Source organism: Psychrobacillus sp. OK032 (genome assembly GCF_900111345.1).
Lineage (GTDB): Bacteria > Bacillota > Bacilli > Bacillales_A > Planococcaceae > Psychrobacillus.
Genome location: NZ_FOGY01000001.1, coordinates 173014 through 230684, shown reverse-complemented (window position 1 = coordinate 230684; position 57671 = coordinate 173014). Strand labels below are relative to the sequence as shown.

The 57671-nt window shown below is 36.3% G+C and carries 55 protein-coding genes, 2 pseudogenes and 1 riboswitch (2 of these 58 only partly in view); of the genes and pseudogenes, 37 read left to right on the top strand and 20 right to left on the bottom strand.

Annotated elements, in window-relative coordinates; translation table 11 throughout:
* Positions 1 to 265: the beginning of a coenzyme F420-0:L-glutamate ligase gene (locus tag BMZ04_RS01135; protein WP_093263740.1), read on the bottom strand. It extends 926 nt beyond the left edge of the window; the window shows 265 of its 1191 coding nt (coding positions 1-265); it begins with the start codon at positions 263 to 265; its stop codon lies beyond the left edge, outside the window.
* Between the two features lie 122 nt (positions 266 to 387).
* Here BMZ04_RS01135 and BMZ04_RS01130 point away from each other — a divergent pair, with 122 nt between their 5' ends.
* Positions 388 to 1278 (top strand): LysR family transcriptional regulator, encoded by an 891-nt coding sequence (locus BMZ04_RS01130; RefSeq protein ID WP_093263735.1) that lies wholly within the window; start codon positions 388 to 390, stop codon positions 1276 to 1278.
* Positions 1279 to 1954: 676 nt separating this feature from the next.
* Positions 1955 to 2884: an HPr(Ser) kinase/phosphatase gene (hprK, locus tag BMZ04_RS01125; protein ID WP_093263731.1), complete on the top strand. Its 930-nt coding sequence runs from the start codon at positions 1955 to 1957 to the stop codon at positions 2882 to 2884.
* A gap of 102 nt (positions 2885 to 2986) precedes the next feature.
* Here the strand turns inward: hprK and BMZ04_RS01120 are convergent, their stop codons facing one another.
* Together BMZ04_RS01120 and BMZ04_RS01115 are read right to left on the bottom strand one after the other, a co-directional pair.
* A complete protein-coding gene (locus tag BMZ04_RS01120) occupies positions 2987 to 3361 on the bottom strand; it encodes an SET domain-containing protein (RefSeq protein WP_093263725.1) in 375 nt (124 codons plus the stop codon).
* A gap of 23 nt (positions 3362 to 3384) precedes the next feature.
* Positions 3385 to 4470 carry a CotH kinase family protein gene (locus BMZ04_RS01115; protein WP_093263720.1) on the bottom strand — a complete coding sequence of 362 codons (1086 nt, stop codon included), beginning with the start codon at positions 4468 to 4470 and terminating at the stop codon, positions 3385 to 3387.
* A 216-nt stretch (positions 4471 to 4686) separates the two neighbouring features.
* Here BMZ04_RS01115 and BMZ04_RS22165 point away from each other — a divergent pair, with 216 nt between their 5' ends.
* Positions 4687 to 5055: a hypothetical protein gene (locus tag BMZ04_RS22165; RefSeq protein WP_177184270.1), complete on the top strand. Its 369-nt coding sequence runs from the start codon at positions 4687 to 4689 to the stop codon at positions 5053 to 5055.
* Positions 5056 to 5217: 162 nt separating this feature from the next.
* On the opposite strand, the gene BMZ04_RS01105 is transcribed toward BMZ04_RS22165, so the two are convergent.
* Both BMZ04_RS01105 and BMZ04_RS01100 read right to left on the bottom strand, forming a co-directional pair.
* On the bottom strand, positions 5218 to 6081 hold the full coding sequence (locus BMZ04_RS01105; protein ID WP_093263715.1) for a YgaP-like transmembrane domain: 864 nt from the start codon (positions 6079 to 6081) through the stop codon (positions 5218 to 5220).
* A 117-nt stretch (positions 6082 to 6198) separates the two neighbouring features.
* Positions 6199 to 6471, bottom strand: a complete 273-nt coding sequence (locus tag BMZ04_RS01100; protein ID WP_093263710.1) for an alpha/beta-type small acid-soluble spore protein — start codon at positions 6469 to 6471, stop codon at positions 6199 to 6201.
* 139 nt (positions 6472 to 6610) lie between these two features.
* Here BMZ04_RS01100 and BMZ04_RS01095 point away from each other — a divergent pair, with 139 nt between their 5' ends.
* The 6 genes from BMZ04_RS01095 (at position 6611) to BMZ04_RS01065 (ending at position 11499) form a co-directional block, all read left to right on the top strand.
* Positions 6611 to 7549, top strand: a complete 939-nt coding sequence (locus BMZ04_RS01095) for a Gfo/Idh/MocA family protein (protein WP_093263706.1) — start codon at positions 6611 to 6613, stop codon at positions 7547 to 7549.
* Between the two features lie 197 nt (positions 7550 to 7746).
* Positions 7747 to 8493: a methionine ABC transporter ATP-binding protein gene (locus BMZ04_RS01090; RefSeq protein ID WP_093263701.1), complete on the top strand. Its 747-nt coding sequence runs from the start codon at positions 7747 to 7749 to the stop codon at positions 8491 to 8493.
* A complete protein-coding gene (locus BMZ04_RS01085) occupies positions 8486 to 9148 on the top strand; it encodes a methionine ABC transporter permease (RefSeq protein ID WP_093263696.1) in 663 nt (220 codons plus the stop codon). Before BMZ04_RS01090 ends, BMZ04_RS01085 begins: the two co-directional genes overlap by 8 nt.
* 15 nt (positions 9149 to 9163) lie before the next feature.
* Positions 9164 to 9991, top strand: coding sequence for a MetQ/NlpA family ABC transporter substrate-binding protein (locus BMZ04_RS01080; RefSeq protein WP_093263686.1), 828 nt, complete (start codon positions 9164 to 9166; stop codon positions 9989 to 9991).
* Positions 9992 to 10050: 59 nt separating this feature from the next.
* A complete protein-coding gene (locus BMZ04_RS01075; protein WP_093263680.1) occupies positions 10051 to 10602 on the top strand; it encodes a hypothetical protein in 552 nt (183 codons plus the stop codon).
* Between the two features lie 501 nt (positions 10603 to 11103).
* A complete protein-coding gene (locus BMZ04_RS01065; protein WP_093263661.1) occupies positions 11104 to 11499 on the top strand; it encodes a hypothetical protein in 396 nt (131 codons plus the stop codon).
* 386 nt (positions 11500 to 11885) lie between these two features.
* On the opposite strand, the gene BMZ04_RS21910 is transcribed toward BMZ04_RS01065, so the two are convergent.
* Together BMZ04_RS21910 and BMZ04_RS01060 are read right to left on the bottom strand one after the other, a co-directional pair.
* Complete coding sequence (locus BMZ04_RS21910; RefSeq protein ID WP_143128251.1) at positions 11886 to 12017, bottom strand: YciI family protein; 132 nt, start codon at positions 12015 to 12017, stop codon at positions 11886 to 11888.
* A 141-nt stretch (positions 12018 to 12158) separates the two neighbouring features.
* Positions 12159 to 13550 (bottom strand): amino acid permease, encoded by a 1392-nt coding sequence (locus tag BMZ04_RS01060; protein ID WP_093263656.1) that lies wholly within the window; start codon positions 13548 to 13550, stop codon positions 12159 to 12161.
* A 490-nt stretch (positions 13551 to 14040) separates the two neighbouring features.
* Between BMZ04_RS01060 and BMZ04_RS01055 the strand changes: the two genes are divergently transcribed.
* The 8 genes from BMZ04_RS01055 (at position 14041) to BMZ04_RS01020 (ending at position 24989) form a co-directional block, all read left to right on the top strand.
* The gene (locus BMZ04_RS01055) at positions 14041 to 15069 is read left to right on the top strand and encodes a Gfo/Idh/MocA family protein (protein WP_093263651.1); all 1029 of its coding nucleotides are present in this window, start codon (positions 14041 to 14043) and stop codon (positions 15067 to 15069) included.
* Between the two features lie 560 nt (positions 15070 to 15629).
* Positions 15630 to 16127: a TRAP transporter small permease gene (locus BMZ04_RS01050; RefSeq protein ID WP_093263646.1), complete on the top strand. Its 498-nt coding sequence runs from the start codon at positions 15630 to 15632 to the stop codon at positions 16125 to 16127.
* A 1-nt stretch (position 16128) separates the two neighbouring features.
* A complete protein-coding gene (locus BMZ04_RS01045) occupies positions 16129 to 17424 on the top strand; it encodes a TRAP transporter large permease (RefSeq protein WP_093263642.1) in 1296 nt (431 codons plus the stop codon).
* 48 nt (positions 17425 to 17472) lie between these two features.
* Entirely contained in the window at positions 17473 to 18501 is a 1029-nt protein-coding gene (locus tag BMZ04_RS01040) for a TRAP transporter substrate-binding protein (protein ID WP_093263637.1), read from the top strand.
* Positions 18502 to 18619: 118 nt separating this feature from the next.
* Positions 18620 to 20464 (top strand): sensor histidine kinase, encoded by a 1845-nt coding sequence (locus BMZ04_RS01035; RefSeq protein WP_093263633.1) that lies wholly within the window; start codon positions 18620 to 18622, stop codon positions 20462 to 20464.
* Positions 20461 to 21222: a response regulator transcription factor gene (locus tag BMZ04_RS01030; RefSeq protein WP_093263628.1), complete on the top strand. Its 762-nt coding sequence runs from the start codon at positions 20461 to 20463 to the stop codon at positions 21220 to 21222. Before BMZ04_RS01035 ends, BMZ04_RS01030 begins: the two co-directional genes overlap by 4 nt.
* A gap of 17 nt (positions 21223 to 21239) precedes the next feature.
* Complete coding sequence (uxaC, locus tag BMZ04_RS01025; protein ID WP_093265428.1) at positions 21240 to 22625, top strand: glucuronate isomerase; 1386 nt, start codon at positions 21240 to 21242, stop codon at positions 22623 to 22625.
* A 207-nt stretch (positions 22626 to 22832) separates the two neighbouring features.
* Complete coding sequence (locus BMZ04_RS01020; protein ID WP_093263624.1) at positions 22833 to 24989, top strand: glycoside hydrolase family 3 protein; 2157 nt, start codon at positions 22833 to 22835, stop codon at positions 24987 to 24989.
* Positions 24990 to 25144: 155 nt separating this feature from the next.
* Here the strand turns inward: BMZ04_RS01020 and BMZ04_RS01015 are convergent, their stop codons facing one another.
* The 6 genes from BMZ04_RS01015 to BMZ04_RS00990 form a co-directional block, all read right to left on the bottom strand.
* On the bottom strand, positions 25145 to 26335 hold the full coding sequence (locus tag BMZ04_RS01015) for a M14 family metallopeptidase (protein ID WP_093263620.1): 1191 nt from the start codon (positions 26333 to 26335) through the stop codon (positions 25145 to 25147).
* A 186-nt stretch (positions 26336 to 26521) separates the two neighbouring features.
* A complete protein-coding gene (locus BMZ04_RS01010; protein ID WP_093263616.1) occupies positions 26522 to 27229 on the bottom strand; it encodes an ABC transporter ATP-binding protein in 708 nt (235 codons plus the stop codon).
* Positions 27230 to 27242: 13 nt separating this feature from the next.
* Positions 27243 to 28019 carry an ABC transporter ATP-binding protein gene (locus BMZ04_RS01005; protein WP_093263611.1) on the bottom strand — a complete coding sequence of 259 codons (777 nt, stop codon included), beginning with the start codon at positions 28017 to 28019 and terminating at the stop codon, positions 27243 to 27245.
* Positions 28020 to 28029: 10 nt separating this feature from the next.
* Complete coding sequence (locus tag BMZ04_RS01000; protein WP_255367746.1) at positions 28030 to 29310, bottom strand: branched-chain amino acid ABC transporter permease; 1281 nt, start codon at positions 29308 to 29310, stop codon at positions 28030 to 28032.
* A 9-nt stretch (positions 29311 to 29319) separates the two neighbouring features.
* Positions 29320 to 30306 (bottom strand): branched-chain amino acid ABC transporter permease, encoded by a 987-nt coding sequence (locus tag BMZ04_RS00995; protein WP_093263604.1) that lies wholly within the window; start codon positions 30304 to 30306, stop codon positions 29320 to 29322.
* 80 nt (positions 30307 to 30386) lie between these two features.
* Positions 30387 to 31577, bottom strand: a complete 1191-nt coding sequence (locus tag BMZ04_RS00990) for a branched-chain amino acid ABC transporter substrate-binding protein (protein WP_093263599.1) — start codon at positions 31575 to 31577, stop codon at positions 30387 to 30389.
* Positions 31578 to 31954: 377 nt separating this feature from the next.
* On the opposite strand from BMZ04_RS00990, the gene BMZ04_RS22160 reads away from it, so the two are divergent.
* The gene (locus BMZ04_RS22160; RefSeq protein WP_177184269.1) at positions 31955 to 32125 is read left to right on the top strand and encodes a hypothetical protein; all 171 of its coding nucleotides are present in this window, start codon (positions 31955 to 31957) and stop codon (positions 32123 to 32125) included.
* A 662-nt stretch (positions 32126 to 32787) separates the two neighbouring features.
* Here BMZ04_RS22160 and BMZ04_RS00980 read toward each other — a convergent pair.
* Positions 32788 to 32949 carry a tRNA U-34 5-methylaminomethyl-2-thiouridine biosynthesis protein gene (locus BMZ04_RS00980; protein ID WP_093263589.1) on the bottom strand — a complete coding sequence of 54 codons (162 nt, stop codon included), beginning with the start codon at positions 32947 to 32949 and terminating at the stop codon, positions 32788 to 32790.
* 449 nt (positions 32950 to 33398) lie between these two features.
* Here BMZ04_RS00980 and BMZ04_RS00975 point away from each other — a divergent pair, with 449 nt between their 5' ends.
* From BMZ04_RS00975 to BMZ04_RS00935, 9 genes are all read left to right on the top strand, one after another.
* A complete protein-coding gene (locus BMZ04_RS00975) occupies positions 33399 to 33608 on the top strand; it encodes a DUF1657 domain-containing protein (RefSeq protein WP_093263585.1) in 210 nt (69 codons plus the stop codon).
* A 75-nt stretch (positions 33609 to 33683) separates the two neighbouring features.
* Positions 33684 to 34145 carry a YhcN/YlaJ family sporulation lipoprotein gene (locus BMZ04_RS00970; RefSeq protein WP_093263581.1) on the top strand — a complete coding sequence of 154 codons (462 nt, stop codon included), beginning with the start codon at positions 33684 to 33686 and terminating at the stop codon, positions 34143 to 34145.
* 19 nt (positions 34146 to 34164) lie between these two features.
* Complete coding sequence (spoVAC, locus tag BMZ04_RS00965; protein ID WP_093263576.1) at positions 34165 to 34644, top strand: stage V sporulation protein AC; 480 nt, start codon at positions 34165 to 34167, stop codon at positions 34642 to 34644.
* Positions 34644 to 35657, top strand: a complete 1014-nt coding sequence (gene spoVAD / locus BMZ04_RS00960) for a stage V sporulation protein AD (RefSeq protein ID WP_093263571.1) — start codon at positions 34644 to 34646, stop codon at positions 35655 to 35657. Before spoVAC ends, spoVAD begins: the two co-directional genes overlap by 1 nt.
* Complete coding sequence (gene spoVAE / locus BMZ04_RS00955; protein ID WP_093263567.1) at positions 35658 to 36008, top strand: stage V sporulation protein AE; 351 nt, start codon at positions 35658 to 35660, stop codon at positions 36006 to 36008.
* A 12-nt stretch (positions 36009 to 36020) separates the two neighbouring features.
* Positions 36021 to 36227 carry a DUF1657 domain-containing protein gene (locus BMZ04_RS00950; RefSeq protein WP_093263562.1) on the top strand — a complete coding sequence of 69 codons (207 nt, stop codon included), beginning with the start codon at positions 36021 to 36023 and terminating at the stop codon, positions 36225 to 36227.
* Between the two features lie 22 nt (positions 36228 to 36249).
* On the top strand, positions 36250 to 37110 hold the full coding sequence (locus tag BMZ04_RS00945) for a DUF421 domain-containing protein (protein ID WP_093263557.1): 861 nt from the start codon (positions 36250 to 36252) through the stop codon (positions 37108 to 37110).
* A gap of 697 nt (positions 37111 to 37807) precedes the next feature.
* Positions 37808 to 39265: a D-alanyl-D-alanine carboxypeptidase/D-alanyl-D-alanine endopeptidase gene (gene dacB / locus BMZ04_RS00940; protein WP_093263553.1), complete on the top strand. Its 1458-nt coding sequence runs from the start codon at positions 37808 to 37810 to the stop codon at positions 39263 to 39265.
* Between the two features lie 121 nt (positions 39266 to 39386).
* Positions 39387 to 41147, top strand: coding sequence for an extracellular catalytic domain type 1 short-chain-length polyhydroxyalkanoate depolymerase (locus BMZ04_RS00935; RefSeq protein ID WP_369802610.1), 1761 nt, complete (start codon positions 39387 to 39389; stop codon positions 41145 to 41147).
* A 70-nt stretch (positions 41148 to 41217) separates the two neighbouring features.
* On the opposite strand, the gene BMZ04_RS22155 is transcribed toward BMZ04_RS00935, so the two are convergent.
* The 4 genes from BMZ04_RS22155 to BMZ04_RS00920 form a co-directional block, all read right to left on the bottom strand.
* Positions 41218 to 41358, bottom strand: coding sequence for a hypothetical protein (locus BMZ04_RS22155; protein WP_177184268.1), 141 nt, complete (start codon positions 41356 to 41358; stop codon positions 41218 to 41220).
* 134 nt (positions 41359 to 41492) lie between these two features.
* Positions 41493 to 42107 carry a DUF2306 domain-containing protein gene (locus BMZ04_RS00930; protein WP_093263548.1) on the bottom strand — a complete coding sequence of 205 codons (615 nt, stop codon included), beginning with the start codon at positions 42105 to 42107 and terminating at the stop codon, positions 41493 to 41495.
* A 27-nt stretch (positions 42108 to 42134) separates the two neighbouring features.
* Entirely contained in the window at positions 42135 to 42569 is a 435-nt protein-coding gene (locus tag BMZ04_RS00925) for a hypothetical protein (RefSeq protein ID WP_093263543.1), read from the bottom strand.
* A 14-nt stretch (positions 42570 to 42583) separates the two neighbouring features.
* Positions 42584 to 43585: a DJ-1/PfpI family protein gene (locus tag BMZ04_RS00920; protein WP_093263539.1), complete on the bottom strand. Its 1002-nt coding sequence runs from the start codon at positions 43583 to 43585 to the stop codon at positions 42584 to 42586.
* A 324-nt stretch (positions 43586 to 43909) separates the two neighbouring features.
* Between BMZ04_RS00920 and BMZ04_RS00915 the strand changes: the two genes are divergently transcribed.
* The 9 genes and pseudogenes from BMZ04_RS00915 (at position 43910) to BMZ04_RS00880 (ending at position 54148) form a co-directional block, all read left to right on the top strand.
* A complete protein-coding gene (locus BMZ04_RS00915; protein WP_093263533.1) occupies positions 43910 to 44596 on the top strand; it encodes a response regulator transcription factor in 687 nt (228 codons plus the stop codon).
* Position 44597: 1 nt separating this feature from the next.
* A complete protein-coding gene (locus tag BMZ04_RS00910; RefSeq protein ID WP_093263527.1) occupies positions 44598 to 45908 on the top strand; it encodes a sensor histidine kinase in 1311 nt (436 codons plus the stop codon).
* A gap of 318 nt (positions 45909 to 46226) precedes the next feature.
* Positions 46227 to 46331: riboswitch (SAM riboswitch) on the top strand.
* A 201-nt stretch (positions 46332 to 46532) separates the two neighbouring features.
* Entirely contained in the window at positions 46533 to 47918 is a 1386-nt protein-coding gene (locus tag BMZ04_RS00905) for an LLM class flavin-dependent oxidoreductase (RefSeq protein WP_093263522.1), read from the top strand.
* Positions 47919 to 48779: 861 nt separating this feature from the next.
* Positions 48780 to 49127 (top strand): annotated as a pseudogene (locus BMZ04_RS00900) (CoA-transferase); the annotation flags it as partial.
* A pseudogene (locus BMZ04_RS23080) lies at positions 49072 to 49286 on the top strand (CoA-transferase); the annotation flags it as partial. The pseudogenes BMZ04_RS00900 and BMZ04_RS23080, both read left to right, overlap by 56 nt.
* Positions 49287 to 49420: 134 nt before the next feature.
* Complete coding sequence (locus BMZ04_RS00895) at positions 49421 to 50638, top strand: ABC transporter substrate-binding protein (protein ID WP_255367745.1); 1218 nt, start codon at positions 49421 to 49423, stop codon at positions 50636 to 50638.
* A 112-nt stretch (positions 50639 to 50750) separates the two neighbouring features.
* Positions 50751 to 51650 (top strand): branched-chain amino acid ABC transporter permease, encoded by a 900-nt coding sequence (locus BMZ04_RS00890; protein WP_255367744.1) that lies wholly within the window; start codon positions 50751 to 50753, stop codon positions 51648 to 51650.
* 1 nt (position 51651) lies between these two features.
* Positions 51652 to 53466 carry a branched-chain amino acid ABC transporter ATP-binding protein/permease gene (locus tag BMZ04_RS00885; RefSeq protein ID WP_093263513.1) on the top strand — a complete coding sequence of 605 codons (1815 nt, stop codon included), beginning with the start codon at positions 51652 to 51654 and terminating at the stop codon, positions 53464 to 53466.
* Complete coding sequence (locus tag BMZ04_RS00880) at positions 53438 to 54148, top strand: ABC transporter ATP-binding protein (RefSeq protein ID WP_218145508.1); 711 nt, start codon at positions 53438 to 53440, stop codon at positions 54146 to 54148. The genes BMZ04_RS00885 and BMZ04_RS00880 overlap by 29 nt, the downstream gene beginning before the upstream one ends.
* Before the next feature lie 288 nt (positions 54149 to 54436).
* Here the strand turns inward: BMZ04_RS00880 and BMZ04_RS00875 are convergent, their stop codons facing one another.
* Together BMZ04_RS00875 and lsrK are read right to left on the bottom strand one after the other, a co-directional pair.
* Positions 54437 to 54799 carry a cupin domain-containing protein gene (locus tag BMZ04_RS00875; protein WP_093263508.1) on the bottom strand — a complete coding sequence of 121 codons (363 nt, stop codon included), beginning with the start codon at positions 54797 to 54799 and terminating at the stop codon, positions 54437 to 54439.
* Positions 54800 to 54814: 15 nt separating this feature from the next.
* Entirely contained in the window at positions 54815 to 56380 is a 1566-nt protein-coding gene (gene lsrK / locus BMZ04_RS00870; protein WP_093263502.1) for an autoinducer-2 kinase, read from the bottom strand.
* A 337-nt stretch (positions 56381 to 56717) separates the two neighbouring features.
* Between lsrK and BMZ04_RS00865 the strand changes: the two genes are divergently transcribed.
* Positions 56718 to 57671 carry the 5' portion of a sugar ABC transporter ATP-binding protein gene (locus BMZ04_RS00865; protein ID WP_255367743.1) on the top strand. 561 nt of this gene lie beyond the right edge of the window, so only the first 954 of its 1515 coding nucleotides appear in the window; its start codon is at positions 56718 to 56720; its stop codon lies beyond the right edge, outside the window.

Here is a 57671-nt window from a genome sequence, read left to right as displayed (position 1 = left end):
TTAATATAGGGAAGATAACTCCAACTGTTTCCTCGCCAAATTTTGACTGGACATCTTGTGCAATATGATCAATTGTCGCATAATTTCCTTGCGCGCGTGCAACGATGGATTCTGTTAATGTAACGATATCTTTGTCTTGAATTGGAAAACCTTCAACCTCTGAAGCTTTTAATACGCTATCTACAACGATTTCTTCGATGTTATCTCCTTGATTGATGATTGGGCAACGAAGACCTCTCACAACTGTTCCAACAACTCTTTCCAAAATGATCGCTCCTTAATAAGCAAAAAAATTTATTTTTTAATTAGTACCTACTTATACTATACATGCAATTTATGGTATAAGTAAAATGAATATAACAAATAGTAGGTATAAGAGGTGCTTATATGGTAAGTAAATTAGATTTATATAAAGTATTTTATAAAGTAGCCCTTTGTAAAAGTTTTTCAAAGGCTGCAAAGGACCTCTATATGACACAACCAGCTGTTAGCCAGTCCATCATGCAGCTTGAAAGAGAATTGGATATCCGTCTTTTTAATAGAACACCAAGGGGCGTATCTTTAACGAATGAAGGAAGCCTTCTTTTTGAGTATGTGAGCTCAGCTTTGAATTTAATCGATGTTGCAGAAGAAAAGATGTTTGAATTTAAACATTTAACTGCTGGGAAATTGACAATAGGCGTAGGGGATACAATTTCTAGATATTATTTACTTCCTTATTTAGAAGCTTTTCATATGAAGTATCCGAATATAAAGTTCAAGATTGAGAACGGCACGACACTAGAGCTTTGTGCGATGTTAAAATCAGGAGGTATTGATATTGCGATTTGTAATTTTCCGTTCGATGATCCTACATTAGAGCAAATTCCATGCTTCAATATACATGATGTATTTGTTTGTGGAGAAAAATATAAAAATCAATTTTCTCACTCAATAAGTCTAGAAGAAGTTGTGAAACTTCCATTAATATTACTGGAACCTAATTCGATTTCCAGAAAGTATGTAGAGGATTATATATTATCCAAAGGAATCAAGATATCCCCTGAGTTTGAATTAGGCTCCCATGATTTATTATTGGAATTTGCTCGAATTAATCTAGGAATTGCATGTGTAACAAAAGAATTTTCGAAGGAGTATATAAACAAAGGAATATTATATGAAGTACCATTGGTGGAGAAAATCCCAAATAGAAGTATTGGAGTATGTTTTTTAAAGAGTGTGTCCTTATCACAAGCGTCCAAAAAGTTTGTAGAGATTATAGAAAATAAACAGGCTTAATAGAATTTTGTAAATAACATGAGAGTGCCCCTTTTAGATTAAGCACAATATCCCTAGTAGTTGCTTAATTAGAATCATTTTATGCAAATTATACAATTTCGCTCTATATTCTAGAGCATATTCTCAACATAGTGAAGCATTTGCGCAATATATAAAAGCTAATTAGAAAATGCCATCTCTTGACAAGTAAAGGCTTTATTATGAGAAAATTTGTCGCGTTCGAAGGAAAGTTGTCGAATTCGCAGTGGATTCTGTCTCATTCACTCATTTATTGGTTCTTACTTGGAAATGCTGTAAAAGATTGGATTAAGGGTCGGCTATACTGATTAGCTAGCAAGCTCATTGGATTGTAGCGGAAGGGCGGCGACTCCATCCGAGGCCAACAGGATGTTGGTCACGAAGGCGTTGCCACACGATGTGGCGCACTTAGCCTTCGTTCCTCTGTTGAGACAGATGAGACATCGCAGGCAAACGCGAGAGCTGTGGTGATGGCTCATCGCTCACCCGGCGGAAAGCGTCCGCCTGCAGCGAAAATCTAACAGATCTTTTTATGAAGCTTTATTTCTGTTTTATATTCTATATTATGCATTCATATATAATACACTTGAGAAGTATGCTTTATTAGGGTATTATTACTAATATTTAACGGGGAATTTAGAAGGCGAGAGAGCTAAATATGAAAACTATAACAGTTGAAAATATCGTCAGAACATTTTCATTTGATGTACTAACTGGAAGTGATCAGTTACATCGTGAGTTAAAAAAATCCAAAGTTCGTCGACCAGGGTTAGAATTTATGGATAAATTCGATTTTATTGCGACCGAACATGTCCAAATATTAGGGAAAAATGAAATTAATTATTTACATACACTTTCAAAAGAAGAGTGTAAATTACGCATTGGTAATATCGTTCAATACGATCCACCATGTATTATCATCACTTCCAATCAAGAAGAGCCACTCGGATTAATCCATTATTGTGTAGAGAAGAAGATTCCAGTATTGCGAACGAAGGACTCTACAAGTGAGGTAAGTGCAAAACTAGATGCATATGTAGTAAAAGCAATGGCAGAAGAAATTGCCATTCATGGAGTTTGTGTGAATGTAGCGGGAATTGGTATTTTGCTGCGCGGCAAATCGGGGGTCGGTAAAAGCGAAACAGCCCATACCCTTATAGGGCGAGGACATCGATTAATAGCAGATGATATCGTTGTATTGAAAAAACTAAGCCCGCAAACCTTACTAGGATCGCATAATGAAAAAAACAGAGAATTTCTTGCTTTGCGAAGTATCGGTTTACTAAATGTCGTACGTTTATACGGAAGAGCTGCATTCCAAGACGAAACACGGATTGCGCTAGATATTGAGTTAACCAAATGGGAGCACAATACATTAAATAACGAACTAGAATTAGAAACGAAATTTACTGAATATATGGGTGTACAAATTCCACATATTCAAATTCAATTACAGCCTGGTCGTGATGTTGCTGGATTAATAGAAGCGGCGGCAAATAACTGGTATTTGAAGCAACAAGGCTATAGCGCTGCAGAAGAATTTGTCAAACGGCTTGAACAAGATTTTAAAAACTCCCATTCGAACTAAATTAAAAAACCACTCTAATCTCGATATGGATTGTATAGAGAATGAGTGGTTTTTTGTATGAAAAGCTTGTGACATCCTTAAAAGAGGAGGAGGTTTCAAGCATTACTCAATCACATCAAACCATAATTCAGATTTATCATCTGGATCTCCTTTATAATTTATTGTTAATTCCTCTCCCTCCTTAATATCTTTTAAGGCGTGAAAATCTATTGTAAAGTTTTCTTTATTATTTTTAAATCTTATATTCGGAGAGTAAGAATGATTAAATAGGGCACCATATCCGAGTGCAATGGCTGTATCTTTTTTTCCCCAATGAAAGCAATAATAAAAAAGCACTGTCTTTTTTAAATATTTCCATTCATCTTTTGGAGAAACGATAACAGGTGATACTTCTATCAATTCATCTTTTTTTATAGCACGTGTAGCAAATAACCCTCTCCCATATTTTCCAGTATCTTTTACACAAAAAGGTAGCAATGCTTAACTCCTTTCTTGCAAACTTAATCTAAGTTGCTAAGATTCTCTCTTAAATAATTACTACGATCACGGATAAATTGAAAAATTATTTCTGGTTCATCTTCAAACTGATCTATTTTATTTTTTTTGTACGGGTCTAGAAGTAAGTGGGGGCGTACGTATTCATGCAGTGATAATACTTTATCTTCCATATATGCCACAGTAAACTTTGTATCAAGAATTTCTTCCAATACTTTTTTATAACGCTTGCGGAATTCTGGTAGCTGCATTAGAAGCGAACAAAGATAATTTCCCTTTTTTCCTTCGATAGGGACGTAGGTGTGATCCATCAGCCCCCCGCTTACTTTTCGTCCCCATGTTGCATCGTAATCCCAAGGTAACACTTCAAATAAGCATGTCTCGCTATTGCGATAGAGGGCATAGTTGTGTGTGAATCCATCATTATTCATTGTACAAATTGCCCCAACTAACCAGAGGATAAATTGATCCATATTCATATATTGGGAGATTTTATCGAGGAACTTTGACTTGGAGGTAGTATTTATCCTTGTAATTAACTCAGTAAGAAATTCATCATCGGACGGATTGCCATACGCTCTTTTATAGCCCGACGTAAGTGACTCTTTTAGTTTGCCGTCTCTTGTGAAGGAAAAATTCGCATCATTATTTACGGCATAGTAAATAGGACCACTTGGCAAACCTCTCTTTTTCAGAAACATATCATCCACGGACTCCAATTGTAAATATACACCTTTAAATGAACCATTCCTGTAAAAATTTATATGCTGGCTATCTGGTGCAAGAACACCTAAATCTTGAAAAAAGTCGAATGAAAGTTTATTGCGAATAAGGGAAGGATCTCTATACTCCGCATTAAGGTGAATTTTACGTGCCCCGGCAAATTCTTCAGGATTATCAAAACCAATTAAATAGGATCTTTTTCGAAACTTTCTTGTATAAGAGCCACGATAAGCAATATTTATATCGTAAGTAATGTTTTCTATTATCAATTTGGTGGAAATAGTTTTATCATTCGTTAGATTTTTTCTTAAACGGTTTAAGTCATCCTCTTCAATCATTAAGTGATAAGAAGGAATGAGATTTGACATATATTCACCTCCTTGTAATTACTGATGGGTTGTGCTGTTGTTAATGATGCTACTGGCAACTAACATAGCTATAGTACATACATGATGAACAATGGCTATGTAAGATGTCAGTTTGTAAGGCATTTACTATTGGGTTGGCATAAAAGCCTTCCCTAATCGATCAAATATTGATTAAAGGAAAGCTTTTCACTTTTTGTAAATATATTCTATGAAGACGTGCTTCCTGAAGATGTACTTCCAGAGGAAGACGATCTTCCTTTTCTTCTTGAAGAGCTTCTTGAAGAAGAACTTGAAGAGCTAGAACCACTTGACGAAGTGCTACCTGAAGAAGACGATCTTCCTTTTCTTCTTGAAGAACTTCTTGAAGAAGAACTTGAAGAGCTAGAACCACTTGACGAAGTGCTACCTGAAGAAGACGAGCTACTTCCTTTTCTTCCTGAAGAGCTTCTCGAAGAAGAACTTGAAGATGAACTTGAAGAAGTAGAACTACTTGACGAAGTGCTTCCTGAAGACGAACTACCGGATGAACTACTTTTCCCTTTTTTTCCTGGCATAACGGGCACCTCCTTATTAATAACAGATTAGTTTTATAATACGCAAAGCCTTTTTTATTATATGGACAATTGTCTCATATAGGGTGAGTGCATATCGAAGTTATTTAAGGTAAAACATCTTTACTTCAAAATCAATTCGGTAAAACCGCAATAAAAAAAAATGCCACCGTAAAATACGGTGACATGTTTTCTTTTATTGTAGAATATCTGATACAGGTGTTTTTTTAGTGGCTGTTTTGGAAGCGGCGTCTATTACCGAGGCATCTAAATTTGAACTAGTAGTTGGAGCTGAAGCTGATTTTTTGTTCTCTGCATTTACAGAAGCCTTTCCAGTTGAGGATCCATTTGCAGCATTCTGTGTGTGAGCATTAGCATTTTTCGCTGCAGTTTTGTTTGATGCTGCTCCGCTCGTCGTAGACGCTTGTTTTCCCCCATTATTCGTTCCAGAAGCATTTTGTGATCCCGTCATACTGGCTACATCGTTAATAATTTGATCCACTTGTGGTGCAACGGTTTGCGCCATATCACCAACTTTTTGAGCTGACGTTCCGCTAGTCATTTGTTGGGTTAAATTCCCGATTGTCTGAGCGATGCCACCACTCGCAGCAGTTTGTCCAGTTCCTACGCTTGTGTTTTGAGTACTTGCCTTACTTTGAGCCCCTGAACTGGCACTCTGTGTCGCATTTGCACCGGTTAGTTTTTGAGCTATATTACCGACCATCTGCATGATGTTTCCACTCATTTGACTGGTACTCCCACTTGCAGCATATTGTATGGGCTGGGTTCCGCTATTCATCGATGCTCCGGTACCGGCGGAAGCACTTTGAGAAGTATTTCCACTCATCATACTGTCCATCATTTTACTCATCGCTTTGGTTGGACAAAATTTAGTTGCACCTTCAGCTACTTTCATGGAACCATACAAAACAAGCATTTTGCCAATTCGGCTGTTGGGTTCCCGCAAAAGTTTTACTGTACCGTAAGCGGTTAGGACGGAGCCCAACATGAAACGGGCATAGGCAGTGCTTGGACTAAGGTTTTGTTGACTTTTTGTCATCTGTGTTAATCCTCCAATCTGTAATTTAACGATGTTTTCTTTTCCTTATCCGTTTCAACTTTATAATCCCCATTCGCATATAAATTATGTGTTTTCGCTAACGAATAATGCAATCATTCACTTTTTCATCATTTGTTCCTGTGCCATTCTAATCATTTCTTTCACCATACTACCGCCGATTGGTCCTCCAATTTTTCCGGCTTGTTCAGCTGTAAGTTTGCCGTTATATCCTTTTTTTAATGGAATACTAAGTTCTTCTGCTATTTCGTATTTGACATCATCCGGTCTGTCTATATTTACATCGTAACCCTTCTCTTTCATCACTCGAGCTTTTAGTTTGTCTAATTCTTCTCGAGCAGAAGGGACTAATATTTTATTTCTATTCGCCATTTTTTTCGCTCCTTTGTTTATTAGTATTTCCGGAAAATGAGCGATTACACGTATATCACAAAGGGCATGATTAATCTTTCATTCTTTTAAGAATTATGATTAACTAGCTATATAACTAGAATGTTAAGGAGTGCAACTAATGGCAAAAACTAAATTTGCATTAATTGGAACAGGAGTAGTTGGGGAGCGTATTATTAATCAAATTTTAGCTCATCCTAATTGCCAAATTGTATCGCTATTTGATGAAAATAAAACAAGACTAGAGGAAGTTTCAACAAAGTATCAGCTTCCAGTGGCAGAATCGTTAGAAGTGCTGTTACAAACGCATCCAGATTGGGTTTATATTGGAACTCCTCCTGTAAGTCATGCGCCACTATCAGAACAAATAGCAGCATATGGTTTGAATATTCTTTCTGAGAAACCACTTGCTCACGATGCTAGGGATGGCACGCGTATGGTAATAGCAGCAGCTGAAGCAAATGTTCAAACAGTGATGCATTTTCCGCTAATGTATAGTCCAGTTGTACATAGTCTTAAAAATGCACTAACTACAAAGGAACTTGGTGATATAGTTCGCATCGAACTACATACTTACTTACCAAACTGGCCGAGAAAATGGCAACAAAATCCGTGGATTGGGACAAGAGAACAAGGGGGATTCATTAGAGAAATATTTCCACATTACCTTCAACTTATGAATCATCTATTCGGAAATTTCACAATTTCTTCTCATGCGACTACTTATCCAGCGAACATCGAGCTTTGTGAGACGGGTGTAACAGCATTAGCTAAAACAGAAAGTGGAATACCGATTGTTCTGAATGGTTTGTCCGGAATTGGACAAGAAGAGCGTCTAGAATTTAAAGTTTTTGGAACTGAAAGAGCAATGACTATACGAAATTGGTCAGAACTCTGGGTAGCTGAAAAGGATCAAGAAGCTGTTCAAGTCATTCCGGACATTAGGCCAAATAGTCTTATAGATGTATGTCATCATGTGGTAAATGGTCAAGAATCATTCGTCGTTACGTTTGAGGAAGGATTGAAGGTGCAAGAGTGGATTGACCAGCTGTTGAGTTGATAAATCTAATGGATGATAGTAGAGCTTTTCCTTATAAAAAGGGGGCTCTTTTTTCAATCATCATTTTTCTCCAGTCGCTAGAAGATAAGAAATTAACTAATTACCGAAATCTTCTGCCACAATGACAGCCCCAACGTTTTAAGCTATAATTAGTATCGCTGCAATCGCCCTTCAAATAATAGAAAGGGGGTTTTTTTATGATTAAATTACACAATGTAACTAAAAATTATGCACATTTTCGTGCTATTAATTCCGTATCTTTAACAATTAATAAAGGAGAAATTTATGGAATTATCGGAGCTAGTGGAGCAGGAAAATCTACCTTACTGCGGCTAATGAATTTGCTAGAAATTCCCGATGAAGGGAAAGTGGAAGTGAATGGTCAAATTCTAACCAATCTGCATAATAAGTATCTTCGACAGGCACGAAAATCCATCGGGATGATCTTTCAACATTTTAATTTAGTAGCGAATAAAACAGTCTTTGAAAATGTCGCTATTTCTTTAGAATTGGCGAATTTTCCAAAAAAAGAACGTCGAAATCGAGTTGTTGAGTGTCTTCAATTTGTTGGACTAGAGAATTTTATGACAAAACATCCCGCACAGTTAAGTGGTGGTCAAAAGCAGCGTGTCGCAATTGCAAGGGCGTTGGCGAATAATCCCCAAGTTTTGTTATGTGATGAACCAACCTCTTCACTTGACCCTAATACAACTGCGGAAATATTAGATGTTTTAGAAAAAGTGAACAAAAGATTTGGTGTGACAATTGTGATTGTCAGTCATGAGATGGACGTGATAAAAAGTATTTGCAACCGTGTAACCGTAATGGCAGATGGAGAAATATACGACACCTTATTAATAGAACCAAAAAGGATTGTAGGCACAGACAATAGTCCAAAGTACTTTGTCGAACAATTAAAGGATGGTGAGAAGGACCATGCCTGATGTATTAGTTCAATATGAAGCTGAAATTTGGACGTCTATTGGGGAAACCTTTGTAATGGTCGGTGTTTCTATTTTAGCTGCGATTGTAGTGGGGCTTCCCGTTGGGACTTTACTTTTACTTAGTAGGAAGGGACAAATACTTGAGAATCGGATTGTTTTTTCATTATTAAATTTGTTGGTAAATATTATTCGTTCATTTCCTTTTCTATTACTGGTTGTTTTTTTAATCCCATTTACCAGATTAATCATTGGTACTGCCATTGGTACAGCAGCTGCAACCATTCCATTATCCATCATTGCTATTGCGCATTACTCGCGATTAGTCGAACAATCTTTATTAGACGTACCGAGAGGTGTGATGGAGGCCGCAATTTCTATGGGAGCTTCCGTTTTGGAAGTAATTTTTAAATTTCTTTATGTAGAGGCACGTTCTGGTCTCGTTCTCGGATTGACAACGTCCATAATCAGTTTTATTTCTTATTCAACTATTATGGGAGTGGTAGGGGGAGGCGGTATTGGAGACTTTGCTATAAGGTATGGTTATCAACAATTTAAAACAGAACTAATGATGTACATGATTATTATTATGGTCATACTAGTGCAGCTCATTCAGTTTATTGGAACTACTGTATCAAGAAAAATTGATAAAAGATAAATGGAGGAATACATAATGAAAAAAATAATCGCTTTAATAACCTTGTTGCTAATCATATTAGCAGGTTGTGGAAAAAATGAAAAAACTACAGATAATGGAAATGCTCAAAATAATGACAAGGAAGAAGTGACATTAAAAGTAGCTTCGTTAATACCGCCAATGACGGATGTTCTTGAGCTTGTTAAACCAAAACTAGCAGAGGAAGGGATTAATCTCGAAATAGTTGTATTAGGTGATAATGTTCAGCCTAACAGCGCATTAGCTGCAGGAGAGGTAGATGCAAATTTCTTCCAACATGTTCCTTTTATGGAGCAATTCAATGCCAACAATGATGCAGAACTAGTTCCAATTGTACCGATATATTTTGCAAATTATGGTATATATTCGAAAGAATACAATTCGATGGACGAACTACCGGAAGGTGCTGTCATTGCTATTGCGAATGACGTTTCCAATATAGATCGTTCATTGGCTTTGTTGGCTCAACATGATGTTATTACTTTAAAAGAAAAGACGGGTCCATATTATACGAAAGCTGATATTATTGACAACCCAAAAAATTATAAGTTTGAAGAAGTAGATTTGTTAATGTTAGCAAGAATGTATGATGATGCAGACGCGGTATTCATGTACCCGGCTTACGCTACACCACTTGGATTGACACCAAAAAGTGATGCGCTTCTTACGGAAGGCACGGAAAATGATTTCGCTATTACCCTAATTGCACGTAAAGATAACGCGGACTGGGAACCTATTCAAAAATTAGCTGAGGCCATGACGAGTCCAGAGGTACGCAAATTCTTTGAAGAAAATTTTGGCGAAACTGCGATTCCAGCATTCTAAATACGTTCCCAGTGTCTGAAACTATTTAGACACTGGAAACATTAATTAGGAGGATTTAGATGGATCAAACAACTCAAACGCATTACGAAAATTTAGAAGCAAAAAACAAAGATCTTCAATATGAAGCATTCGATTATATTAAAGCTGTTACGAAAGAAAGAGTGGATTGGGCTTATGAAGTTTGGGATCAATTAAAGGAATGGCTGACAGACCCTGATAATCACCGTAGATCTAGAGCTGCTCAATTTCTTGCCAATTTAGCGATAAGTGATCCTGAAAAACGAATGCTAGAAGACTTTTCAGCGGTATGGGAAGTGACAAAAGATCCAAAGTTCGTAACAGCTAGGCATAGTCTACAATCCATTTGGAAAGTCGCAATAGCAGGGCAAGAACAAAAAGAAATGGTCATAAAAAGCCTTGTTGATAGATTCGAAAATGGCACGGACGAAAAAAATTATACATTAATTCGTTTTGATATTATTCAAGGCCTTCGAAATTTGTATGGTGAAACAAATGACGAGGAAGTAAAACAAATAGCTTTAGATTTAATAGAAAAAGAAATAGATCCAAAATATAAAAAGAAGTATGCATCAGTTTGGAAAAAGGCATAAAACACTTTATCTAATTAAAAGTAAAGATAGAGGATATCTATAAGGAAGTGTTTATAAGGTAAGGACCACCACGAAGACTCCTGTGGGAACAGCTTGAGCAGAAGACCCCGCAGGAACGCTTGAGGAACAAACCCTAAGAACGCCACCTCGTGTGGCAACGCCTTCGTGACCAACATCGTGTTGGCCTGAGGAGGCTGAAGCCAAGCCCACGGAAAGCGAAGTGGTGGTCCTTGCCGAATTTGAAATACATTTCTATGCACAGTCTGAGAGTACGGCATTTATGATGTCGTACTCTTTGTTTATTAACAATGCGATGGATTAAATTTTTCTTTCATTGGGTAAACTTAATTTATCATTGGGTAGAACCATATGATACATCGCCATTTAGATTCATCCCAGATTATATTTCGGTATGAAGAAGTGCTTATTCTATTCTCTAATGAATATAATAATGTAATGAATACAGGTGATGATTTAGTTTACAACGAAAGAGGTGAACGAATGAGCTTTAAGATTGGCATACTTGTTTGTTTATTCTTAATGGTTTTTATGGCGTGTATTACCTATTATTTGGGGAAGAAAGTATCCCATAGCTTAATGAAATATATTCCGGTATTTGCTTTTGCTTCGGGTATAATTTTCTATTATATCAAACTCAATTTTATTTCTTATGAACCAAGCTCTTTCGATGGCATTTACGATATGATTGTATTTATTATCCTTATTATTGTAGGTAGTATTGCTTTTTTAGAGACGGTTATCATTGATATTGTAGAAAATAGTAAACTATTTGGGAAAAGCTATATGGCGATACGAAAAGCAATAAAATTAGAAAATGTAAAGAAAGTATTTAAAGTTAGAATGCCCTCTAGTTTTCTTAAGAAAACTAGAGGCTAACTATACACGGTAACCAGATCAAAAGATTAATGCCCTCAGTGTTGATTAATCGGCTTGTGGGCTTTTGTCGTGTATAAGGAGACGCTTCGCTAAATCTTATTTTTGGGTACTACTCAATAATTTGATTGTAGTGAAAGGCGGCGACTCCAGCGGAGGCCAATAGGATGTTGGTCACGAAGGCGTTGAGGCCCATAGGAGGTGGGTCATGCAATCGTTGCCGCAGGATGCGGCGAATTTAGATTGCCTTCTATTGGAGGTGGCGCTAGCCTTCGTTCCTTTTTAAACACTCTGTGGGAATATCACATTTCGCACTTTTTAGATGATGGCTTATCGCCCACCCCGCGGAAAGCGTCCGCCTGTAACGGAAATCAACCGTATGCAATGTTTTACTTTTTATATAAGGCAACTCGGTATGGAAATAGTTGCGCTTCCATGATTCCTTCTTTTACTGCAGGATCATTATTCATCAGTTCAACTGCTTCTTCCTCTGTATCCACTTCTAAAATAACGATTCCCACTCAGGGACAGCTGTAGGTATACAAAATGTATACAAATATTAGTAGCCCATCCTGCCTTCCACTTAACCACTCTTATAAAAGAAAAGTGAACTTATATTGTCTTAGTGTAAGACGTAAGTTCACTTTTGTATTCCTTATTCTTTATTCTTTATTCATTAAGCTATGTTTTCTACCGTAAGTAAAATAAATGATCAATCCAAAGACGAACCAAATACCGCAGGCAATCCATGTAAAAACAGAAAGTTGAGTAATTAAAAATAGACACAGTAGAAATGATAAAATCGGTATTATTGGAAAGAATGGTACTTTAAAACCATCAGTTGGTATGTCCTTATTTTTTCTTAAGTAAATAACTCCGATTGAAACAACAGTAAATGCAATCAATGTCCCCATATTCACTAATTCCGCTAGTCTAGACAAAGGAATGACACCTGCACAAAAAGCTACTAGTGTTGCAAATACCCATGTATTTTTTATTGGTGTTTTATACTTTTTATGAAGCTCATACATACTTTTTGGCAGCAATCCATCACGACCAAGCGCGTAAAGAAGTCTTGTTCCACCGTATAACATAACAAGTATAACTGTCATCATCCCAACAACAGCACCAAGTGAAATAACACCAGCCACCCAATCTTGGTTAACAAGCTGCATAACAAAGCTAACTGGGTCACTTACATTTAGATGTGTATAGGAAACAATTCCAGTTAATACAAGAGCAACAGCTACATATAGTATTGTACAAAGAAATAACGAACCAATAATTCCTATTGGCATATTACGCTGTGGATTCTTCACTTCTTCTGCAGCTGATGAGACTGCATCAAACCCAAGATAAGCAAAGAAAACAAGAGCTGCTCCGCTCAATACGCCTTCTATCCCAAACGGCATAAATGGTTGCCAATTAGCTGGCTCTACATAAAAAATACCAACTCCAATAAATAAAAGAATAACAATGACCTTAATAAATACCATGATCATATTAATCTTCGTAGACTCTTTAATTCCTAGCGATAATAAAAATGCAATGATAAATATAATAGCTATGGCAGGTACATTTAAATATGTTCCCTCTGCTGGATTAAAAGAACCGGAGATGGCATGTGGAATGGTAATATTAAATCCCTCTAGTAAAGCACTTAAATAAGAAGACCAACCAGTTGCAACTGCTGCAACTGCTAAACCATATTCTAACAGCAAAGCCCACCCAACTAACCAAGCAATTAATTCTCCAAACACTATATATCCATACGTATATGCACTACCTGTTACTGGTACAGAAGAAGAAAATTCTGAATAACACAAACCTGCCAGTGCACAGACAATAGCAGCAATAATAAATGAAAAAACAATAGCGGGCCCAGTATGTAACGCAGCAACTGTCCCAGGTAGAATGAATATACCTGTTCCAACAATGGCACCTACCCCGAGTAGCACTAGGTCAAATGCTCCTAATGATTTTATAAGTTGCACATCACTATTTTTTTTTAATAATTCTTCAATATTTTTTTTCCTAAACAATCCACTTTTCAAACTTAACACCCATTCTTTTTTAGAAACATATAAAGATTCTATACATTTATCTTATATAGGTCAAATATTTTTGTCGGATTTTCAGTATATTTGTCGAAAAATTATTTATTTTATGCCTATAGAACTATAATGATTGTAATAAAATTAATAAAGTTTTGATTTACCTAAAATATTAAACTTTTACAACTCCTAATAAGGATTACACAAAGCGACTATATCTATTCATAATAAATAAACTTTGCTACATGAATATTTTAAATGTGAAAACATGGACTACTTTTTCTTGTGTTCCGGTAAGCTTGTATTTATTTTGGTGTGGAGGGATATTTTCAACCATGTGCTGCATCGCCATTTGATATCTATGTAGTGTATATTTTTGTGTGAAGAAGGGTTTATTCAATAGTATATTGAATATAGTAATATAATGAATACAGGTGATATTTAATATATATCCTTTATCAATAATGTGAATTTAAAGAGGTGTAATACTATGAACAAAACATTACAATTTGGAATGATTGGTAGTGGGAGTATTACCGAAACTCATATTAAAAGTATTCGAAGTATACCGAATGCAGAAGTTACAGCTATTTTTTCAAGGAATAAGGAAACTGCTGAAAAATTGGCTACCAAATACAGCATTCAGGTTTACAGTGATTACGAGGAGTTTCTAAGTAATGATGAAATTGATATAGTTACCATCTTAACACCTAGTGGAACACATGCAGATTTGGGGATATTGGCTGCGAAAAAAGGAAAACATGTCATTGTTGAAAAGCCGATTGATACGACGCTTGCAAAAACGAATGAACTTATACATGTTTGTAGAGAAGCGAATGTTACGTTAAGTTGTATTTTTCAACACAGATTTGATGATGCGATAGTAGATATGAAAAATGCAATGAATCAAGGAGAATTTGGCCAACTTAATTTTGGTGCAGCACGCACTACCTGGTATCGTTCACAAGAATATTATGATAGTGGTGCATGGCGCGGAACTTGGGAGCTTGATGGTGGAGGGGCATTGATGAACCAATCAATCCACTATATTGATCTTCTTCTTTATTTAATGGGTCCAGTCGAGGAAGTTCATGCCTATTGTGCTACTCGGGCTCATGAAAGAATAGAAGTTGAGGATATTGCGGTCGCATCGATAAAATTCAAGTCTGGCGCACTAGGATTGATTGAGGGAAACACAGCAGCATACCCAGGATATAGTGCGACACTTGATATCTTCGGTAATAATGGGAGTGTAATTATTGAAAATGATCAAGTAAAAGAATGGAATTTTAAGAGTGGAAATCATTATACAAAAGCTTCGGGAAAAGTAGTGAGGACAAGTGCTTCGTCAAACAAAATGTCTTCTTATGAGTCACACAAAAGACAATATCAGGACATTGTTCATGCGATACTTGAGAAAAGAGATCCGCTAGTAACAGGTGAAGAAGCAAGGAAATCACTTGAATTAATCTTGGCTATTTATGAATCCGCTAAAAGTGGAATTCCTGTAAAAATGTAGAAAACGTAGTGCCTTAATTATAAAAGGCCTACGTTTTTTTTGAAAAAAGTATATAAAATTGGTGTGAGTTATGAAACCTAGTGTTCCAAGTATTTTAAAGAGTAGATTCTATAAAATGATACCGCTGATTTGCGCTCCTGGTGGACGCTTTGGAGCGGGATGAGCTATATGAGTTGAAAAGCATCTTTTTCATTCATTATCCAAAAAAATCTTAACTATATTCGTATTGTTGAAGGATGGCGACGGATAGACAAACGCAATAAGATTACCGAAAAAAGAGAGGCTAGTCGTGACGTCAGTCACGACTAGCCTCTCTTAATAATCAATCGGTAATGATATAGCAATAAGTCTGTCCAAAGACCTCCGCAAACAATACAAAACAGGCTTTGTACTTAGATGGTGCTTGCACTTTACTTATTGAAGAATAATGGAAAGGCAAACGACCGGATCTAATACCAAACCTAAAAAAAACACAATTTCTTATAAAAAATAAACATTCTAATAATTCTGAATAAGACGTAAAATTTAAGAAAGAAAACGCTTTCTTAAGGAGGGAAGTTATGAATCTAACAAAAAAAATATATTCACTCATTGATAATATATTTGAAAAGTTCACCCTTTTATCGCTAATTTTATTAGTATTCATTGTTACATTGCAAGTCGTAACTAGATATTTTTTTAACTTTGTCTTCTTTTGGTCAGAAGAGATTACGTTACTTTTATTAGTTTGGTTTGGATTTATGGGAATCGCAATTGGATTTCGTGAGTATATCCACTTAGGAATAGATTCTTTTACTAATTTATTTCCGAAAATGTTTAATAAAGTTCTAGATAAGTTGATTCTTGTCATAGTATTTGCTTTTGGCATATACCTTGTAGTTCAAGGTTGGCAATTTACAGTTCTTATGCTGGAATCAACGCTACCCGCAACGAAACTTCCAAGTAGTATCACCTATATCATTATGCCAATTACTGGAGTTATGATTTGTTTATATGCACTTTTGCAGTTAGTTAATATTAATACAGCTAAGTTTAATGACATAGAGGTGGGGCATTAGCATGACAAGTACTAGCATAGCGGTCACCATCTTACTCGTAAGTTTTGTTATTTTAATCATGCTACGCTTTCCAATTGCTTTAACGCTTGTTATATCATCATTGCTAACAATCATTTTTTTAGATATACCGTTACCCATTATTGGTCAGCAGATGATTCAAGGAATAAATTCTTTTTCCCTACTCGCAATACCATTTTTTATCCTAACAGGTCAAATAATGAGTACAGGTGGTCTTGCCACTAGAATTGTCAATCTGGCCATTCTTTTAGTCGGTCGAATTCGTGGAGGATTAGCCATGGTAAACAGTGTGGCATCGCTATTTTTCGGGAATATATCTGGCTCTGCTGTAGCGGATGTTTCATCTGTCGGTTCGGTTATGATTCCAATGATGAAAAAGAATGGTTATGAAGCAGATTATGCGGTTGGAGTTACAATTGCATCCGCGATACAGGGGGTAGTAGTTCCGCCAAGTCATAATCTTGTATTGTATTCATTGGCTGCAGGTGGAGTTTCTATAGCAAGTTTGTTTATGGCTGGTATTGTTCCTGGTGTCATTATGCTGATCGCGCTGTGTATTACTGGATATATAATTGCAAGAAAAAGAGGTTATGAAAAGGCAGCTCCTGTGCCAAAATCACTCATTGGAAGTACTCTTTTACATGGTGTATTATCCCTAAGTCCGGCGGTAATTATATTGGGGGGGATTATGAGTGGAATTTTTACGGCAACAGAGTCAGGGGCATTGGCTTGTTTATATTCTTTTATTCTAGCTTTTGTTGTCTATAGAGAAGCACCACTATCGAGTGTGTGGCCGATCTTAAAACGAACTTTGAAAACGGTTTCGATGGTTTTTTTTCTAATTGCTGCTTCAGCTGCATTTGGTTGGGTATTGGCATACTTACAAATTCCGTCCATGATGACTAGCTTATTATTAGGTATTTCTGATAATCCACTTATTATATTATTGATTATTAATATTTTATTACTTCTTCTTGGGGCGCCAATGGATATGGCACCGATGATTTTAATCATGACACCGATTCTTCTTCCGGTTGTTACAAGTTTTGGGATGGATCCAGTACATTTCGGAATTGTTCTTATTTTAAATGCAGGGATAGGGCTATTGACTCCACCTGTAGGAACTGTTTTATTCGTCGGTTGTGCGATTGGGAAAATTTCCATTGCACAAGGTACGAAAGCAATGATGCCATTTTTCTATGCTTTACTAGTAGTTCTGTTAATTATCACCTATATACCTGAAGTAGTGATGTGGCTTCCAAATTTGATGGCTGACTAACCTCAGGAATAGGTAAAATTATAAAAAAATTGTAGGGGGTTTCAACAAATGAAGTATAAAAAAATTATGGGGTTATTAACAACTTTACTTTTTGCCACAGTAATTCTTGTAGCATGTGGTCAAAAGGAAGAGGTTGCAGTGGAGAAGGATGAAGGTACCAAATCGGAAGAACCTAAAATTACTTTACGTCTAGCAGACAATCAACCAGCTGATTATCCGACTGTTATTGGAGATCAAAAGTTTGCCGAGTTGGTTAGTGAAAAATCTAACGGTCGAATTACGATTGAAGTATTCCCGGCTGGACAGCTTGGTGATGAAAAATCTGTGCTAGAGCAGGTTCAACTAGGAGCTATTGACTTTGCAAGAATAAATGCTAGCCCACTTGCTGAATTTAATGATGATTTCACTGTTTTCTCCGTACCGTATTTATTTAATAGTGATGATCATCTATGGAATTTCCTTAATGGTGAAACAGGTACGGCTTTGTTAGATGGTCTTCAAGCAGCGAAAATGCAAGGTCTTGCTTATTACGATTCAGGTTCACGCAGTTTCTATTCTACTAAACCTTTAACGAGTATTGAAGACTTAAAGGGGCAAAAGATTCGAGTACAGCAAAGCGAAATGAATATTAAGTTAATGGAAGCATTGGGTGCAAGTGCAACTCCAATGCCATATGGAGAGGTATTTTCTGGCCTTCAGACTGGTATCATCGATGGAGCGGAAAACAACCTACCGAGCTTTGACTCATCAAACCATTACCAAGAAGCAAAGTATTTGATCATGGATCATCATACAAGAGTGCCTGAAGTATTGTTAATGAGTAAAACGGCTTGGGATAAACTTTCAGATGAAGATAAAGGGTTAATCAAACAAGCTGCATTGGAGTCAGTCGAGACCCAAAGACAAGCATGGGCTGATTATGAAGAGAAATCTCTAAAAACATTAAATGATGCTGGAGTTACTATTACAGAGGTCGAAGATATAAATCCATGGCAAGAGGCAGTTAAGCCGATTGTTGATGAATTTTCTAACAATTATCCTGAGTTAGTCGATGCAATCAATACAGCAAGTCCATAATAATTGGAGACTAGAATTTTTACCCTACCTAGTTGGGGAAATATTAACTAGGTAGGTCTTTTCCATTAAGAATAAGTAGGATATAATACACAACAATACTTACTGGAAAGGAACTACGATGAAGAAGCCGTGGAGTAAAATTATAGAATCTTTAAAACATTATATTCTATTTGGAAATCAGACACTTATGGTAAAATTTTGTGTCTTTTCTAGTGTGTTAGTTATACTACCTGTACTTTCTGTTGGAATCATCACTTATAAGTATTCTTCTTTTGAATTAGAAGAAGAGTTCAGACAATCAAGTCAGAAAATAATTGAACAAGTAGAGTTGCATGTTGAATATTATTTGCAGGATTTTGAAATAACCAGCTTAAAAATCATTAACTCACCTGAAGTGGGAAATTTATTAAGACTAGATACAAACGGCAATGAATATGATCATTCACTTAAGGAACAAGCATATAAAGTTCTCAAGAATTCAGAATATTCCAGAAATGATATTTCTAATATTACAGTTTCATTAGATAATGGCATTATTATTGACTCATTACGAGAGCGAAATTATTATCCGGCAACAAATATTGAAGAAGAATATTGGTATTCATCAGTCCCGCAAAACGGGATGGTTTTGCTTGTGAGCAGGACATTAAAATTGAAGGACAAGGAGCTGCCGGTGATTTCACTAGTTAGGCGATTATATAATCCGCATACACTGAAGCCCGTTGGTATGCTCATTATTGATATTAATTTTAAGAGAATTGAAGAGATATCCAAAATGGTGACTTTTGATAAGAATGGCTATTTTTTTATTTTGGATGCAAATGGGCATTATGTCTACCATCCTAATTATACAAAACTAGGAAATAAGGTAGAGTTCAAACAGTTAACAAATCTTGATAGTGAAAAAAGTGGTTCCGTGCTTATCGATAACGATCGAAAGGAGTTTGTTTCCTATTCTTTTTCTCCAAACATTGGCTGGAGCTTTTTTACAGCTGCTCCATACGAGGATTTGCGAGTAGGTATCCAACAAATCAGAACCGCGATTACATGGACGATTTTTATTTCTTTGCTATTTGCTTACTTAGTAGGGTTTTATAGCATGTCCAAAAGTATCGTTCGTCCTATTCATCGACTACGTTCTTTTATGAAAGAAGTAGAAATTGGTCATTTAAATGGCCGAGTAAAAGTGGAGTCCAATGATGAAATAGGACAATTGACAGCTGGGTTTAATAAGACAGTTGAAAGACTATCTAATTTACTGGAAGAAGTATATGTTTCTAAGTTGAAGGAAGCTGAAATGTCGCTTAACAAAAAAGAAACCGAATTAAGAATGCTTCAATCGCAAATTAACCCTCATTTTTTATACAATTCTCTTGAAACAATTAGAGGAATGGCATTGGAAGAGGACAGAGAAAACATAGCTAACATATCATCTTCTCTAGGGAAACTTCTACGTTATAACCTTAGAAATAGTTTACCAACTGTTAGTTTACGAGAAGAGATTAAGTTTTGTGAGATGTATTTACAAATTCAAATGTTTCGTTTCGAGGACCGTTTTGACTATTTTTTCGATATACCAGATTATGTAATGGACTTTGATGTTGTAAAGTTTTCACTCCAACCAATTGTGGAAAATTGTTTTATGCATAGTATTGGTGAAAACTCTAAGAAAATAAAAATTACGATAACTGCTCAACTTTTGTCTAAATCCTCGTTCGGTATTCGAATAAAAGATACAGGAGTCGGAATAAAAGAAGAAGTTTTAATTGAATTAACAGAAAAATTAAATAATGATTCAACTTCCTTAGGTGGACAACATATCGGCATTATGAATGTTCATCAGAGAATTCGCTATTTGTTTGGTTCAGAGTATGGAATAACAATAAATAGTACGAGAGGTGTAGAAACAGAGGTTACTATTCATTTACCGATTGTAGATACTAAGGAAGTGATGAAAAAATGAAAAGAGTTTTACTAGTGGACGATGAGAGATGGGTCAGAAAAGCTCTTATGTGGTCGATTAGAAAGTTGAACTTATCGTTACAAATCGTACATGAATGCGCAAATGGATTAGAGGCCCTGGACTGGATAAAACAAAATGATGTTGATTTGGTTCTAACGGATATCCGAATGCCTGTTATGGATGGACTTACATTGGTGAAAGAACTTAACAAATTAGATATAAATTTGGATTGCATCGTAATTAGTGTGCATGATGAGTTTCAAATTGTGCAGCAAGCGATTAGAAGCGGTGTAACGGATTATCTCCTTAAGCCAATCGAAGAAGAAGAGTTAAGAGGTTGTTTGGAAAAGTGGCTTAATAAACAAAAAGATGTAGGTGAAGAATTTAAAACACCTACTATTGTTGATGATGTCCTTCCTGCCTCCACAATTGATCAGGTATTAGCTTATCTTGAAAAAACGCCATTAAAACAGGTGTCTCTAACAGACGCAGCAAGAAGCGTGCACTTGAACCCTAGTTATTTAAGTCAATTGTTTAAACAACAACTAAATACTAAATTTGTGGATTATTTAACCGAACTTCGAATTCAAGAAGGGAAACGCTTATTGCTGAACACGACATTAAAGATGTCAGAAATTGCCGAGAGAGTCGGATATTCAGAAGTAGCGTACTTCAGCAATAACTTCAAAAAAATGACTGGATACTCTCCATCTGAATTTAGAAAATCTACAAAGACAAAAAAATCTGATAGCAGGTGAAATGATTGAAAGAGTTTATGGACGAAACCTTTTTATTGTCAACCGATACGGCTGTGTCCTTGTACAATTTATTTGCAAAGGATATGCCAATTATCGATTATCACTGTCACTTAAACCCTATGGAAATCTATGAAAACAAAACATTTCAAAATATTACAGAAGCATGGTTATATGGTGACCATTATAAATGGAGAGCGATGAGAGCTAATGGAATAGAAGAACAGTTCATTACCGGAGGAGCGACGGATTATGAAAAGTTTTTAGCTTGGTCAAAGACTGTTCCGATGACCATTGGCAATCCGCTGTACAATTGGACTCATTTAGAGCTTCAACGTTTTTTTAATATATATGACATATTAAATGAAGAAACTGCTCCAGGAATATGGGAGGAAGTAAATAAAAAACTTACGGGAGGTGGCTTTGGAGCAAGAGATTTAATTACAAAGTCAAAGGTTGAAGTGATTTGTACGACAGATGATCCAATCGATACATTAGAGTATCATAAGAAAATTAAAGATGATGCCAATTTCGACGTAAAAGTACTACCGAGCTTTCGTCCAGATAAAGGGTTAGAGATTAATTTGGATGGATATTTGCAGTGGGTTAATAACCTGAAGGAAGTGTCGGAAATGCAAATCTCCAATTATGATGATTTCCTAAATGCGCTGCAGTCAAGAATTGAGTTTTTTCATTCAAATGGCTGTCGTATTTCTGATCATGCCCTAAATACGATGATGTATCAAGAAACAACAAAGGCAGAAGTAGCAAATATATTTTCGAAAGCATTAACAGGACAAAAAGTATCACTTGATGAAGAAAATAAATATAAATCTTATACATTAACTTTTTTAGGAAAACAATATGCGAAATTTGAATGGGCGATGCAATTTCATATTCAAGCATTACGTAATACTAATTCAAAAATGTATAACGAAATAGGACCTGACACTGGTTTTGACAGTATTAATGATGGGCAGATAGCTGTGCCTTTAAGTCAATTACTAGATGCTTTGGCACGAGAAGATGCTTTACCAAAAACAATTTTATATTCAGTAAATCCAAAAGACAATTACGTGATTGGTAGTTTAATTGGTAGTTTTCAGGGAGGAACGCCAGGAAAAATTCAGTTTGGTACTGCATGGTGGTTTAACGATCAAAAAGATGGCATGCTCGAACAAATGAAAGCGTTAGCTAATCTTGGTCTATTCAGCCGTTTTATCGGAATGCTTACCGATTCTAGAAGTTTTCTGTCCTACACAAGACATGAGTATTTTCGAAGATTAGTATGTGAATTGATAGGACAATGGGTAGAAAATGGGGAAGTGCCAAACGATACGAAAATGTTGGGAAATATTATTCAAGGCATTTGCTATCAAAATGCAAAAGAGTATTTTGAATTTTAATTACTTGAAGTTTAATGAAAGTATATTTCTGTCTGAGTGAAGCAATTAGATTAATAAAAATACGCATTAAAGTTTCAGAAAAATCAGACATAAGAACTATACCACTTATACAAGAAGCTTCATTTTTACTTTTAAGGGGGGGAACTTGTTTAAGTATTGAAACGGTGAATTCTGCAAGCAAGTAATTACTTAAAGGGGAGGAAAGGCATGGGATCAAAAATGAAAAGTTTAATGAAAGAAAAAAATTATAAAAAGGTAGTAACTGGTATCCTTGCATTATCATTAATTTCATCAATCGGTATTCCACAGGTAGGAGCAAATGAAAACTTAGGGTATGTAGATCCAACTGTGAATACAAATCCTGGACATTCAGGGACTAACGTAGAGACGTATCGTGTTCTAGCTAACAGTAAAACTGGTCAACCGGAAATTGAAGCAACTAAAAAAGGTGTTCTTACAATCGATGGGAAACAGTTCAGAGACCTAAATGGTAACAAGAGTCTAGACCAATACGAAGATTGGAGAATATCTGTAAATTACCGAGTAGCTGATTTAGTATCAAAGATGACTCTTGCTGAAAAAGCGGGATTAATGTTGATCAACACTCATACACCAATAGCGAATCCAATCGATGGAAAGTATGTTAAATCCGATGACCCATTAATAGTTGGAAAAAATATGCGTTACGTCATTTTCCGTCAAACTCCTACTGTTGATGTTATCGCTAAATATACAAATCAGTTACAAGAACTGGGGGAGGCTTCAAGATTAGGAATCCCAGTAGTAGTTACTTCGAACCCAAGAAACCATGCCTCAACGGACTATACAAATATAGCCGCAAGTGAAGGGCAACATTCATTTTGGCCAGGACCATTAGGGTTTGCGGCAGCAGGTGACACAAAGGCTGCAAAGGAATTTTCCGAAATCGCGTCGAAAGAATGGAGAGCAGCGGGTATACGTAAAGTCTATGGATACACTGCTGATATAGCTACAGATCCACTTTGGGCAAGAATTGAAGATACCTTTGGAGAAAACCCTAAAGTTGCTTCAGATATGATTTATAACGTCATCAAAGGATTTCAAGGTGATGAGCTTGGTCCAGATAGTGTAGCAATAACAGTGAAACATTTTCCGGGTGGAGGAGCGCGTGATAACGGGTTAGATCCTCACTTTGTAGAGGGTAAATTTAATCCTTATCCAACTGAAGGAAGCTTACTTAAGTATCATATTCCTCCTTTTGAGGCTGCGATTAAAGCTAATGTATCCTCGATCATGCCATATTACGCGTATCCAACCAATGATAGTGCTAATCAAGGGTTGCCATGGTATAAAAAAACTCAGCAATTTGAAGAAGTTGGTTTTGCCTTAAACGATGCTATTTTAGATGGCTTCTTGCGTGGTGGCCTTGGGTTTAAAGGTTATGTTAACTCAGATACTGGTGCTGTTGGAGATAATGCATGGGGCGCCGAGGGTCTAACTCCAGAACAAAAGTTTGCTAAAGCAATCAATGCTGGAACGGATATTATTTCTGGATCATCCGAACCACAATTCATTATTAATGCAGTAAAAGAAGGCTTGCTAACAGAAGAAGCAGTTAACGAATCTGTTACATTATTGTTAACTGAAATGATGAATTTAGGGTTATTTGAAGACCCATATGTAGATGTAAAAAATGCACTTGATGTAGTGGCTAATCCAAAAGTACAAGAGTTAGCATTTGAAGCACATCTTAAATCACTGGTTCTTTTACGTAATGATAAAAATATTTTGCCTTTAAAGGATGCAAAACTAAAAGAAGTAAAACTATATGTTGAAATGTTCCCTGGTGGTACAGATGGAGCAAGTACAAAGGGATTAATAGAAACGATCAAAAAGCATGATTCTTCCATTACAATCACCAACAAACTGGAAGAGGCAACTCATGCGTATATTTATGTTAAACCTGTTCAATCAAACTGGGATAATAATCCACGTATTACAGTAGGACCTGAAACAGGAATCACAAATGTTGATCGGATCGTCACTATACAAAAAACCGTTCCAACTATTACGGCAGTAAACATGACGAATCCATGGGTCCTGGATAAAATTGAACCTAATGCTGCGGCATTAATCGGTACCTTTGGAACAAAAGCTGAAGCAATCATTGATGTTATTCGTGGTGAATATAATCCAACAGGAAAACTTCCATTTGCATTACCAGCTAGTATGGCGGCAGTGGACAATGAGGTTGGAGATGTTCCAAGTTTTGCAAAAGAAGAAGACCCTTCCTATTCTTATAAAAATAAATCTGGTGATGTATATAAATATGGATTTGGCCTTTCTTATAATCAAGGGAAAGCAAAAGGTAAATCTCCAAAATAAGTAGAGAATTGCCGAATAACAAATCGACTGGAAATGACGAAGTCAACTTCCAGTCGATTTTATTATTCTATTGATAGGGAGTGTAATCCATTCGAAAAGGAAACGTGCTGACACGGTCCTGCATGTTTACGAAATAAATGAGCCATATTAAATATTCATAAATATAAACCAGCCAAAAAAATCCCTAATGCCTCTTCATATATTTCATCAAACTGGGTAAGTGGTAATGGGTTTGTACCTGTTCCTAGCTCCACCGTAAAACCAGGTCTTCTCCAGTCCTGAATAAACCAATCTTTATAACCTGCATAGCTTTCGATTGTTTGAACGGGTTCGTATCCGCTTACTCTACTAAATTCTTTGACCATGGCTTCCGTCTCAGGAGGTTCGAGGTTTTCAAATCCCCAATAAATAACTTCGCCTTGTGTATGAAAAGCTAGTACTCTTGCAAAATCCTTAACTCTTGTTAAATCCGCCATTGCAATTGCCTCTGGCTCAGATAAAGGGCTTTCTCCACCATAGTCTCTTGGACCTGGAGTTTTAGGATTTCGTTCCCGTTCCCGATCCCACTCAGCAGGGAATTGATCATTCAAATCCACGCCGCGAATATTCGCTTTCCATCCTGAAAAGTCTAAGCTGTCATTATTCCATTCAATAACATTGCTTCTGTATGGTTCCTCTGATGGTGGACCGTTTAGCACCAAGTCAACACCATCAGGATTAACCATTGGCACAATGGAAAGTGTCGTTTGAACATACAAAGGAGAAGTCACAAGTCCTCGGATTGGAAGTTGATTCGTCAAGGACAGTAAATAATCATTTAAAAATGTCATAAGGATAGGCGTTGTAATCCACTCGTTGGCATGAAAAGAAGCATTATAATGCACTTGTTTTTCTCCATTTCCAATTTCGATTCCTGGTATATCTCTACCTAAAACGGTATTGCCGATTGAAGAAACTCGCAAAAATGGATAAATGGCCTGTAACCGTCTAATATCAAACATCATCGTATCATAATCATAATCTTGTTTCCCACTAACAATCCTCCAGTCCACTCTTATTGGAAGATTAATCGTCTGGCCAATTTGTAAATAGTTTGGATTAAGATTGGGGTTAAGAAGTAGAATTGCATCTAAAGGAAGATTACGACTCTCCGCCACTCTCCAAGGAGAGTCCCCTGGTCTAATTTGATAATTGACAGTAACAAACCCAGGAATTTGTATGAGTTGACCGACCGAAAGTGTTTGAGCATTTACACCGCGGTTGGAATTAATAATTAATTGCAAGGGAATCATAAACAATTGACTATAATAATAGAGAGAATCACCACGTCTTACATGAACTTCCATGTATTTCCTCCTCTTTATCGAAGACTATAAATATAAAAGTATATGAACTAGTAGAGTGTATTATTAATAGTTATCTTCTAAGATGTATAAGAACTCCTATGATATTTTTCTTCCTATTAAAAAAGACAGTAGACAAACCCTGCTTTTAGAGGTTGTCTACTGTATAAGAGGGAAGTGAGAACCGTTTTACGCTAAATATGCATCCCGTATTTCGATATTTTCAATGAGTTCGGAACCTTTTCCGCTTAATACAATCTCGCCATTTCGTATAACATAACCACGATGAGCAATATTTAATGCTTGATACGCATTTTGTTCTACTAATAGAATGGTGATCCCATTTTGATTTAGTTTTTTGATGATGTCGAAAATTTGTTCCACAATGATAGGAGCTAGTCCCATCGATGGTTCATCTAGCATTAATAATTCGGGTTCCATCATTAAAGCACGACCAATAGCAAGCATTTGTTGTTCTCCGCCGCTCATTGTTCCGCCTTTTTGCTCCAGTCGTTTCTTTAGGATGGGGAAGTGGCCAAAGACGATTTCCATTCGTTCTTCTATTAACTGTTTATTATTAACTGAAAAAGCACCCATTAATAAATTTTCTTTTACCGTCAAGGTCGAAAATATTTTTCTTCCTTCTGGTACATGTGCCATTCCTAAAAGGCACGTCTCATGAACTGGTTTATTCATTGTTTCTTTTCCTTTAAAAAGGATGGAGCCAGTTTTAACTTTTGCTAGTCCACTAATTGATTTCAAAGTGGTAGATTTTCCAGCTCCATTACTTCCTATTAATGTAACAATTTCACCTTTGTTTACATAAACACTAATTCCTTTTAATGCTTGTATTCCTCCATAATATGTTTCAATATTATTTACTTCTAGTATAGGCATCTAGTTTCACTCCTTAGACTGTTTGAACAGCACCTGAACCTAGGTAAGCTTCAATTACTTTTGGATTCGTTCTTATTTCTTCTGGATTTCCTTCTGCAATTTTTTCACCGTGATCTAAAACTACGATATGCTCCGAAATTTCCATTACTAATTTCATATCATGCTCAATCAACAGTACAGAAACATTGAATTCTTGTCCCATATTCTTAATAATTGCGGTTAATTCTCTCGTTTCTGCAGGATTCATCCCAGCTGCTGGCTCATCCAATAATATTAACTTTGGCTTTGTCGCTAAGGCACGAGCAATTTCTAGTTTTCTTTGTGCACCGTAACTTAGATTACAAGCCTTTTCATTCAAGAAGGGTGCAAGGTCGAAATGTTCAAGTAAGCGGTAAGCTTCCTTCTCAGCTAGTAATTCTTCTTTTTTAGTAGTAGGTAAGTTTAAAAAAATACCTAATAAATTCGTTTTCAATCCAGTATGCATCCCGACTAGTACATTTTCGATAACGGACATTTCACCAAATAACCTTATATTTTGAAATGTCCTAGAAATACCTCTTTTAGCTACTTCATCAGGTTTTAGCCCTAGTAATGATTTTCCTTCTAATCTAATGTCACCTGAAGTAGGCTGATAAACACCCGTTATCATATTGAAAAATGTTGTTTTTCCTGCCCCATTTGGTCCGATTACTGCAGTTATCGAGCCTTTTTCTATATTCATCGTTACATCTTGATTGGCTGTTAACCCCCCGAATTTCTTTGTTATATTGGTCACCTCTAATATCGACATTTATATCCTCCTACGATTGAATCTTTTTCTGATCAGTAGTTTTGAAGTCCTTATGGGTCGAACTCTCTTTTAATTTCTTTTCATCAAAGATCTTATTTTTTGCAGGAATTAACCCTTTTGGTCTATATAATGCAAATGCTACTAGTAGTGCCCCGAATATAAATTTTTGCATTTTTGCGGGAGATAGAGCTTCTGGAATAGAAATAACTCCACCAAAGGACAGCTGATTTACCCAAGTCGCTAATTCTGTTAATACTTGCAAATTCAAAATAGTTATAACTGCAGCACCAAGAATAACCCCTGGAACACTTCCCATACCACCAAGTACAACCATTACTAGAATCGTGAATGATTCTAATAGAGTGAAGCTTGTCGGGTCGATAAAAGCTTGCTTTGCTGCAAATACAACACCCATCATTCCTGAAAACGAAGCACCAAGAGCGAAGGCTAACAATTTCGTCTTTACAAGAGGGATTCCCATAGCTTGAGCGGCAATTTCATTTTCACGAACAGCTTTCCATGAGCGACCGAGTTTGGAACGTTCCAATCGTAATACGGTAAAAATGGTAAATAATAAGATGACAAGAGTAACGAAATAAAATTGGTTTGGAAAGATGAGTGGAATACCAAATATCTCAGGTGGAGTTACAGATGCGATTCCCATTGCACCGCCTGTAATATTGACTGGTTTGTCCGCGTTATTAAATAAAATTCGGATAATTTCTCCAAATCCTAACGTAACAATGGCTAAGTAATCGCCTTTCACCCTAAGTACTGGAATACCAATAAGAACTCCAGCAATGGCAGCGACAACTCCACCAATGATTAAAAATATCCAAAAACTTTCTCCACCGAGGGGATAAGTTCCAAACGGCATAAAATTAGCAGCTTGGGGTGTAGCAAAAATGCTATATGAATAGGCACCAACTGCGAAAAAGGCAACGAATCCTAAGTCCAGTAACCCAGCCATACCGACAACAATATTCAGACCTAATGCCATAGATACATAGATTCCGACCATCGTAGCTACATCCATATACGATTGGAAAGCTGGTCCTCCACTTGATGCAAATGGTATGAGTATAAATAATAATCCGAGAGCGATTATCCATTTTGTTACGTTTTTCAATTTTATATAATGAAGTATTAACAAAGAAGATAATAATAGTAAAAAGGCGGTGACTGATTTTTGAGAGAAAAATAATGCAGCGGATGATACCGCAACAAAAACAGTAAATAAGATAACTTGCGACCATTTATATTGTAAAAATTTCGCTAAAGTTTCCTTCAAGATAGCCACCTACACTTTCTCAGCAGTAGGTTTACCCAATAAACCTTCTGGCTTGAAAATAAGAACTAATATTAATATGGAAAAAGCAAAAACATCTTTATATTCTGCTCCAAATATGCCACCAGTTAATAACGTTAGATTTGCAGATGCAAACATTTCCAATAACCCTAATAAAATTCCACCGAGCATGGCACCACGAATATTACCAATACCACCTAAAACTGCAGCGATAAATGCCTTCATTCCTAAAATGAATCCGATAAACGGATCGATTGTCCCGTATTGCACAGCGAATAATACACCTGTTGCACCACCTAAAGCCGACCCTATAAAGAAAGTAATAGAAATCGTTTTGTTGACATTAATAGACATGAGGGATGCCGTCTCACGGTCTAATGCTACTGCCCGCATAGCTGTTCCCCATTTTGTTCTGTTGATAAAGTAATCTAGAGAAATCATTAATATAAATGCCGTAACAAGTACTATTAGGAAAGAAGTTTTAAAGCTAGCATCATTAAAAATACTGGATAGGGAAGAGAAACTGATCGTCATTTGATCTGTAAATAAAGATGGCCCTGTTACAATATAGTTTCCAGAAGATAGTTCTGCGATAAAACGAATGACATCTTGTAAGATAAAAGAAATTCCTATTGCTGTAATAAGTGGTATAAGCCTCGGAGCATTTCGAAGGGGGCGATATGCCACTCTTTCAATTCCCATTCCAAGAAGTCCTGTCAAACAAGCAGTGACAATTAAAACTAAAATAAGAACGAAAATTTGAGGAACAGAAGATACCCAACCCATTCCCATTAACAAGATAAAGAATGTAGTACCGATAAATGCACCCGTCATAAAAATTTCTCCGTGTGCAAAATTTATTAGCTGTAATATTCCGTAAACCATTGTATAACCGAGGGCTACAACAGCATACACAGCACCTAATGCAAGTCCATCAATTAGTACCTGAGGTAAACTTTGTAACATTTCTAGAAGCATAATAACCCTCCATAACTTTTATCTGTATAGAAAGAGTGTTGAGATGCAAAATGGTCCCAACACTCTATCAAAATCTTATCCTATTTTCCAACTTCGCCTTCTAGAATACCAGGATAACTCGCTTCATTAAATTTATATAAATAAATTTTTGAATTCGTGTTATCGCCTATTTCATTAAACGTAACGTTTGTTAATACACCTTCATAGTCCTTCACGGATCGAACAGCTTCTGCTACCTTTTCTTTAGAAGGGATTTTTCCATCATTTTCATTAATAGCATTTTCGATAGCATGAAGAATTACGCCCATTGCATCGTAACCATAAACGGAAAAAGCTTCTGCATTTTTGTTGAATTTGGCTTTATAATCCTCTACGAACTTTTTCCCTGCTTCTGTCGCTGTACTGTCACCCGCAACTGATGTGATATACGTGTTTTTCACGGCATCACCTGCAATATCAACTAAACCAGAAGCATCCATTCCATCTCCACCCATGATCGGTACATCAATTCCTTTATCTCGGGCTTGCTTGATAATAATTCCTGCTTCGGAGTAAATTCCACCAAAATAAATTAAATCAGGATTTTTCGTTAAAACTTGATTGATTACACCATTAAAGTCTTTTTCCCCAACGGTAATTCCTTCATATCCTACAATTTCGGCACCTGCTTCTTCAGCAGCCACTTTGAATGCATCTGCAATACCAGAGCCATATGCTGTTTTGTCCTGAATAATAAAGATTTTCTTTGCTCCTAAAGTTTCAATGGCATATTTTGCCCCAGCTGGACCTTGTGCGTCATCTCGTCCTACAATTCGGTTTACTGTTTTTAACCCACGATCAGTTACCGTAACAGCGGTAGCTCCTGGTGATACCATAGCGACTTTGTATTTTTCGTACACTTCAGAAGAAGGGATGGTAACACCAGAATTAAAGTGACCAACTACTGCGTAAATCGAATTATCAGCTCCGATTATGTTAGCGTTTGATACACCTTTTTTCGGATCTGATTGATCATCATAAGATTCAAGCTTTAGTGTATAACCTAATTCTTTAAACTTCTCTGCTTGTTCTTCTAATTTCATTTGTGCACCAAGCCTCATGGATTCACCAACGATTGCCGATCCACCTGATAAAGGTGTTTGTGTAGCAATTTTGATGACATTTGAACCATTTGCCGATTCATCACCTTTAGATTTAGATGAACAAGCTGCCAACATTCCAATACTCAACACACTACTTAAAAGTAAGACAACAGATTTTTTTAGACGCATATTTTCCCCCCATTAAAATTTTTTAGTACTAGTTTAGCTACTAGATTTAGTATATTAATTTATAATTTTAAAATTACTAAAAAAAAGAAAAAATATTAGGTATTCTAACATACTATTGATTTTTAGTTCCTTTGGCACATGTGTTTTTTCCAAATAAAAAGCGAACTTCCCTTGTTTTTTCATTACAATGGCAGCTCGCTTTTTTTATATAATCTATTTTGATTTAATTCAGAAAGAGAATAATGAATATTTTCTAAGTACATATATCCACTGTTAGAGTTAATCAGTCGTAACAAGTTCCAATATGATAATACATTGGCAAAATAAGAATAAAACCCTCTATATAGAGCAAATTAGACTCTAGGAGGTGATGATCAATGAGTAAAAATAACAATAAGACAATGAATGTTAGAACGCATAATAGTTTTGAACTGTATAAAAATCCTACGAATAATCCTGACGAGGAATTTGCTGAGGAATTTATTGCGATATCTAAAAACAAGGTGACGAAAGAAATTAATAAAAATAAACCTAAAAAAAGGGATTAAACGAGTACATGAAAGGTGAGTATATTAATGCTCACCTCTTCCAATAGAATTGTCGCTTTGGAACAGCTTTTATTCTGTACATATTACGTAAATATATAGAGGAGTAAACTAAGATATTATTTAATTAACTTCCATGTTTATCCACACCTTTATAACCACTATTTTCTTTTGTCGGTAGTATAAGAGTTGCGTACTAAATTTTAAATATCGCTTCTTAAGTATCTTTATTTGAATATTGTAATTTATCTCTTTACCTTGATTGGCTAAGTCCTCAAGGTTTATTTTGGGTAGCCCTGTATGATTTTAGACCAAATTTATATAGTGCATACAAATCAATCTACAATCCTCAATAATAAAGGACTATTATAAAACTATCGATTGTTTACTAATGGGAAATGGCTTGGGTGGATATCAAAAAGTGAGGTTATGCTCATTGATGAGATAACACCTATTAATCCAGAAGACTAAATTCAGCGAGCCTGTGATAGAAACATTCACGTTTATTCGAACAATCGTGAATGTTTAAATTTTCATGTTTGTTTCTAACACAGGGAACGTACACTAAAAATGCACATAAAAAATGAGCTAGGGAAAGTATCTCCAAGCTCATGTGTTTTGATGTCCGTTTTTTTACTAAAGCATCCGTTGAATAAGTTTTGAGTTTATTCTGTTGCTTCATTTGGATTACGTCCACCTGTTAAGAATCCTAAAACGAGCCCTATTAAAAGTAAGCTAAACCCATTTGGAGAAAAATCCTTCGTAAAAACTCCCCATATAAGCCATCCTGCCAAAGAACCCAATATTAAATAAAATAGACTCTTCATTCCTACCTCCTGAATACATTTAATAGTTAATTTCTCCAATCTTCTTCTGAATTCCTTCTTCACAATCTTTATGTCAATTTTAACATAAATATCCAATCGAGGTTAAACTAATTTTATTATATGTAGAGCAGGCATCATCATACCATTAAACGATAAATCAACCTTTTTCAATATCATTCGGTAATTCTAATAAGTACTTCTATCACTGCCGTTATCTCCAGATTCCACCGTGTTTTTATATGCCATCCATAAAAGTAACCACAAGTATCTAACATTCAAAGGGAGAATGTTGAAAGATACGAGAACTTTCATTATAGAAAAGTATAACCTGGAAAAGATAAGGGTAAAATGTTCAATGATTCATTTTGGCCAATTGATAAACGAAAAATTGGAAATGAATATATTTTAATAGAACTAAAATTCAATAAAAAGATTAGGAGGTGTAATTCATGACAGTAGTAAATGACATTAAGACTGTTCTAGCAGGATTGAAAACTGCTCAAGCTAGCTTTGAAACATTTGCTTTAAGTACAGATAATCAACAAGCGAAGGCGCTTTATCAAGATGCAGCTATCAAAACCCAAGCTATTGTAGATAGTGTTGAACCACGTCTTCAAGAAATTCAACAAGAAGAACCTCAGTACAGAGAGGACAACTAAAAAGGGGACAAAAGGTTGGTTGAATTAACCAACCTTTTATTTCTAAAAATAATTGATATAACACAGAGGTGAAACATGTTATCAAAAACAAAATATGTGAAGGTTGGTCTACTAATATTAATTGTTACCGGATTGTGTACAGGTTGTAATGGAAATCATGATCAGGATACCAATGAGGATTTGAATGATTCACAGGTGAGTAAGCCAGTCAGTCAATCCATTGCCAATCAAGCAAAAGAAAATGTCAGTATGGAAGAGGAAATTTCAGAGGTGATGGCAGTGAATACAGACAAAGACATATTAGTAGCCATAAAAGTAAAACAATTTGATCGTTTTCAATTAAAAAAAATAGAAAAGAATATAAAAAAAGAATTGGAAAAACAGTATCCAAATTATTCAATATTAGTTTCAGCCGATCAAAAAATGTACTTTGAACTTGTTAAATTAGACGAAAAACTCCAAAAGAATACTTTGAGTATGAAGAATTTAAAAGAAGATACTAAAAAGATTAAAAGTCTCATGAAAGAACAATCATAGTGAAAGAGAGGCTTGCTATATGTCGAACAATAAAAAGAAGAAATTAACACCGGTACAACAGGAATATCAAGAACTTCAAAAAAAACACGAAACAAAGAGACCAGTAATTCGAAATTGCATAAAAGCTTTTTTAGTCGGTGGTCTTATCTGTCTAATCGGTCAGGTAATTTCAACATTTTATATTTATTATTTTAATTTTACTGATCAAACGGTAGGTAATCCAACGGTGGGAACTTTAATTTTTATTGCCATGCTTCTCACAGGATTTGGAGTTTACGATAGAATTGCGCAATTTGGAGGGGCAGGTACTGCTGTACCAGTTACTGGATTCGGAAATGCTATTATATCTGCGGCTATTGAGCACCGAACGGAAGGATTTGTGTTAGGTGTAGGTGGAAATATGTTTAAACTTGCTGGTTCCGTAATTTTATTTGGCGTATTTTCTGCATTTATCATTTCTTTGATCAAAACAATTTTTATACAGTGGGGTGGTTTGTAATGTTAGTAGGTCATCGGACTTGGATCTTTGATCAAAAACCTGTGATTATTTCCACTGGAACAGTTGGAGGACCATTTGAGGCGGATGGTGCAATAGCAGATGATTTTGATCTCCTTCATGCCGATTTATGGTTAGCTCAGGACTCCTATGAAAAAGCACATAAAATCCTTTTTGAAGAAGCCTGTCAAAAGGCGCTTGAAAAGGGTGAAATTCAAAAGGAACAAGTTCAATTCCTCCTAGCGGGTGATCTGATTAACCAGATTACCCCTACAAGTTTTGCAAGTAGAACGATTGGAGCTCCTTATTTCGGTTTGTTTGGAGCCTGTTCAACATCTATGGAAGGGTTGGCTCTAGGTGCCTTTATTATTAATGCAAAAGGGGCTAAATATATTTTAACAGGAGCTTCAAGCCATAACACGGCAGTTGAAAAACAGTTTCGCTATCCAACTGAATATGGTGGACAAAAACCGCCTACTGCACAATGGACAGTGACGGGTGCAGGAGCTGCTTTGTTAAGTAATTCTGGGGAAGGACCACGTGTAACCTCTGCCACGATAGGTCGCGTTATCGATATGGGGTTGACCGATCCTTTTAATATGGGAGGGGCTATGGCACCAGCTGCGGTTGATACCATCGAAGCGCATTTAAAGGAGCGCAACGTTGATCCCTCTTATTATGATTTAATCGTGACAGGTGATCTCGGAAAAATAGGGCATGAAGCATCGCTTGATATATTCAAAAAGCATGGAATCCCTATTACGGAAGAGAAATACCAAGATTGTGGTCTGATGATTTATCGGGAAGGGCAACCGGTATTGTCAGGAGCTAGTGGGGCGGGTTGCTCTGCGACAGTAGTGTACGGGCATTTATTAAATCGTATGAAAAAAGGTGAATTTAAAAGAATATTAGTAGTAGCAACGGGTGCTTTACTATCCCCTTTAACCTTCCAACAAAGCGAAACAATTCCTTGTATCGCTCATGCAGTATCGATTGAATATGGGGAGGAAGAATAGATGATCTTTTTTTGGGCTTTTGTAGTTGGTGGTTTGATATGTGTAATTGGCCAAATTATGTTTGATGTGTTTAAACTTACACCGGCTCATACTTTAAGTACCCTTGTAGTTGCTGGAGCAATATTAGATGGAGTGGGTTTATATGAACCATTAATTGATTTTGCTGGTGCAGGAGCTTCTGTACCTATTACAAGCTTCGGTAATGCACTGGTACATGGAGCTATGCAAGAAGCTGAAAAGCACGGTTTAGTAGGAGTACTTACAGGGATGTTCGAAGTAACAAGTTCGGGTATTTCATCTGCCATTATTTTTGGCATGATAGGTGCTTTGATATTCAAACCTAAGGGATAAGGAGGATGGAAGATGACGGTAGTTTCGGATGTCAAACAATGTCTAGCTAGTCTCAAAGGAGTAGAAGCTAGCCTATCCAATTTAGTAGAACGGACACAAGATAATGAATCTAAACAAATCCTACATGAAACAATGATGGTAGTAAGCGAAATAGTGGCAGATTTGAAAAAAAGGGTTGGAGAATTGGAAAATGAAGAATATCAATATAAAGGATATTAAGTAAAAAGGAGGTCTTTTAATCATGCCTGAATGGCTAGATGTCGTGGTTCGATCAGTATTGTTTGTCATTTTTCTTTTTTTCGTTACCAAGGCATTAGGTAAAAAACAAATAGCTCAACTTTCCCTCTTTGAATATATAACTGGAATAACCATTGGAAGCATAGCAGGAGAAAGTATTATGGGATTAGATGGAAACATATTTTTAGGGGTGTTAGGGATTGGAATAGTTGCATTTATCCCATTTTTAGGTGGTCTCATTTCTTTAAAAAGTAAAAAGTTTCGCGATTTTACAGAAGGCAAGGGGACTATATTCATCAAAGACGGAAAAGTTTTAGAAGATAATTTGAAGAAGGAAAGATATACAGTGGACGAAATGTTAGGATTACTTCGAAATAAGGATATCTTTCAGGTATCTGATGTGGAATATGCGGTTTTAGAGGCAACAGGTGATTTATCTGTCATGCTGAAAAAAGAAAATCAACCTTTAACACCAAAGGATTTAAACATGAAAGTAGCTTCAATAAAGGAGCCTCAGACTGTCATTATGGATGGCAAGATTTTGGATGAGCCACTTGCAACCATTGGGCATAGTCGGGGATGGTTAAAGACAGAACTAGAAAAACTAGGAGTTACAATTGAAAACGTATTTATTGGACAAGTAAATTCTTATGGGGAGTTAACAGTTGATGTTTTTGATGATAAGCTACAAGTTCCATCCCCGCAGGAAAGGCCTTTAATGCTTTCAACGATGAAAAAATGCCAAGCGGACTTAGAATTATTTGCGCTTGCAACAGAAGATAAGGATGCTAAGCAGCTATTTGAAAAAAACAGTGAAAAACTACAAAAAGCAATTGATCAAGTTACCTATATCTTAAAAAGTTGATTGTACCACGGTATTCCTTACCGCTATAGTCCAGTCTAGTTTATTTAATTCAAAGTAATATTCTCCTGGAAAGAATACACCAGTCTTCTGAAAGTAGTTTATAAATTGAGTAATAATGGTAATAAAATGGTTTTTTATTTATCAAAGGTTTTTGGTTGATTAGGGATTTGGAGAAGGGGGTGGCTTCGGTCCTCTCCTTATCATTCTGGATGTGTATGAATAGAATCTTACTTTCATTCCCCAAAAGAATTAAATCACTATGGTTGGCTCATCGCAAATTACACCTTTTCTTTCATCAATCTCAATATTCAATTCACGAAACTACTTTTTCCCAAAATGAAACAGCACCTTATTTTGGATAATTTGTATATAGGGCTGAACGGATAAAATGTTTGATAGCTATTCATTGAAGGTGATAAATGCTTATGTTTTCCAAGAGATGATTTTAGGTAGGGTAAATAGTTTTTACAAATTGTGCTCCCATTTCATTCATGTTTTTCTTCTCAGTTCGATATTGTGTTGGAGAGCTTTATTTAGGTAAATGAGCATGATTACTGAAAAAAATATAGGTTTATCGATTTAGATTATTTCTTATAATCTCAATCGATAAGCCTGTTTTTTATAGTTGTAAAGGAAAAATTTTCTTTATGATGAATATACCACTTAGCAACAAACAAAATTCAAGAGGGGGAAAGTTATGAGGAAAAAATGGTCGGCCATGGTAATGACGGGTATGTTGGTAGTGAGTATGTTCAGTCTTCAACATGTTGCTCAAGCGGAGGAAACAGTAGAGGCTACATTAAGTGATTCTATTACTAGGATTGTAGAAGAAAAATTAGTTGGAGCGGATGTGAGTATTACCGTAAGAGACGGAATTTCTGGAGAAATGGTATATGACTATCATGGTCAAACAAATGTAAAACCAGCATCTAATATGAAGCTGTTTACCACTGCAGCAGCTTTAGATGTACTAGGGAAGGATTACCGTTTTAATACTAGTCTATATACTACTGGTAAGTTGGCAAATGGTGTTTTAAAAGGCGATGTCTATATAAAGGGGCAAGGCGATCCAACTCTATCCATCGAAGACTTACAACAGTTCGCAGAAGAGTTGAAAGTACAGGGGATTCAAAAAATTGATGGACGGATTGTCGGGGATGACAAATGGTTTGATGACGATTTATTAACACCTGGGATTTGGGTTGGGGACGAGTCTTATTATTACGCTGCACCAATAACAGCTTTAACTACTTCTCCAAACACAGACTACGATTCCGGCACGATAATCGTAGAAGCCATTGGGTCTACAGTTGGAGACTTACCTTCCATCAAAGTAACGCCAAACATTGGTGATTTACAAATAGTAAATGAAGCACAGACAGTGGAAACTGGAAAAACGAATACAATAACGATTGAAAGATTATATCAAACAAACAAGATTGTCATTAGTGGGAATCTTCCTATCGATAAAACGAAAAAAGAATGGGTGACTGTCCAACATCCAACGACACATACATTGACAATGTTTCAAGCAGTATTAGCAGAAGCGGGAATTGAGTATTCAAAAGAAAAAGTATTTCAAGCTGCAACACCAAATAGTGCTCAACTGGTTGCAATGAAGCAATCGATGCCCCTTGAGAAACTGATAATCCCTTATATGAAACTAAGTAATAATGGCATTGCGGATATTTTAGTAAAAACAATGGGGAAAGTGAAAAATCATCACGGTAGTACAAAGACCGGATTGGAAGTTATAAAAGAATATGGAAACTCTATTAACTTAAATATGGCAGATTGGCAATTTGAAGATGGCTCTGGAATGTCTCATGAAAATAGCGTTTCGAGTTTATTAGTGAGCGAATTGTTATTTAAAGTGCAAGGCGAAGATTGGTTTAATACCTATTTTAATAGTTTACCAGTAGCTGCAAATGCGGATCGAATGGTAGGAGGTACTTTAAGAAATCGATTAAAAGATCCACTAACAGCAGGAAAAGTCTATGCAAAAACAGGTTCATTAACTGGTGTTAGTACACTAAGTGGTTATTTAGAAGCAAGTAGCGGGCAATCGTACATCTTTAGTGTGTTAGTACAAAATAAATCGGGTACATCCACAGTAATTGATGAGATTGTGAAAGAAATAGCGGAGGAATTTTAGGGAAGCGAGTTAGGCTGTTTCATACAGAAATCCATGTAGATATAGCTGAGAATATTTTGTAACTAATTTGTAACTTCAATCGTTTACCATTGCTTAACCAAAATTGAAAGGGGTTGTTTTATTGTTAAGATACAAAAGCATTTGGCTGATCGTTTTCTGTCTAGTGTTGATTAGTTCTATGGTTAGTTTGCCTTCTATGACTAAGGCATCAGGGAATTTTATCACGGGATCCTATGGTGGAAAGAGCTATAAGTTGTATGTACCGAGTCACTATGATTCTAGTAAAAGCTACCCACTTTACGTCATGTTACATGGTTGTACGCAAGATGCTACTCAGTTTTCAACAGGAACAAAAATGAATGCGCTTTCAGAGGAAAAAGAGTTTCTTGTGTTATATCCAGAACAAAATGCTAGTTCTAACTCAAATAAATGTTGGAATTGGTTTGAAACAGGTCATCAATCTCGTGGAAGTGGTGAACCAAGCGTAATTGCTGGTATGGTGCAATCTATTAAAACGAATTATTCTATTCAGAATGATGAAGTGTATGTTGCAGGTCTCTCAGCTGGGGCTGCAATGAGTGTCATTATGGGCGCAACCTATCCAGATGTTTTTTCAGGTATAGGAGTTGGAGCGGGCTTAGAATATAAGGCAGCAACTAGCATGATTGAGGCTTTTACTGCGATGTCTAGTGGCGGACCAAATCCAATTCAAAGAGGTAGAGATGCTTATAAAGCAATGGGAAGTAGAGCTAAACCATTGAAGGTAATCGTTTTTCATGGAACTTCCGACTATACAGTTAATAAAGTAAATGGTGATCAAGTCATTTCTCAATGGGCAGTAACAAATAGCCTAGTGGCGACTGGAACGGAAGGATGGTTAGATGACCAAGCTGATAAAACGGCGAATTTACAGGTGCCATCAGGAAAAAGCTATACAGTATATGACTATAAAGCACAGGATGAAAAAGTTTGGATGAAAAAAGTAAACATACTAAATATGGGGCATGCATGGTCAGGAGGAAGTTCACAAGGAAGCTATACAGATCCTCAAGGTCCTGATGCGAGTCGAATGATGTGGGAGTTTTTTCAATCTGACGTAGACCCTCCTAAGGATATACCTGTAACAACTGCAACCCCAGGTGGTGGAACTTACAAAGATTCTGTAAATGTAGAGCTAAATTCTAATATAGCAGGAACTATCTACTATACAACTGATGGATCTGAACCAACTATTCACTCTAACATTTATTCGCAACCGCTAACAATAACAGAAAACACAACCTTAAAATTCTTTAGTATTAGTAATGATGGCAAAACAGAATCGGTCAAAACAGAATCGTATTTAATTAAAACAGAAGATGATCATACAGATGAAACAACATTATCCTCCATTGCTAATGAAGATGGGTTTGTAGGAAAGTACACTGCAGATGGAAAGAGCAATGGGACAATTAAGGTTGGGGATAAAGGAATGTATAATACCGATACGTATAGAGGTATTTTATCCTTCGACACTAGTACAATAAAAGAACCTATAGAATCTGCAAAAATACGTCTATACCCTAAAGCAAAACAAGGAAAGATTTCATTACTCCACTTAGATGTTAAAACAGGAGTATTCGGAAGTAATTCTACAATCGAACAAGCGGATTACGCCAATTCAGCTACCCAATCTAATATAAGTAGTCTTTCACCTAGTGAAGGTGAATATATGGAAATTAATATACCAGTCAATAGTTTGTCTCAGATTAACTTGAACGGTACTACACAATTCCGATTAAAAGCCGATACTACGGCAGGGTTCAACTCTAATTTTATAGAGTTTTATGGAGGTGAAACTGTCGATTACGCACCTACACTAATTATTAATAGTAGCAATTAAAAAATTAAATAAAAACACGGAGGTATTTAGCCTTCGTGTTTTTGCATTCTATATTGTATTAATAAATAGTTTATCGATTCTGTTGGTTATCTTGTTGTGTGTTATTTCGTTTAGCTTGATTTAAATTATGTTCTTCTGAAAATTCTTCACGCGTGTCTTTTCTTGAATTAGGTTCTTTTTTCTTGAAGTTTGGTTTATTTTTCTTTGCCATGGTATCTTCACCTCCTAGAGTTTAATGTGCTCAGAATAGGTGGTCTTATTCAAAATGATTAGTTTTTTGCAATTCTTTATTGATGTTACGCCCTTGATAAAAAGCAATGTGAACGAAAAAGACATTTTGGAATTTTATAAGAATATTTTTTTTCGTACTATGAACTCTGCTATAAGTAGATTTAGAACCCAACATAACCAGACTGCTAATGTGTAAGAATTTTTATAGGAAAAATCCATTAATTGATGTGTGATGGTTACAAGTACATAGATCGTCATATTTGCAAACGAAAGGAAGAAACTTCTAATCATCCATTGACTATGTAAGATTACATTTTTCCTTTTGATATACTTATATCCTAGGATAGTTGTTCCAAGCCATAATGTATTTAAAATAAGAAATCCTATTATGCTAGGCCATCCTCCTGTTGCAAAAAATGAAACGTAAACTCCGGGTATAAAATTTAATATGATAGACAGAATATATACACGACCATTCCACCGGTGAAATTGTTTCGATTTAACTCTTAATCTTTTCACAACTCCTAATGGACCAGTAAGGAGTGAAATAACAGCTAGCACAATGTGAATACGAATCATCCATACCCATAGTGATATATCTGGTAGAGTTTGATCCTTTCTAGATATAAATTTTGTGAAAGTAGGATCAACCATAAAATTCTTTGACAGTGTATGCAATACCCACATGACCGGAATAATTATGACCATGATAAGGATATATTTTTTCATAATTTTATCTCCTCCATTGCCATGTGCTTAAACAAACAAACCGCGATTTGTCATAATAAAGAGAGTAGTTATAACCAATAATGTGTTTAGCCATCCATACCATTTTAACGTAGATATATTGTCTGCTAATTTCTTCTTTGGGTCCTCTGCTAATAGAATCTGTCTAATGTTTTTGTTAATCAATCCTATTAATCCGCCTATAGCGATGAGCAAGAGGATTGATAGAATTACCCATAAAATAGATGGATAGGATGTATACGAAATAACCATTGATCCGCCTGAAATCACTAAAAGAATTAGTGCATAGTGGCCAGCACGAGTAAAACTCAATAAAATTTTTAGTACAGGTTTAAGTTCAGTACTTGAACGAGAAGAAATGGCATTAATTATGATAGGTAAAACAAGATAAGTTCCAAGAAATAAAGAACTTACGACATGTACAAATACAAGCATAGAATACATAATACCGTCTCCTTTTAAATACGTTGTCCAACTAGTTTAGATGAGGGAAGCATTCCAGCCTTTGCTACTCCATTCATACTGTTTTCTTTTACAGAGACGATAAATTTTAAATAAAGACGCATAGGTTTGTTCACTTTCATGGTCCACTTTAATTGCCCACCTTCTAGTACAAGATTATCTAAATCAACAATATCGTCCCCTTGCTTTGCTGTACCAGCTATTTGGCCATTTTCAGTAGTTATATTAAATAAAACCGAAAGTTTTCCCACAGGTGTAGAAATTGTCGTATCCCACATTCCTTGAAAATCTATTGTCTCTTTAGTTTGGATAAAAGAAGTCTCATCTGCTGCTTCAAGTGGGTTTACTTTTGGAATTTCTTTAGGTGTGTTTCCCTCTGCTTTCCAAACGGTACCTCTACGCTCGTACTCAAATAATTGTTCTACAGCGTGTGCTATACGGGGGCCAAACTCTCGTTCAACTAAGTAAAGGGCAAGATCTAACCCTGAAGTAACACCCCCACAAGTAATGAGATTTCCATCATCTACAATACGTGCATTTACAGGGATTGCTTCTGTTGCACTTAGAAGGTCCATTCCCATATGATGTGTAACTGCATGGCGTCCTGTTAATAAACCATTCATTGCTAGTATGAGGGAGCCCCCACAAACTGTGGAAATAAGCATATCGGGGTTTTGAATCGCCTCTTTTAGTAGAGGGCTTAATATTGTTTCAGTTGTTTTCTGTAATTTAACAGGTATAGAATCTGAACCTTTAGAATGAATTGAACCAGATGCACCTGGAACAAGAATGATGCCTTTCTTATTTACATCAAGTCTATCGCTCGCCTGAAGTTGTAATTGATTTACTCCACTTGTCACCATTCGTTCACCTTCAGCTGATACTAGCTTAACGCTAACCTCTTCGCTTGCGTACATTGCAGCTGCAGTAAACACTTCATAAGGTGCAATTACATCTAATAAATCAAATCCATCAAACAATATTATTTGAATATGCATATTTATTACCTCCGCTTTACTTTTGATTACTAATTTTCTTCGATTGTAAATCTCTTCTCACATTTAAAGTTAGAAGCTTTTTACAATCTTTGATATTCCACTCTTCAAACTGGTGACCCAAAAGTAGATTCCAACAGTTTTGTTATAGATGCTCTGCTTCTGGCTCCCAATAATAGAATAATCGTTAAGTATCTCAATTAAAGGTATAAAAATATCACAAAACAATCACAATCGTTCGTACTAAGTTCTTTTCTTATGAGGGAAATGTTAACCTAAATACAAGTTAATTTTAGTAAGAGGCATTGGAGAAAAGGAGGGGTAGCGGTGAAGGAGAAACATACGATTCTTGTAGTAGATGATGACATTAGCATTGTCGAACTATTGAGGGACTTCTTAGAGAATGACGGATTTCTTGTGAAAACCGCTGACAATTCTGCTCAAGTACGAGGAATCCTCTATCGAGAAACCATTGATTGTATCGTTCTTGATATTATGATGCCAGGACAAAATGGTTTCGATTTATGTAGGGAAATTCGTGAGGAAAGCGATGTGCCTATTCTTTTTTTGAGTGCTCGAAGTGATGATACAGACAAGATTCGAGGCCTCGTGCTAGGAGGCGATGATTATATCGTAAAAACTGCTTCACTTGGTGAGATAGTTGCTAGAGTAAAAGCGGTGTTACGAAGATCCAGTTCACGGAAGGAGTTTGGCAATAGGAGCATAGAACATGGTAGCCTTACTATGAATTTATCAACTAGGGAAGTGTTGGTAGGAGGAAACAACATCTCTCTTACACCGAAAGAATATGAATTACTACAATTTTTTGCAGAACATCCGAAAATGGTTTTCTCATATGAACAGTTACTAGGAAAATTTTGGGGTGGAGTTGGTGACAAGCACACCGTTCGCGTTCATCTCAGTCGCCTTCGGGAGAAAATTGAAGCGGTCCCGAACGACCCAAAATTTATAGTCAACGTGTGGGGTATAGGCTATCGCTTTAGAGGAGAGTAAAATGAGAACGACAAGAATTCAAACGTTTACTATAATTTGTTTATTTTTCATTTTGTTATTACCATGGTTATTTTTTGTAACAAGCAATTTCATTGAAACAAAATCATTTCGTATTGGAATGAATGATATACAAAAAGAACATTTAGAAACGACTATTCACTCGATAGAGTCAAATTCGCATAATTGGATGAATCCTACCTGGCAAGAACGATTAACAAGACAGTTACAAGAATTAAATATGGATGTATCCATACATTCTGAATCGAATCAGCTTATTTTCACCACTAACCCTGACCAATCATTTTTGCACTCGGAGAGATTTTCAATCATTGACAACGGGGAAATAAAAGCAAGGGTTGAAATCTCTTACGCAAATTCTAGATCCATTCAAATGGTTGCTACAATCGTTGGGTTAATAATGGCTATAATTATAATTGCACTTGTAATGCGGAAGTATATTCTGAAGCCTCTTGAACAAATGAGTGCTAATGTTCGGCAAATAGCAGAGGGGAACCTAGATGTAGAGTTACCTATTTCTAGAATTACAGAAATTGCTGAAGTTCATGAAGGATTTAAAGTTATGGTGAAAGGCCTAAAGGAATCGATTCAAAAACAAGTAGAACTTGAAGAACAACGTCGATTTGTAATTGCTGCTGTAGCTCATGATTTACGAACTCCGTTATTCGCCTTACGAGGATATTTAGATGGCTTAGAGCAAGGTATTGCTGATTCGCCGGATAAAATGGCCAAGTATCTCGCCGTTTGTAAGGAAAAATCAGCACAGCTAGACCGACTTGTTGAGGATCTTTTTACTTATACAAAGACGGAATACTTGGAGTTGGAACTAAAAAAAGCCATTGTTGACTTTCCAAACCTTTTACAACATTCAATTGAAAGTCTGAGTATGCTTGCTCGGCAAAAGAATATTTCGATCACTTTGAATCATTTGGGGGACGATTGTGTAATTATTGGTGACTGGTATTTATTAAACCGAGCTATGAACAACATAATCGATAATGCTGTCAGACATACACCTCAAAAGGGAAAAATTTTAATCCAATGTTATAAAGATGGGAACAAAATAGTGTTTGCCGTACAAGATACTGGAGAAGGCTTCACATCAGAGGAGCTTCAACGTGTTTTCGAACCATTATATCGCGGAGAAGTATCGAGAAATCGCTTGACCGGAGGAAGCGGGTTAGGATTAACTATTTCACAAAGAATCATTCGGTTACACGGCGGTGATTTAGCTGTAGGAAATCATACGGAGGGCGGTGCTATCTTAACAGGTTGGATACCGTTGAAAAAATAAAACAAAAATGGTTATCAAGTGACTAACAAAGCCGTCTTGATAACCATTTCTTATTTCTTCATTTGCCGATCCTTTTCAGCGACCATATGCTAGAAATATTCACGTTAATTCAAACAATCGTGAACGTTTAAATTTTCATGTTTGTTTCTAACACATGGAACACGCGTTAAGGTTAGTTGCAATATTTTGAGTATTTCAAAAATAACTATTGACATTAAATTCTTTCTAGACTAGAATCATCACATAGTAATTTTAATAAAAATATGAGCATATTTTTATTTTAAACTTTTAAATACGCTTACCTAATTGAATAATAACTTCTTATCAAGAGAAGCCGAGGGACTGGCCCGTTGACGCTTCAGCAACCTCTGACTATGTCAGAAAGGTGCTAATTCCAGCAAGAAACTTTCTTGGAGATAAGAGCGGGATAAAATAATTATTCAAGCCCCCTTTTCTCTAAATTGAGAAAAGGGGGCTTTTTATTTCTATAAACGCAAAGACGAAGAAAATAGATACCTAAGGAATGCTCTAAAAAAAGTAAGGGAAATGAACATGAGTGAGCTTATTCAAGAGTTATAAAATAGCAGAAGGATAAGGAACTACCAAATGAAGGAGGAATTGAATATGACTAATAAACGAATTTACTTGAACGCATTTGATATGAATTGTGTTGGGCATCAATCACCTGGATTATGGACGCATCCAGATGATGAATCCCATAAATACAAGGATAGCGAGTATTGGACAGAACTAGCCAAACTATTGGAAAAGGGACAGTTTGACGCGATTTTTCTTGCGGATGTCTTAGGAACATACGATGTTTACAAAGGTTCAAGGGATGCAGCTGTCCGTCAAGGGGCCCAATCGCCAGTCAATGATCCGTTACTGGTCGTTCCATTAATGTCAGCGGTGACCAAGCATCTCGGTTTTGGAGTGACTGCATCTGTAAGCCATGAACATCCTTACACATTTGCACGGCGCATGTCTACATTAGACCATTTGACAAAAGGGCGTGTTGGGTGGAATATTGTAACTTCTTATTTGAAAAGTGCAGCTGTCAATATAGGTTTAGAAGACCAGGTGAATCACGATGAACGGTACGATATCGCTGCAGAATACTTAGAAGTATGCTACAAGCTTTGGGAAGGAAGCTGGGAAGATGACGCTGTTGTAAAGGATAAAGTAAAGCGAGTTTATGCAGATCCTAGTAAGGTACATGATATTAATCATGAAGGAAAGTATTTTAAAGTACCTGGAGCTCATTTAACCGAACCATCCCTGCAAAGAACTCCGGTTCTTTACCAAGCAGGTGCATCTCCAAAAGGAAGTGCATTTGCTGGCAAAAATGCAGAGAGCATATTTATCGCAGCACCGACCATAAAAGCAGCCAAGCACTCTGTGCAGAGGTTACGGGAGCAAGTAGAGCGTGCAGGACGTTCGAAGGAAGAAGTAAAAATTCTAACAATGTTCACGCCAATTGTAGGTAAAACAGAGGAAGAAGCTTATGAAAAATATAATGATTACAAGAATCACATCAGTCATGAGGGGGCACTTGCTCTGTTTGGAGGTTGGACTGGAATTGATTTATCTGGATATGATCCACAACAACATCTTGAATATATTGAAAATGACTCTATCCGATCAACATTAGAGAACTTTACAAAAATTGATTCGGAAAAAAAATGGACAGTAGATGATATTAAAGAGTTTATTGGAATTGGTGGTATGGGTGCATTTACGGTAGGTTCTTCTGAACAAGTAGCAGATACGATGGAAGAGTGGGTAAATGAAGCTGGAGTCGACGGCTTTAATATCGCATATGCGATTACACCTGGAACATTTAAAGATTTTATCGAACTTGTCGTTCCAATTTTACAGGAAAGAGGATTGTTGCGAACAGAGTATGACGGAACAAGCTTACGCGATAACTTGTTTGGAAAAGGAAATCAATTGCCAGAACATCATCCAGCCAAACAGTACGCCAAAATAAATGCAATAATAACCAACTAATAAAGTCCAAAGCAATCAATCGAACCTGATTTATAGTGAGAAATTCTGAGTAGAGGTTGGAATATTATTTACATTCGGACTGCTCTTTTTCAAAAAGAGAGTTCTAAAATTACTAGAATATTATCAAAAAGCAAGAAAGACTGTTGAAGGAGATATGAATATATATTAGAGATAGTAAAGTAGGAGAGTACGATGGTGATACAAAAACTAGGGTAGAATTTAATTAGGTATGTAAAAAATAATAAAAAAATTATCCAGTTAATATTCGTCAGATAATGTACGTGTATGTCGAGCAATTAAAAATGGCGGACTAGAATGCCTTATAACATATCCAGAAAAAATTAGTGAAGAAACTTAGAGGATTCTTCCAACAGACTAAAAGAACTATGCACTAATGTATTGAATCAAAGTTCTATTTTCATTATGGAAAATGTATCAAAGTACCTACTTAAAATGTCTCTTGCTTAACATTTCCTGTGAATTAACTTGTAGAAGATTAGAGGTGAAATAAAGGCAAGATTGAATTGAAAATTTACCAGGTCCTGCTGTCGAAAACGAGCGAGAAAAAATGAAAATTGTAGAAAAATTGTGCATTAGCCGTTCAACCTTCTATGAAAAAAAACATAACTTATGACCTAATTTCCTATATTTTGGACAAAAATCCGAAATATCGGATTTTTTTATTTTCACTTTTATTTATTTTCCAAATCTACTCTATCAACATATTCCGATTTTTCGGACTACCTAAAGTTATTGCCCACCATAGCCCTAAAACATAACGTTGCAATTATTTAAATATTCTGTTTTAATACTAATTAAATAGATTTTGAATTTTCTGAGAATACTAGTTTTATATAGGACAATTGGATGATTCAAGGAAAGATGATTATAGGCATGGGAGGTGCATTGGATTTAGTTCATGGTGAAAAAAATATTGTCATAATGGATCATGTCTCAAAAGATGGTTCACCAAAAATTAAAAAGGAATGTTCACTACCTCTAACAGGGAAGGGAGTGGTCAATAAAATTATTAAAGAAAGGGCATTAACTGAAGTTGCAGCACGTAAACTTGAAGTTAGAGAAGTGTTTGAAGGATATACAATCCAAGATGTCATTCAATCAACAGAAGCAACGTTATTTGTTGAGAAGTTAATTGGATGGAAGGAAATTTTTTCAATTGATCAAAGGTGGAAATACATTTCTCTTTGAAGGATTTGGACTAGTAGGTATACCTGAAAAATATATCTTGGGGTTATATCGAAAGGGGGTTAAAAGATCTTACGATTATTTCAAATAATTGTAGGGTTGAGGATTGGGATTGGGAACTTATTGAAAAATAGACAAATCAAAAAGAGTGATGGGTATTACCGGATATTTATTGTTATTTATGGTGGCTACACAGTCCAATAAGAAAGAGTATTAATAAACGGTATTTTTCTTTCATTATGCTGGTAATGCCAATAGGCGAACTTTGAGTTTATTAAAAAGGGGATGGAATTATTTTGAAAAAATCAAGTGCAATCATTCTAGTGGCTTTTATGGTATTATTTACAATTTTAGCAGGATGTAGTCCGAAGGTAGAAGAAACAAAAACAAATACAAATACCGCAGCTAGTAGTGATTCTGGGGATTCTTCAAGTAAGGAGCCCTTTAACATAGGTTTAGCTATTTCTATGTCGGGTGGCACGGCTCTATTTGGTGAAGGAGTAAAAAGAGGTGTGGACCTAGCTGTTAAAGAGTTTAACGATGCTGGTGGCTATGAAGGACAAAATGCAAATCTAGTCCTATATGATGATGAAGCTAAACCAGAAAAGTCTGTCGAGATTGTTCAAAAATTAATTAGTCAAGATAATATTGTAGCCTTAGTTGGACCTGCTAACTCTGGGAATGCCATGGCTCACATTCAATTTACTCAAGAGGCAAAGATTCCTGAAGTTGTACCAGTAGCTACAGGTACACAAATCACTCAAGAGTTTAAAGATGCTGATAAAAACTATATTTTCCGTGTGGCTCCTCTTGATGGGGTTCAAGTGTCCGCTATTTTAAAAGAGCTTATCGATAAACAAGGACTTACGAAACTTGGTGTCATCCATGATACGGAAGGGTACGGGCAAGGTGGAAGAGAAGATATTGTTAAGCAAATGAAGGAAAACTACAATATGGAACCGACTGTTATTTCAGCCTTTGATCCAAAGGAATTGAATCTAGAGCCTTCTATTCGTGAAATGAATAATGCAGGGGTGGAAGCAGTTATCTTCTACGGGCTTGCACCACAGTCAGCAAAGTTACTTGAAGCTCGTTTTAACGAAGGGTTGGATGCTCCTATTTACGCGACTTGGGCTACAGGTGACCCTACTGTTTTAAATCTAGTTGGAGATCTTGTGAAGGGTGATCTATTCTTTGTACAGTCATTTACGATCGATCAAAATGATGTAGCAAAAAAATTCCATGAAAAAGTAATGGATACGTATGGTGAAGACGTATTCCCTATTGCTACGGCACAAGGATATGACAGTGCAAAACTTATCTTGGATGCTATAACAAAGGTTGGTTTAGATAGTGAAAAAATTCGCGATCAAATTGAATCCTTCACAGACTTTGAAGGTGTAACAGCAATAAAATCAGAACCTTTCACAAAGGATAACCATGAAGCATTTGGTATTGACGAAGTATTCATTGCCACATATAACGATGATTTACAAATTGTCGCAGCAGAGTAATAGAGGCATCTTATAAATCTTTTAACTGGTGAAAAGGGTAAGTCTATATGAGGATTTCCCTTTTCACCATTACTTGTAATTTGTAGTATTACAACACAAGGGGGCGTATACTTTGGAATTAACAGATATATTAAAAGCCCTTATTAATGGGTTAGTGTATGGAAGCGTTTATGCGATTATTGCCCAGGGCTACTATATTACTTTTATTACGACAAAAACATTGAACTTTGGTCAAGGTGACTTCGTCATGCTTGGTTCCCTTATAGGATTATCCACCTTTATAACAATAACTGCTACAGGTGGTAGTGTTTGGATTGCCTTTATAGCATCATTACTATTGGTTATCGTCATATTGGGTATTTGTGGTTGGGGATTAGAACAAGTTGCAATCCGTCCATTAAAAAGCTGGCATTCCATAGGATGGATTTTAAGTACTGTGGCCGTTTCTATGATTGTGAGAAACGTAGCTATGCTTATATGGGGAAGAGACGTTTTAATGGCCCCATCTCCATTTGGACGAGCTATTTTAGATTTGGGTATAATGAAAATCCGCTATCATGATATATTTGTTCTAGTTAGTGCTGTAGTCATTATGTTACTTTTATATGTCTTCTTAAAGAAATCATTATTTGGAAAGGCGCTGGAAGCGGTTGCTTTCAATAGAGATGCTGCTTCATTAATGGGAATCAATCCTCGATTAATGGCTTCCATTGCTTTTATAATTGCTGGGATCCTAGCAGGAGTAGGTGGAGTTTTAGTCGGTCCTATGGTACATCCAGGTGCATTTATTGGTCTTTTCCTAGGATTAAAAGCATTTGCGGTTGCAATTATTGGTGGTATCGAGAATCCACGAGGCATTTTTATCGGAGGACTTTTACTAGGTGTATTAGAAAATCTCTTTACTTTATATAGTACATCCATGAAAGAAGCTGCTGCGTTCTTTTTAATTCTTGTCATTTTAGCAGTCCTTCCTCAGGGGTTATTTGGAAAACGAGTAAAGGAGAAATTCTAACATGATAAAAGCAAAATGGTGGATTTATCAAATTGGTATCCCGCTTGTCCTATTATATGCATTTCCATGGTTTTTTAACAATGCTCATACCATTCATGTAGCCCAGACATTTTTAATTACCTACATTGTCATTGTAGGGTTAAATCTACTTGTGGGACTCTCCAATCAGCTTTCCTTAGGGCATGTAGGATTTTATGCGATAGGAGCATATGCATCTGCAATACTTACCATGAAAGTAGGATTGAATTTCTTCGCAAGTATTTTGATTTCTGCCTTAATAGCTGCTGTATTTGGAGCGATTGTAGCTCTTTTGTCTTTACGAGCGAAAGGTCCTTATCTGGCAATGGTAACAATTGCATTTGGAGAATTAGTTAGTATTATAGCCAACCGCTGGGTAGATGTCACGGGCGGTCCTGCAGGAATCAAAACTTCGGTACCATCCTTATTCGGTTTTGAGCTTGGGCCAATTCAATATATGTGGTTTATTGGTCTTTTGGCTATCATATTTACAGCAGGCGCAACGAATATCTTTAGAGGGCGTTTTGGAAGGACCTTTACTGCTTTTGGAAATAGTGAAGTTGCTTCAGAGGTGCTAGGGATTAACGTTCGAAAGTGGAAGATATTAGCTTTTTCTGTTTCAGCTTTTTTAGCAGGAGTAGGTGGAGGGCTGTTTGCTTTTCAAAATCAATTTATAAGTAGTACAACATTTGAATTGAATCTTTCTATTATGTTCCTTATTGCGGTTATTATCGGAGGATCAGGAACAAAGATAGGCCCTATTATAGGTACAGTGGTTATCATTGGGTTACCGCAATTCCTTCATAACTTTGTAGATTATCACCTAATGATCTTTGGTGGAATATTATTAATTGCACTTATCCTTTTACCCGATGGGATCGTGGGTGCCCTCACTAAACTTTCTTTCTTTAAAAAGTTTTCTAGTAAAAAAGTCAATACGGAATTAGGAATTTTACATGATGATCGGGAGGCTACAATAGATTTACCTGATGGAATTAGTGGTAAGCTTTTAGAGCTTCAAAATATTTCTATGCATTTTGGTGGATTAAAAGCTATAGACGATGTTGAAATTGAGGTTTTAGGTGGAACTGTTCACGGAATTATTGGCCCAAACGGTTCAGGTAAAAGTACCACAGTAAACGTCCTAAGTGGAGTCTATATGCCGAGTGGCGGAAACCTTCTTTGGAAAGGAAAGAACATTACAAAATATGCTCCTCATGGTATAGCACAAGAAGGGATTACGAGAACTTTCCAAAACCTGCAGTTATTTGAGGACATGAGCGTATTACAAAACGTCATGGTTGGTTTTCATCGTCACTTCAAAACAGGATTTCTGAAAAACCTATTATATCTAGGTCAGGTATCTAATGAAGAGCGATACTACGCACAAAAAGCTTATGATCTACTACGAATTGTTGGCTTAGAAGAAAGAGCTTATGAAAAAGCGTCTGACTTACCATATGGTGAACAGCGATTAGTTGAAATCGCTAGGGGGTTAGCTTTGAAACCCGATTTACTTATTCTAGATGAACCAGCAGCAGGGGCTAGTCCAAAAGAAATTGAAAAAATCATGGATGTGATCCAACGACTGAAGAATGCAGGATTGTCTATTATTTTGGTTGAGCATCATATGGATATAGTTATGAATATTTGTGATTATATTACAGTATTAGATTTTGGTAAGAAAATTTGTGAGGGAACTCCTGAAACTATTCAAAACGATCCAAGGGTAATTGAGGCCTATCTTGGCGGGGAAGAGGTGAACCAGCTTGTTGCAGGTACAAAATTTGTCGGTTAGTTATGGTCAAGCGTCCGCTTTACACAAGGTATCAATGGAAGTAAATGAAGGTGAAATTGTTGCTGTTATTGGTCCCAATGGAGCTGGGAAAACGACACTATTAAAAGCGATTACGGGATTGCAGAAGGCGAAGGAGGGTACTATCTTATATAAGGGTAATGAGATTTCAGGTACTCCTGCTCATAAAATTTTAGGGTATGGTCTATCCCATGTCCCTCAAGGTCGTCAGGTCTTTGGCGATCAGTCGGTAGAAGATAATCTAATTCTAGGTGCATTTTCGATTAAAAAAGAGAAACAAAAAATTCAAGAGCTTATAGAAAGAGAATACGAAAGATTTCCAAGATTAAAGGAGAGAAGATCGCAGCATGCTGGCACATTAAGTGGTGGAGAGCAACAGATGCTGGCTGTATCAAGAGCGCTTATGTCTGATCCTGATTTGGTTATTCTTGATGAGCCATCCATGGGTTTATCACCTATATTTGTAAAACAGATATTCGATACTCTGTTAGAGTTGAAGAAATCCGGCAAGACGGTTATGGTTGTCGAGCAATTAGCCATGGCTGCTTTAGCTATATCTGACCGAGCATATGTTTTACAAGTAGGTGAGGTGAAGTTACACGGAGAATCACGAGATTTATTAAGAGATAATAGTCTGGTAAAAACGTATTTAGGTTCGAAGTAAAATACGTTGTTATGTATCTCAATTAATAGGAAAAGTAGATTAATTTCCGAAGTTATTTTAGCTTCTTCTACTTAGTTGTTTTGGGATAAGGAGACCCTGTTCCTTATCCAACGTTTATTAATCATTTATAGTTTTTAAAGTAAAAAAAGGTTATCAAAGCGACTAACAAAGCCGTCTTGATAACCTTTTCTCATTTCTTCATCTGTCGAATCATCTATTCATCCGGAGTAACAAACAACGTCGTCTGCTCAAAATAAATCACAAATCCCGTTTCGCTCAATTCGCATTCTACACTTGCTTAATCACCGGATTATCCACATTTACAACATCTCTTTCTAATATGTGTGGGGATTTAACAAAAAGGGCTTTAAAATCTTTATCCGAAGTGTTTGTCAAATAGTGTGTCACTCTAGGTGCACATTGGATCATATCACCAGGTCTAGCTTGTATTTTTTCATTATTGATATAAAAGTCAATTTCACCTTCTAAAATATAAAAGATTTCTTCACATGTAGTATGATAGTGGTTCTGAAAATCTTGACCTGGTTTTAAGACCACGATTCCCACATCTACATTAGGTCCTTTTGTTAAATACTTTGGGCCATGATCTTTAAAACGATATTCAAAATCGTTTTCATTCACTTTTTTCAATACAATTACCACCTCTCAAATAGTTAGACCTGGTGCTATCCACATATGCTCGGTTATTTTTTTGTCTGCCAATTTTAACTGCTCGACATATACGCTACGCCAAGTTTTGTAGAGTTCCTGATACAATTGATGGTGCTCCATATTTGGTTTAAATACGCTTTCGAATTTGACAACCTTTTGAACTACATCCGAAATATTATCAAATATACCTGCACCTACTCCCGCATATAATGCGGTTCCTAGAGCAGCTGCTTCCTTAATTTCCGGTACCTTCACAGGAATGCCCAACATATCTGCTAAAATTTGAGACCATAACTTACTATTAGATGCTCCACCTGCAAAAATGATTTCTTTTGGATAATGCCCAGTTACTTCTTCGATAATTTTTAAATTGCCTAATGTCACCATTGCTGCATTTTCCTGCAGAGCCCTAAATAGCACATGTTTACCAGATTTTTCGGGATCCAAGCTTAAGTTAATAAAGGAAGGGGCAGCGTGTCTCCATGAAATATAATTCATTACATCTGAAAAGATGGGAATTACTCCATATGATCCAACCGGTACATCCTTCGTTTTTTCTTCCATTATTTCATAAAAACTCTTCCCTAATCTTTTAGCTTCCTCTACCTCTTTGTCACAGAAACTATCTCTAAACCACTGGATTACAAGTCCCGGGAAAAAAGCTATTGTTTCTATTTGCCACAAGTCTTGGATTGCATGACAATTGATTCGAATTCGACTATTGGAATCATAAATCGGCTTATCAATGTTTAATTCTTGTTGCCAAAAAGTTCCACCAGACACAATAGCTTGACCATTTTCAATTGCACCTACGCCAACGGACGCTAATTGAGCATCTCCGCCCCCAGCTACAACGAGTGTTTCTTCACTTAATCCAGTTAAACTCGCAACTTCAACATCAATGTGGCCGATAACCGTTCCTGCTTCATTCACTTTAGTGAAAATCTCTTTATCTATATCATATAGATCAGTAATTTCGTCAGACCAATTTCTTCTCGTCAAATCGAACAATCCAGTTGTGCATCCATTTGAAGGATCTGCCTGCAATACACCGGAGAGTTTATACAAAATCCAGTCATTAATCATGGTAATCGAAGAGACTTTCTCGTATATATCTGGCTGATGATTTTTCAACCACATTAATCTTGGTACCGCACCTAAAGCAAAAGTCTGACCGGATAATTTGTAACTCCTATATTCGAGCTCACTATCTTGCCGTTTGAGGGCTTCGACTTCTAGACCTGCACGGGCGTCTACATTTGCACACGCCCAAATTTCACGGCCGTTTTCATCGTATAGCACAAATCCTTCACGCATACTTGTTGCACTAACAGCCTTGATAGATGTAGGACTAATCTTTGCTTCTGTTAATACTTCTTTAATGCACATTACGATTATCTTCCAATTTTCGGCGTAGTCGAAATTCATTGATCCTGGATAATTTGGGTCGGGGAGATGAGTCCATGCTTGCTGTGCAACACAAACCTGTTCTCCATTTTCATTAAATAAAACAGCTCTAATACTACCAGTCCCTGCGTCAAATGCTAGAAGAAAAGCCATCTCGTTCATTCCTCCTTAAAAGTCAGCAATTGTGAAGCTGTTTACTCTACAGTTATTGAATTCGATATATCCTCCTTTCAATTGAAGTGATAAAGGGGGAGGGAAACGCATAAATTAGACCATTAATAGCGCTTACTACTCTCGCTATTAAGCTTATTCAACGATCTATATAAATATTTTATAAATAATATAATTCCTAAAGTTATTGATAAGCATCTAATAAATGAAAGCGCTTCATTTATGGTCAATCTAATGTGTACGTAATATTTTCGCAGTTTATTAAATGTATTTATGTATTTCTTTATGTTCGATTTTTGGAATTCGAGGGAGGGAAACCTTGTCGGAAGAGTATTTATTAGAAATTGAAGATTTGCATAAACAATTTAATGGGAATCACGTCTTATCGGGGATTAACTTTACGCTGAAAAAAGGGGAAATATACGCAGTTGTTGGAGGAAATGGTGCTGGAAAATCAACCTTAATGAAAATTATCACAGGTCTATATAAAGCAGATAGCGGGGAAATGGAAATTAGTGGTAAAAGAGTTCGCTTTGCAAATCCTAATGATGCTCATAAAAACGGGATCTATTTAGTTCCACAGGAGCCTTTGGTTTTTCCAAATATGACGATTGAAGAAAATATCACAATGGGACTCAAAGGTATTGGGAAGCCAAAAGAACTTAGAAAGAAAATACTACAAGTAATCAATCGAGTTGGATGGAGCATAGATATTAGCCGATTAGGATTAACGTTATCCATTGCTGAACAACAGCTTGTGGAAATTTTACGCGGACTTGTTCGAGAAGCGCAAATCTTAATTCTAGATGAACCTACCTCCACATTGACGCATAATGAAATCGATTCACTCTTTGATACGATTAGGCAGCTTTCCGATAACGGCATTGGAATTATTTATATTACACATCGATTCTCTGAAATTTTTGAGTTATCCCACTCAGTTGCAGTCCTAAGAGATGGTAAGATTTCTGCACAAGGACCCATTTCGGAATTTTCCTACAAACGCTTGTTAGATGGTCTAGTGCCTACAAATGAGCAACCATCAAATAACATTACTCAAAAGAAAAGTGTGATTCAATCTTCTATCGAACAAATTGGAGCAACCGTTTTAGAGATTGATTCACTTTGTGGCAATAAATTTCAGGATATTTCATTTTCTTTAAGAGAGGGAGAAATACTTGGCATTGCTGGTGTAGTTGGTGCCGGTAGAACAGAGCTAGCGGAAGCCATTTGTGGCATTAAAAAATTCAACTCTGGCACAATTAAATTAAAT

What these genes read in the sequence shown, in the direction of transcription:
- BMZ04_RS01130 (WP_093263735.1), top strand. Translation starts at nt 388, where the DNA reads ATGGTAAGTAAATTAGATTTATATAAAGTATTTTATAAAGTAGCCCTT.
- hprK (WP_093263731.1), top strand. Translation starts at nt 1,955, where the DNA reads ATGAAAACTATAACAGTTGAAAATATCGTCAGAACATTTTCATTTGAT.
- BMZ04_RS01115 (WP_093263720.1), bottom strand. Translation starts at nt 4,470, where the DNA reads ATGTCAAATCTCATTCCTTCTTATCACTTAATGATTGAAGAGGATGAC.
- BMZ04_RS01105 (WP_093263715.1), bottom strand. Translation starts at nt 6,081, where the DNA reads ATGACAAAAAGTCAACAAAACCTTAGTCCAAGCACTGCCTATGCCCGT.
- BMZ04_RS01100 (WP_093263710.1), bottom strand. Translation starts at nt 6,471, where the DNA reads ATGGCGAATAGAAATAAAATATTAGTCCCTTCTGCTCGAGAAGAATTA.
- BMZ04_RS01095 (WP_093263706.1), top strand. Translation starts at nt 6,611, where the DNA reads ATGGCAAAAACTAAATTTGCATTAATTGGAACAGGAGTAGTTGGGGAG.
- BMZ04_RS01090 (WP_093263701.1), top strand. Translation starts at nt 7,747, where the DNA reads ATGATTAAATTACACAATGTAACTAAAAATTATGCACATTTTCGTGCT.
- BMZ04_RS01085 (WP_093263696.1), top strand. Translation starts at nt 8,486, where the DNA reads ATGCCTGATGTATTAGTTCAATATGAAGCTGAAATTTGGACGTCTATT.
- BMZ04_RS01080 (WP_093263686.1), top strand. Translation starts at nt 9,164, where the DNA reads ATGAAAAAAATAATCGCTTTAATAACCTTGTTGCTAATCATATTAGCA.
- BMZ04_RS01075 (WP_093263680.1), top strand. Translation starts at nt 10,051, where the DNA reads ATGGATCAAACAACTCAAACGCATTACGAAAATTTAGAAGCAAAAAAC.
- BMZ04_RS01065 (WP_093263661.1), top strand. Translation starts at nt 11,104, where the DNA reads ATGAGCTTTAAGATTGGCATACTTGTTTGTTTATTCTTAATGGTTTTT.
- BMZ04_RS01055 (WP_093263651.1), top strand. Translation starts at nt 14,041, where the DNA reads ATGAACAAAACATTACAATTTGGAATGATTGGTAGTGGGAGTATTACC.
- BMZ04_RS01050 (WP_093263646.1), top strand. Translation starts at nt 15,630, where the DNA reads ATGAATCTAACAAAAAAAATATATTCACTCATTGATAATATATTTGAA.
- BMZ04_RS01045 (WP_093263642.1), top strand. Translation starts at nt 16,129, where the DNA reads ATGACAAGTACTAGCATAGCGGTCACCATCTTACTCGTAAGTTTTGTT.
- BMZ04_RS01040 (WP_093263637.1), top strand. Translation starts at nt 17,473, where the DNA reads ATGAAGTATAAAAAAATTATGGGGTTATTAACAACTTTACTTTTTGCC.
- BMZ04_RS01035 (WP_093263633.1), top strand. Translation starts at nt 18,620, where the DNA reads ATGAAGAAGCCGTGGAGTAAAATTATAGAATCTTTAAAACATTATATT.
- BMZ04_RS01030 (WP_093263628.1), top strand. Translation starts at nt 20,461, where the DNA reads ATGAAAAGAGTTTTACTAGTGGACGATGAGAGATGGGTCAGAAAAGCT.
- uxaC (WP_093265428.1), top strand. Translation starts at nt 21,240, where the DNA reads ATGGACGAAACCTTTTTATTGTCAACCGATACGGCTGTGTCCTTGTAC.
- BMZ04_RS01020 (WP_093263624.1), top strand. Translation starts at nt 22,833, where the DNA reads ATGGGATCAAAAATGAAAAGTTTAATGAAAGAAAAAAATTATAAAAAG.
- BMZ04_RS01015 (WP_093263620.1), bottom strand. Translation starts at nt 26,335, where the DNA reads ATGGAAGTTCATGTAAGACGTGGTGATTCTCTCTATTATTATAGTCAA.
- BMZ04_RS01010 (WP_093263616.1), bottom strand. Translation starts at nt 27,229, where the DNA reads ATGCCTATACTAGAAGTAAATAATATTGAAACATATTATGGAGGAATA.
- BMZ04_RS01005 (WP_093263611.1), bottom strand. Translation starts at nt 28,019, where the DNA reads ATGTCGATATTAGAGGTGACCAATATAACAAAGAAATTCGGGGGGTTA.
- BMZ04_RS00995 (WP_093263604.1), bottom strand. Translation starts at nt 30,306, where the DNA reads ATGCTTCTAGAAATGTTACAAAGTTTACCTCAGGTACTAATTGATGGA.
- BMZ04_RS00990 (WP_093263599.1), bottom strand. Translation starts at nt 31,577, where the DNA reads ATGCGTCTAAAAAAATCTGTTGTCTTACTTTTAAGTAGTGTGTTGAGT.
- BMZ04_RS22160 (WP_177184269.1), top strand. Translation starts at nt 31,955, where the DNA reads ATGAGTAAAAATAACAATAAGACAATGAATGTTAGAACGCATAATAGT.
- BMZ04_RS00980 (WP_093263589.1), bottom strand. Translation starts at nt 32,949, where the DNA reads ATGAAGAGTCTATTTTATTTAATATTGGGTTCTTTGGCAGGATGGCTT.
- BMZ04_RS00975 (WP_093263585.1), top strand. Translation starts at nt 33,399, where the DNA reads ATGACAGTAGTAAATGACATTAAGACTGTTCTAGCAGGATTGAAAACT.
- BMZ04_RS00970 (WP_093263581.1), top strand. Translation starts at nt 33,684, where the DNA reads ATGTTATCAAAAACAAAATATGTGAAGGTTGGTCTACTAATATTAATT.
- spoVAC (WP_093263576.1), top strand. Translation starts at nt 34,165, where the DNA reads ATGTCGAACAATAAAAAGAAGAAATTAACACCGGTACAACAGGAATAT.
- spoVAD (WP_093263571.1), top strand. Translation starts at nt 34,644, where the DNA reads ATGTTAGTAGGTCATCGGACTTGGATCTTTGATCAAAAACCTGTGATT.
- spoVAE (WP_093263567.1), top strand. Translation starts at nt 35,658, where the DNA reads ATGATCTTTTTTTGGGCTTTTGTAGTTGGTGGTTTGATATGTGTAATT.
- BMZ04_RS00950 (WP_093263562.1), top strand. Translation starts at nt 36,021, where the DNA reads ATGACGGTAGTTTCGGATGTCAAACAATGTCTAGCTAGTCTCAAAGGA.
- BMZ04_RS00945 (WP_093263557.1), top strand. Translation starts at nt 36,250, where the DNA reads ATGCCTGAATGGCTAGATGTCGTGGTTCGATCAGTATTGTTTGTCATT.
- dacB (WP_093263553.1), top strand. Translation starts at nt 37,808, where the DNA reads ATGAGGAAAAAATGGTCGGCCATGGTAATGACGGGTATGTTGGTAGTG.
- BMZ04_RS22155 (WP_177184268.1), bottom strand. Translation starts at nt 41,358, where the DNA reads ATGGCAAAGAAAAATAAACCAAACTTCAAGAAAAAAGAACCTAATTCA.
- BMZ04_RS00930 (WP_093263548.1), bottom strand. Translation starts at nt 42,107, where the DNA reads ATGAAAAAATATATCCTTATCATGGTCATAATTATTCCGGTCATGTGG.
- BMZ04_RS00925 (WP_093263543.1), bottom strand. Translation starts at nt 42,569, where the DNA reads ATGTATTCTATGCTTGTATTTGTACATGTCGTAAGTTCTTTATTTCTT.
- BMZ04_RS00920 (WP_093263539.1), bottom strand. Translation starts at nt 43,585, where the DNA reads ATGCATATTCAAATAATATTGTTTGATGGATTTGATTTATTAGATGTA.
- BMZ04_RS00910 (WP_093263527.1), top strand. Translation starts at nt 44,598, where the DNA reads ATGAGAACGACAAGAATTCAAACGTTTACTATAATTTGTTTATTTTTC.
- BMZ04_RS00905 (WP_093263522.1), top strand. Translation starts at nt 46,533, where the DNA reads ATGACTAATAAACGAATTTACTTGAACGCATTTGATATGAATTGTGTT.
- BMZ04_RS00885 (WP_093263513.1), top strand. Translation starts at nt 51,652, where the DNA reads ATGATAAAAGCAAAATGGTGGATTTATCAAATTGGTATCCCGCTTGTC.
- lsrK (WP_093263502.1), bottom strand. Translation starts at nt 56,380, where the DNA reads ATGGCTTTTCTTCTAGCATTTGACGCAGGGACTGGTAGTATTAGAGCT.